At 70.5% G+C, this 57,050-nt stretch carries 48 protein-coding genes; 39 read left to right on the top strand and 9 right to left on the bottom strand.

The features are described 5' to 3' along the window. Positions 1-39 precede the first annotated feature (39 nt). The 12 genes from MLE27_RS07510 (at position 40) to MLE27_RS07455 (ending at position 9,807) form a co-directional block, all read left to right on the top strand. Positions 40-2,361 carry a mechanosensitive ion channel family protein gene (locus MLE27_RS07510; RefSeq protein WP_243311447.1) on the top strand — a complete coding sequence of 774 codons (2,322 nt, stop codon included), beginning with the start codon at positions 40-42 and terminating at the stop codon, positions 2,359-2,361. 45 nt (positions 2,362-2,406) lie between these two features. After that, the gene (locus MLE27_RS07505) at positions 2,407-3,021 is read left to right on the top strand and encodes an RNA polymerase sigma factor (RefSeq protein WP_279355731.1); all 615 of its coding nucleotides are present in this window, start codon (positions 2,407-2,409) and stop codon (positions 3,019-3,021) included. Continuing rightward, positions 3,018-3,302, top strand: coding sequence for a hypothetical protein (locus MLE27_RS07500; RefSeq protein WP_243311445.1), 285 nt, complete (start codon positions 3,018-3,020; stop codon positions 3,300-3,302). The genes MLE27_RS07505 and MLE27_RS07500 overlap by 4 nt, the downstream gene beginning before the upstream one ends. Then, the gene (locus MLE27_RS07495) at positions 3,303-3,698 is read left to right on the top strand and encodes a hypothetical protein (RefSeq protein WP_243311444.1); all 396 of its coding nucleotides are present in this window, start codon (positions 3,303-3,305) and stop codon (positions 3,696-3,698) included. It begins immediately after the preceding gene. Between the two features lie 162 nt (positions 3,699-3,860). Beyond that, positions 3,861-4,679, top strand: coding sequence for a hypothetical protein (locus MLE27_RS07490; protein ID WP_243311443.1), 819 nt, complete (start codon positions 3,861-3,863; stop codon positions 4,677-4,679). After that, a complete protein-coding gene (locus MLE27_RS07485; protein ID WP_243311442.1) occupies positions 4,676-5,527 on the top strand; it encodes a hypothetical protein in 852 nt (283 codons plus the stop codon). The genes MLE27_RS07490 and MLE27_RS07485 overlap by 4 nt, the downstream gene beginning before the upstream one ends. Continuing rightward, positions 5,524-6,285, top strand: coding sequence for a hypothetical protein (locus MLE27_RS07480; RefSeq protein ID WP_243311441.1), 762 nt, complete (start codon positions 5,524-5,526; stop codon positions 6,283-6,285). Before MLE27_RS07485 ends, MLE27_RS07480 begins: the two co-directional genes overlap by 4 nt. 101 nt (positions 6,286-6,386) lie before the next feature. Further along, positions 6,387-7,118, top strand: coding sequence for a phage tail protein (locus MLE27_RS07475; RefSeq protein ID WP_243311440.1), 732 nt, complete (start codon positions 6,387-6,389; stop codon positions 7,116-7,118). A 4-nt stretch (positions 7,119-7,122) separates the two neighbouring features. Beyond that, the gene (locus tag MLE27_RS07470) at positions 7,123-7,650 is read left to right on the top strand and encodes a tail fiber assembly protein (RefSeq protein WP_243311439.1); all 528 of its coding nucleotides are present in this window, start codon (positions 7,123-7,125) and stop codon (positions 7,648-7,650) included. Positions 7,651-7,652: 2 nt separating this feature from the next. Continuing rightward, the gene (locus tag MLE27_RS07465; protein ID WP_243311438.1) at positions 7,653-7,985 is read left to right on the top strand and encodes a hypothetical protein; all 333 of its coding nucleotides are present in this window, start codon (positions 7,653-7,655) and stop codon (positions 7,983-7,985) included. Continuing rightward, complete coding sequence (locus MLE27_RS07460; RefSeq protein WP_243311437.1) at positions 7,985-8,530, top strand: hypothetical protein; 546 nt, start codon at positions 7,985-7,987, stop codon at positions 8,528-8,530. Before MLE27_RS07465 ends, MLE27_RS07460 begins: the two co-directional genes overlap by 1 nt. Then, complete coding sequence (locus tag MLE27_RS07455) at positions 8,530-9,807, top strand: phage head spike fiber domain-containing protein (protein ID WP_243311436.1); 1,278 nt, start codon at positions 8,530-8,532, stop codon at positions 9,805-9,807. The genes MLE27_RS07460 and MLE27_RS07455 overlap by 1 nt, the downstream gene beginning before the upstream one ends. Positions 9,808-9,867: 60 nt before the next feature. Here the strand turns inward: MLE27_RS07455 and lhgO are convergent, their stop codons facing one another. Then, positions 9,868-11,070 (bottom strand): L-2-hydroxyglutarate oxidase, encoded by a 1,203-nt coding sequence (gene lhgO, locus MLE27_RS07450; RefSeq protein ID WP_243311435.1) that lies wholly within the window; start codon positions 11,068-11,070, stop codon positions 9,868-9,870. Positions 11,071-11,158: 88 nt separating this feature from the next. Between lhgO and MLE27_RS07445 the strand changes: the two genes are divergently transcribed. From MLE27_RS07445 to MLE27_RS07435, 3 genes are all read left to right on the top strand, one after another. Further along, a complete protein-coding gene (locus tag MLE27_RS07445) occupies positions 11,159-14,782 on the top strand; it encodes a DUF748 domain-containing protein (RefSeq protein ID WP_243311434.1) in 3,624 nt (1,207 codons plus the stop codon). Positions 14,783-14,986: 204 nt separating this feature from the next. Further along, on the top strand, positions 14,987-16,924 hold the full coding sequence (locus tag MLE27_RS07440) for a hypothetical protein (protein WP_243311433.1): 1,938 nt from the start codon (positions 14,987-14,989) through the stop codon (positions 16,922-16,924). Positions 16,925-17,113: 189 nt separating this feature from the next. Next, the gene (locus MLE27_RS07435; RefSeq protein WP_243311432.1) at positions 17,114-18,088 is read left to right on the top strand and encodes an NAD-dependent epimerase/dehydratase family protein; all 975 of its coding nucleotides are present in this window, start codon (positions 17,114-17,116) and stop codon (positions 18,086-18,088) included. Here the strand turns inward: MLE27_RS07435 and MLE27_RS07430 are convergent. Both MLE27_RS07430 and MLE27_RS07425 read right to left on the bottom strand, forming a co-directional pair. After that, on the bottom strand, positions 18,085-19,224 hold the full coding sequence (locus tag MLE27_RS07430; RefSeq protein ID WP_243311431.1) for a DegT/DnrJ/EryC1/StrS family aminotransferase: 1,140 nt from the start codon (positions 19,222-19,224) through the stop codon (positions 18,085-18,087). The two genes, MLE27_RS07435 and MLE27_RS07430, sit on opposite strands and share 4 nt — an antisense overlap. A 73-nt stretch (positions 19,225-19,297) precedes the next feature. After that, on the bottom strand, positions 19,298-20,329 hold the full coding sequence (locus tag MLE27_RS07425; RefSeq protein WP_243311430.1) for a Gfo/Idh/MocA family protein: 1,032 nt from the start codon (positions 20,327-20,329) through the stop codon (positions 19,298-19,300). A 76-nt stretch (positions 20,330-20,405) separates the two neighbouring features. On the opposite strand from MLE27_RS07425, the gene MLE27_RS07420 reads away from it, so the two are divergent. Together MLE27_RS07420 and MLE27_RS07415 are read left to right on the top strand one after the other, a co-directional pair. Then, entirely contained in the window at positions 20,406-21,203 is a 798-nt protein-coding gene (locus MLE27_RS07420) for a glycosyltransferase family 2 protein (RefSeq protein ID WP_243311429.1), read from the top strand. A 113-nt stretch (positions 21,204-21,316) separates the two neighbouring features. Further along, positions 21,317-22,528 (top strand): radical SAM protein, encoded by a 1,212-nt coding sequence (locus MLE27_RS07415; protein WP_243311428.1) that lies wholly within the window; start codon positions 21,317-21,319, stop codon positions 22,526-22,528. Here MLE27_RS07415 and MLE27_RS07410 read toward each other — a convergent pair. From MLE27_RS07410 to MLE27_RS07395, 4 genes are read right to left on the bottom strand one after another with little or no spacing between them, the layout of a single operon-like run. After that, positions 22,485-23,576 carry a glycosyltransferase gene (locus MLE27_RS07410; protein WP_243311427.1) on the bottom strand — a complete coding sequence of 364 codons (1,092 nt, stop codon included), beginning with the start codon at positions 23,574-23,576 and terminating at the stop codon, positions 22,485-22,487. The genes MLE27_RS07415 and MLE27_RS07410 overlap by 44 nt on opposite strands. After that, positions 23,573-24,373, bottom strand: a complete 801-nt coding sequence (locus tag MLE27_RS07405) for a class I SAM-dependent methyltransferase (RefSeq protein WP_243311426.1) — start codon at positions 24,371-24,373, stop codon at positions 23,573-23,575. Before MLE27_RS07405 ends, MLE27_RS07410 begins: the two co-directional genes overlap by 4 nt. Next, positions 24,361-25,557, bottom strand: coding sequence for a radical SAM protein (locus tag MLE27_RS07400; protein WP_243311425.1), 1,197 nt, complete (start codon positions 25,555-25,557; stop codon positions 24,361-24,363). The genes MLE27_RS07405 and MLE27_RS07400 overlap by 13 nt, the downstream gene beginning before the upstream one ends. Then, complete coding sequence (locus MLE27_RS07395) at positions 25,554-26,408, bottom strand: radical SAM protein (protein ID WP_243311424.1); 855 nt, start codon at positions 26,406-26,408, stop codon at positions 25,554-25,556. Before MLE27_RS07395 ends, MLE27_RS07400 begins: the two co-directional genes overlap by 4 nt. 146 nt (positions 26,409-26,554) lie before the next feature. Between MLE27_RS07395 and MLE27_RS07390 the strand changes: the two genes are divergently transcribed. The 21 genes from MLE27_RS07390 to MLE27_RS07290 all read left to right on the top strand — a co-directional run bounded on the left by MLE27_RS07390 (position 26,555) and on the right by MLE27_RS07290 (position 55,257). Beyond that, positions 26,555-28,297: a glycosyltransferase family protein gene (locus MLE27_RS07390; protein ID WP_243311423.1), complete on the top strand. Its 1,743-nt coding sequence runs from the start codon at positions 26,555-26,557 to the stop codon at positions 28,295-28,297. 63 nt (positions 28,298-28,360) lie between these two features. Then, a complete protein-coding gene (locus tag MLE27_RS07385) occupies positions 28,361-31,480 on the top strand; it encodes a glycosyltransferase (protein WP_243311422.1) in 3,120 nt (1,039 codons plus the stop codon). Further along, the gene (locus MLE27_RS07380) at positions 31,477-32,214 is read left to right on the top strand and encodes a TylF/MycF family methyltransferase (RefSeq protein WP_243311421.1); all 738 of its coding nucleotides are present in this window, start codon (positions 31,477-31,479) and stop codon (positions 32,212-32,214) included. Before MLE27_RS07385 ends, MLE27_RS07380 begins: the two co-directional genes overlap by 4 nt. Next, complete coding sequence (locus MLE27_RS07375; RefSeq protein WP_243311420.1) at positions 32,211-32,882, top strand: acylneuraminate cytidylyltransferase family protein; 672 nt, start codon at positions 32,211-32,213, stop codon at positions 32,880-32,882. The genes MLE27_RS07380 and MLE27_RS07375 overlap by 4 nt, the downstream gene beginning before the upstream one ends. Continuing rightward, entirely contained in the window at positions 32,870-34,018 is a 1,149-nt protein-coding gene (locus MLE27_RS07370) for a hypothetical protein (RefSeq protein WP_243311419.1), read from the top strand. The genes MLE27_RS07375 and MLE27_RS07370 overlap by 13 nt, the downstream gene beginning before the upstream one ends. Positions 34,019-34,308: 290 nt before the next feature. Next, positions 34,309-36,066 (top strand): hypothetical protein, encoded by a 1,758-nt coding sequence (locus tag MLE27_RS07365; RefSeq protein ID WP_243311418.1) that lies wholly within the window; start codon positions 34,309-34,311, stop codon positions 36,064-36,066. 2 nt (positions 36,067-36,068) lie between these two features. Further along, the gene (gene asnB / locus MLE27_RS07360) at positions 36,069-37,961 is read left to right on the top strand and encodes an asparagine synthase (glutamine-hydrolyzing) (protein ID WP_243311417.1); all 1,893 of its coding nucleotides are present in this window, start codon (positions 36,069-36,071) and stop codon (positions 37,959-37,961) included. Next, the gene (locus tag MLE27_RS07355; RefSeq protein ID WP_243311416.1) at positions 37,958-39,139 is read left to right on the top strand and encodes a radical SAM/SPASM domain-containing protein; all 1,182 of its coding nucleotides are present in this window, start codon (positions 37,958-37,960) and stop codon (positions 39,137-39,139) included. Before asnB (MLE27_RS07360) ends, MLE27_RS07355 begins: the two co-directional genes overlap by 4 nt. 2 nt (positions 39,140-39,141) lie before the next feature. Next, the gene (locus MLE27_RS07350) at positions 39,142-39,921 is read left to right on the top strand and encodes an amidohydrolase family protein (RefSeq protein WP_243311415.1); all 780 of its coding nucleotides are present in this window, start codon (positions 39,142-39,144) and stop codon (positions 39,919-39,921) included. 3 nt (positions 39,922-39,924) lie between these two features. Next, positions 39,925-42,015 carry a beta/alpha barrel domain-containing protein gene (locus MLE27_RS07345; protein WP_243311414.1) on the top strand — a complete coding sequence of 697 codons (2,091 nt, stop codon included), beginning with the start codon at positions 39,925-39,927 and terminating at the stop codon, positions 42,013-42,015. An 8-nt stretch (positions 42,016-42,023) separates the two neighbouring features. After that, entirely contained in the window at positions 42,024-43,247 is a 1,224-nt protein-coding gene (locus MLE27_RS07340) for an ATP-grasp domain-containing protein (RefSeq protein WP_243311413.1), read from the top strand. Then, a complete protein-coding gene (locus tag MLE27_RS07335; protein WP_243311412.1) occupies positions 43,244-44,443 on the top strand; it encodes a radical SAM/SPASM domain-containing protein in 1,200 nt (399 codons plus the stop codon). The genes MLE27_RS07340 and MLE27_RS07335 overlap by 4 nt, the downstream gene beginning before the upstream one ends. A gap of 122 nt (positions 44,444-44,565) precedes the next feature. Continuing rightward, entirely contained in the window at positions 44,566-45,267 is a 702-nt protein-coding gene (locus MLE27_RS07330) for a class I SAM-dependent methyltransferase (RefSeq protein WP_243311411.1), read from the top strand. After that, a complete protein-coding gene (locus tag MLE27_RS07325) occupies positions 45,264-45,953 on the top strand; it encodes a polysaccharide deacetylase family protein (protein WP_243311410.1) in 690 nt (229 codons plus the stop codon). Before MLE27_RS07330 ends, MLE27_RS07325 begins: the two co-directional genes overlap by 4 nt. A gap of 3 nt (positions 45,954-45,956) precedes the next feature. Then, positions 45,957-47,186 (top strand): glycosyltransferase family protein, encoded by a 1,230-nt coding sequence (locus tag MLE27_RS07320; protein WP_243311409.1) that lies wholly within the window; start codon positions 45,957-45,959, stop codon positions 47,184-47,186. Then, positions 47,168-48,283, top strand: coding sequence for a DegT/DnrJ/EryC1/StrS family aminotransferase (locus tag MLE27_RS07315; RefSeq protein ID WP_243311408.1), 1,116 nt, complete (start codon positions 47,168-47,170; stop codon positions 48,281-48,283). The genes MLE27_RS07320 and MLE27_RS07315 overlap by 19 nt, the downstream gene beginning before the upstream one ends. Positions 48,284-48,768: 485 nt before the next feature. Next, positions 48,769-49,752: an NAD-dependent epimerase/dehydratase family protein gene (locus MLE27_RS07310; protein WP_243311407.1), complete on the top strand. Its 984-nt coding sequence runs from the start codon at positions 48,769-48,771 to the stop codon at positions 49,750-49,752. Between the two features lie 7 nt (positions 49,753-49,759). Then, a complete protein-coding gene (gene asnB, locus MLE27_RS07305; protein ID WP_243311406.1) occupies positions 49,760-51,592 on the top strand; it encodes an asparagine synthase (glutamine-hydrolyzing) in 1,833 nt (610 codons plus the stop codon). Further along, entirely contained in the window at positions 51,589-52,503 is a 915-nt protein-coding gene (locus MLE27_RS07300; protein ID WP_243311405.1) for a glycosyltransferase family 4 protein, read from the top strand. Before asnB (MLE27_RS07305) ends, MLE27_RS07300 begins: the two co-directional genes overlap by 4 nt. Positions 52,504-52,605: 102 nt before the next feature. Then, positions 52,606-54,003, top strand: coding sequence for a B12-binding domain-containing radical SAM protein (locus tag MLE27_RS07295; RefSeq protein ID WP_243311404.1), 1,398 nt, complete (start codon positions 52,606-52,608; stop codon positions 54,001-54,003). A gap of 9 nt (positions 54,004-54,012) precedes the next feature. Continuing rightward, entirely contained in the window at positions 54,013-55,257 is a 1,245-nt protein-coding gene (locus tag MLE27_RS07290) for a glycosyltransferase (protein WP_243311403.1), read from the top strand. Positions 55,258-55,259: 2 nt separating this feature from the next. On the opposite strand, the gene MLE27_RS07285 is transcribed toward MLE27_RS07290, so the two are convergent. Together MLE27_RS07285 and MLE27_RS07280 are read right to left on the bottom strand one after the other, a co-directional pair. Next, entirely contained in the window at positions 55,260-55,451 is a 192-nt protein-coding gene (locus MLE27_RS07285) for a hypothetical protein (protein ID WP_243311402.1), read from the bottom strand. A gap of 230 nt (positions 55,452-55,681) precedes the next feature. Further along, a complete protein-coding gene (locus MLE27_RS07280; RefSeq protein ID WP_243311401.1) occupies positions 55,682-55,969 on the bottom strand; it encodes an RNA recognition motif domain-containing protein in 288 nt (95 codons plus the stop codon). Positions 55,970-56,380: 411 nt separating this feature from the next. On the opposite strand from MLE27_RS07280, the gene tssJ reads away from it, so the two are divergent. Beyond that, on the top strand, positions 56,381-56,962 hold the full coding sequence (gene tssJ, locus MLE27_RS07275) for a type VI secretion system lipoprotein TssJ (protein ID WP_243311400.1): 582 nt from the start codon (positions 56,381-56,383) through the stop codon (positions 56,960-56,962). Positions 56,963-57,050 lie beyond the last annotated feature (88 nt).

The raw sequence follows: 57,050 nt of genomic DNA, 5'->3' as shown, positions 1-57,050 counted from the left end.
GAGCGGGCGGCGAAGCGCCCGTATACCCCGGAGGTTCCGATGCGCGCATTGGCTGCGGTCATACTGGCCCTGTGGACGGTTGCCCCCCCCGCAATGGCGGGAAGCCTGGACGGCGAGGCCTGGAAGGAGATGCTCGCGGGCATCGACGCCGACCTGCAGCGCAGGGGCCAGGAAGTGGCGGCCATGAACGCCGCCCTGCCGGAGATTTCCGCCAGGGCCCAGGCGGCCCTGACCGACTGCGACAACATGCTCACGCAGACACTGCTGCTGCGCGGCCTGGCGGGCGACAACCCCTGGACCATGCGCACCCTCATGTTCCGCTTCAGCGGGTTGAGCAAGCGCCTGGAGGATGCCTCCCGCAGGATCAAGCTGCTCAAGGAGCATCTCGCCCGGGTCAAGGAGGAGAACGCCACCCTGCGCGAGATCAGGCGCAAGGGCATGGACGTGGCCTACGACGACGCCACCGTGAACGACCTGGCTGAGCACACCCGCAAGCTCGCGCCCATCAAGGCCCAGGTGGACGTGCTCCAGGCCAGGGTGAACGAGATACTGGGGCATTTCGAGGCGCTCTCCAGCCAGGTGGCGGACGCGAACAACGGGCTGGTCAAGGACTACCGCCACATCTTCAAGGGCCACTTCTTCGATCGCTCCCATCCCGTGACGGACACCTTCGGGGCCGTGCTGCTGGCCAGCGTCACCCGGGACTGGCTCGCCGACTTCCCGCGCTTCGCCGTGCCGATCCTGGCCGGAACCCGCTGGGGCCCGCTGCTGCTGTTCGGGGTGGTGGCCTGGGCCGCCCTGCTGCTGCTCGGGGCGGGCGTGGCCCGCAGGTTCTCGCTGCACGGCGACGCCGAACTGCGCCGGGGGTGGACCCTGTTCAGCCTTGGGCTGGCCTTCTTCATGGGCTCGCGGTACGTGCCAATCACCTCCAGCCACATCCTGAACCTCATGCTGGTCACCGCCGTCTTCGCCGGGGGCTGGCTCATGCTCCGCAGGCACTACCCCGAGGGGGGGCTGGGATTCTTCCTCGCGGTCTACTGCGCCGGCGTGGTCACGCAGATGCTGAACATGCCGCCCGAGCTCATCGCCGTGGTCTGGCCGCCGGTCATGGGCCTGGCCGGGTGGAACCGCTGGCTGGCCGGGGAGAAGTCCGTGGCCCTGAGGCTGTGGGTGGCCGGCGTGGCGGCCCTGCTGGGGTTCGCCCCGCTGGCCGTGGCCCTGGTGCAGGCCTGGTTCATCCTGCGGCTGATGGTGGCTGCGGCCAGGGGGCTCAAGAAGCTGCTGGCCGGGGCCGGGGGGATGTGGTTCCACTACGTCCACCCCCTGGCCGTCACGGTCCTCGTCGTGCTCTACCTGTGCTGGGTGCTGGTGTTCATGGGCGGCCCCGGCTTCGTGGACTACGTCTTCGAGCTGCAGTGGGAGCTGGGGCCGGTGAAGCTCTCCCTGGACGCCCTTTCCTCCATGGTGGTGCTGTTCTTCGCGGTGCGCCTGCTCCTGGCCTGGGTCGGGGCCTTCCTGGAGGAGGTCAGCTTCGGGGGCAAGCCTTTGGACCCGGCCCTCTCCCACACCCTGACCACCCTGTGCTCCTACACGCTGTGGCTGGCCTTCTTCCTGGTGGGCCTGCATCAGCTCGGGCTGCCGCTCTCCGGGCTGACCTGGATCGCCTCGGGCCTCTCCGTGGGCGTGGGCTTCGGGCTCAAGGACATCATCAACAATTTCGTCTCGGGGCTCATCATCCTCTTCGGCGGCTCCATCAAGAAGGGCGACGTGGTGCAGACGGGCAAGCTCCTGGGCGAGGTGACCAACGTCTCCGTGCGCAACACCACCGTGCGCACCATGGACAACTCCATGGTCATCATCCCCAACTCCAGCTTCCTGCGCGGCGAGATCATCAACTGGAGCTTCCAGGACAAGCGCATCCGCCTGACCGTCCCCGTGAGCGTGATCCCGGGCACGAAGGTGAAGAAGGTGCGCAAGATCCTGCTCGAGACGGCCGGGGAGAACGCGAAGGTGCTCAAGGACCCCGCGCCCTCGGTGGTGCTGCGGCAGCTCGGCAAGCTGGGCCTGGATTTCGAGCTGTACGTCTGGATAGAGGACTTCCGCGCCAAGTTCGACGTGGAGTCCGAGCTGGCGGCCAGCATCGACCAGGCCCTGCAGGACGCCAAGATCACCGTGGCCTTCCAGGGCGCCAAGGTGAAGTACAAGCCCAAAGGCTCGGAGGAGAGCCAGCGCGAGGCCGCGCGCGAGGCCCTGCGCGAGAAGCGCCACAAGGTCTTCAGCCTGGTGCGCCCGCTGCGGCGCGTGCACATGCGCGCCAAGTGGGGCGTGCCTGCCTCGGTGCCCGCCGAGGATGAATCCTGAGCCCGTTCGTCACCGCGGTGTAACCGGCGCCGGGCTGTGCGCGACATGAAAGGCGGAGGCCCGGTGGCAAGGACAGGACCAGACGATTCGCAGGTTGTCAGGCGTGTGCTCGATGGGGACACGGAGGCTTTCTCCGTGCTCGTGAAGGCGCACGAGCAGCACCTGTTCCGCCTGCTGTCGCGCCACCTGCCCGCCAGCGAGGTGGCCGAGGCCGCCCAGGAGGCCTTCCTGGACGCCTACCAGCACCTCTCCAAGCTGCGCGAGCCGGAGCGCTTCCGATCCTGGCTGTCGGCCATAGCTTTGCGCCGTTCCGCCGATTTCTGGCGCGAGAACGCCCGCAGGGCCGAACGGGGGGTGGACTTCTCGAGCCCCGTGGAGCTGGCCTGGCTGGAGTCCGTCATGCAGGAGGACTCCTCGCAGCGCTTCGATGAACAGATCGAACGCGACGAGGCGGCCCGGCTGGTGGAGACGCTGCTCAAGGAAATAAGCCCCGAGGACCGCATCGCCGTGGAGCTCTACTACGCCGAGGAGTATTCCGTGGCGGAGATCGGCGAGATGCTGGGGTGGGGGGAGTCGAAGGTGAAGGTGCGGCTGCACCGCGCCAGACAGAAGATGGCCCGCAAATGCGAGGGCCTGACCGGACGGGGGGGTAACTCATGATCGACAACGCGAAATTGGAGCGCATCTGCGCCAAGGTGGTGGCTGGACGCCCCACTGTGGATGTTCCGCCGGGCTTTGCCGGGCGGGTGATGGCCCACGTGCGCGAGCGGGCCGAGGCCGCGCTGGAGGGCTGGTTCGTGCGCCGGGTGGCCTTCCCGCTCATGGCGGGCGGCGGCGTGGCCTCGCTGGGCCTGGGCCTGGCCTGGATGTGGCTGTGGCAGGCCGGATACATGACCGAGCTGTCGATCATGCTCTCGGGCAACGTGGTGGGGGGCTTCTAGATGCCGCTGACGAGCAAGAGCAAAATGGCCCTCGCCGGGGCGGGCATCTTCCTGGCGGGCCTGCTGGCGGGCACGGTGGGCACGGCGCTGGTGGCCAAGTACCACATTCTCCCCCTGACCCGCATGGACAGGCCCGGCGCGGCCGGGTTCTTCATGGAGCGCCTGAGCGTGGCCCTCAAGCTCGACGACGAGCAGCGGCGCGGCATCCTGCCCATCGTGGAGGAGACCCTGCTCCGCATCGGGCAGGCCCGCAAACCGTGCCTCCAGGCCGAGGACGAGGCCGTGGCCGCCGGTGCCGAGCGCATCCGCGCCCAACTGCGCCCCGAGCAGCAGGGCCGCTTCGACGAATTCCTGGCCAAGGTCAAGGAACGCCGCCGCAAGATATTCGGGAGCTGAGCCCGGGGCTCCATCACCTCCGGGCCGTACGCTTCCGGGCCTGACTCCCACCGGGGGAGCGCTCCCGGAGCGGCCCGGGCCCGATCCGGCAAGACTCGTTTGACGCCGGAAGGCTTTTTGTTCACCATGAACAAAATGCCCTCTCAATAACCGGCGGTCACCATGGTCAAGCTCTCCTGCCTGTCGCTGTTCAAGTCATCGCTTGCCTTCACCGGCCTGCACTTCGGCTCGTTCTGCCGCTGGCTGATACCGCCCATGCTGCTGAGCGCCGCCGCCCTGCTGGCGGCCTTCGCCCTGCACTCCTGGAAAGGGGTCTGGGCGCTGTACATCCCCGCCGGAATATTCGCGGTGTTCTGCTGGATGCCCTACTGCCTGCGGGTGAACCAGATGGCCATTCTGGGCGGCGTGGAGCCGGGGGGCTACGCGGAGAAGATCTTCAGCCGCAGGAGCCTACGCTACGTGCTCTACGCTGTGCTGCTCACGTTCATCATTGCTGTGGGCATGGGGTTGTCCCTGGCGCCGGTCATGATCGCGGCCAAGGACGGGCTCGACAGCCTCGACGGCCGCATCGGGCTCATCCTGGCGGCCGTGCTCGCCACGCTGGTGCTGGTCACGGCGCTCCTGGTGCTCACGGCCCCGCTGCACCTGATCTATCCCGCCGTCGCCGTGGAGGAGGAGCCCTCCCTCTCGCAGGCCTACCACCTGGGCTCGGGGCACAAGTTCTCCCTGGTCATGGCCATGGGGATCCCCCCGCTGGTCTTCGGGCTGTTGAGCGCGCTGGTGGAGGGCCTGGCCTGGCTCTTCCTGCCGGAATCATCCGACGCGGCAAAGCTGATAACCATGCCCGTGACCTTGACGATCTCCTGGCTGAACTCCATCACCTCCATGGCCGTGATGGCCATCGCCTACCGCACCCTGCGCGGCCTGCCCGACCCGGACGCGCCCGCGCGATCAGCTGAACCCCAAGGAGCCCGGACGTGACCTCAGAAGACGGCGAAAGCTGGCGTTTCTCCCCCCTGGCCGTGGCCGGGGGGGCGCTTTCCTTCGTGATCTCCAACCGGAGCCTGCTCGCCAAATGGGCGCTGGCCCCGATGGCCTTCGGCGTGCTCTATCACCTGCTCATGCCCTCAAAACCGGTTTCGCCGGATGCCAGCGGGGCGACCGTCCTGGTGATGCTGGCGCTGGGCTTCCTGCTGCTCTGGGTGCGCGTGCCGCTCGATGTGCGCCTGTACCGCAAGGCCCTGCTCTCGGAGACGCCGTCTTCGTTCTACGGGATGCAATTGCTGGAAGGGTGCACCTGGCGCTACTTGGGGACCTACTTCAAGATCGGCGTCGCCTATCTGGGCGGCGCGTTCCTGCCCGGCATGCTGTTGGCCGCTGTGTACGTCGTCAGCGGCCCCGCCGCCGCAAAGGCCACGGAAGGCTGGCAGCAGGCCGTGGGCCCGGTGGTCTACGCGCTGGCGATCTGCGCCGTGGGCTACATCTGGCTCGCCCCTCGGGCCGTGATGCTCTTCGCGGACACGGCGGTGGGCGGCTCCATGCGCCTGTTCGGCAGGAACCCGTCCCTGCTGGCGGCCTGCGAGGCCCGCTGGCGCATCGTGGCGGTCATGTTCCTGATCTGGCTCCCGGAGTATGCGGGCGTCGGGCTGAACCTCCTGGGCGACTCCCTGGGCTGGTGGGAAAACCAGGCGCTGGCCCTGGGCTTTTCCGTGTGCAGTTATTTCCTGGGCTTCGCCACGGCCCTGGTCTCCATGGCCGCCGGGGCGGGAGTGTACGCCCGGCTGCAAGGCAGGCCCGAACCCGCCCCGGAAGAGTTGGAAGAGGCGTGAGCCACAGCCTCCTGAGCGTGCCGCGTGCCGTGGTGGGCGTTATCGCCCTCATGGCCGGCCACTCCAGGGCGCTGCTGCTTCTCTCCTGGCCGATGCCCGCCTGCGGGGCGCTCTTCCTGGCCGTGGCCGCCCTGGGGCTGATGCCCGAGTGGGCCGTGCTCCCCTCGCTCGGGGCCACGGTGTCCGCGCTGCTGTTGCTGGCGGCGGCCTTCAACGTGCACGCCCTGCGCCTGCTGCTGGCCTCCTGGGAGCCGCCCTCGGGCTTCCTGGCCCGGCTGTCCGGTTCAGCAACCTGGAAACAGCTGGGCGCACTGGCCCTGCTTTTGGGCCTGGCCGCGATTCCCGGCGCCCTGGGGAGCTGGCTGGCCTCGCTCCTGATGGACGCGGGCCTGCCTGAGCAGGCCGAAGCCGTCCTGGCCGTGGCCCTGCCCGTGCTGGCGGCCCAGGCCGCAACCCCCAGGCTCCAGTTGCTCTGGCTGCCGGGGTTGGCCCTGGGCGACCCCGCCCCATGGCGTTCGGCCCGGCATGCGGCCAGGGGCCATCTGCCTCGGCTGGCAGCCCTGAACGTGCTCCTTGGCGTGTTCTGGCTCGGCGTGAACCTTTTCGCGGGCTGGTTGGTGGGGGCTTTCGCCCTTGATGGCAGCCAGGCCCAGCTCGAACTGCTCACCGAATTCTGCTGCCTGCCCGTGCAGCTCGGCGCCTGGGTCTGCCTCCAGGCCATCTGCCACATCCGCCTGAACCGATCCCCCGAAATCTGAGTTTTTTTCATTCCGGCCAAGTTTTTCCCCACATAGCCCTATATGGGGTGCAATCCGCGCGCTCCTGCATATCATGCCTCTCCACCTGGCAAGGAGAACGCATGACATTCACGAGAACAACGCTCATCGACGCGAGCCCCACGGGGGACTCGGTCAAACAGGCCGTCCTGGACCTGGACGCCGACCTCACCGGGGCCTTCGCGGGCCTCAACCAGCTCCTGGCGTCGCTCGGCGGCAAGATCAGCCAGGGGGACTACAACCAGCCCCAGGGTGTGCCCCGCCTGGACGCCTCGGCCAAGATCCCCGCCGGGCTGCTGCCCAGCCTGCTGGCTGAAGGCCCCGTCGGCATGATCGCCGCCTTCGGCATGCAGTCGCTGCCCGCGGGGAGCAACTGGCTGCCGTGCAACGGCGCGGAGCTGCCCATGGCGGACTACCCCGCGCTCTACGCGGCCATAGGCACTTCTTTCGGCTTCGCCGCCGAACCGGCCAAGTTCAAGATTCCGGACTTGCGGGGCTTCTTCCTGCGCGGTTGGGACAACAACGCCCACGTGGACCCCGACGCCGCCGGCCGCACGCGCGGGGACACCGTGGGCTCCACGCAGGGCTTCGACTGCCAGAAGCACACGCACCTCGTGGGCATCAATGGGTATAGCCAATCCGGCGGGGGCTTCAACACGGTCAACGTGGGACTCCGCGACGGAAGCGGGGTGTTCCACACGCAGGATTTCACCCCTCAGTTCACCGACGCCGAGAAGCTGGACGACTACGGCGTGGCCGGGAAGGAGACTCGTCCCGTCAACATCGCAGTCCTGTACTGCATCAAGTGGAGGTAAGCACATGATCCTGTATTCCTACGACATGTCCGGCCTCTACGTGGGGCCTGTGGCCGCGGCCCTTTCGCCCGCCCGCCCCTTCATCGAAGGCGAGCCCAACTACCTGCGGCCCGCCCGTTCCACCGAGCAGGCCCCGCCGGATTGCGAGCAGGGCTTCGTCCCCGTGTTCGACGGAGAATGCTGGCAACCCGTTGAGGACCACCGGAGCCAGGCCATCCACAACACCGCGACCGGCGTCGCCCACGTAGTGACCGAAATCGGCCCCATCCCAGAAGGCTGGACCACCCAGCCCCGCCCGGACGCCCGCTTCCTCTGGGACGGACAAGCCTGGGCCCTGGACGAGGCCCTGGCACTGGACAGCGCCCGCCGCACCCGCAACGCGTTGCTGACGGGTTGCGACTGGACGCAGCTCCCCGATTCGCCCCTGAGCCCCGAAACTAAGGCGGCCTGGGCGGCATACCGCCAGGCCCTGCGCGACTTCCCGGCCGGCTGGACCCTGGACAAACCCTGGCCCGATGCCCCGCAGGAGTAATCATGGCCCACAGACACGACATCATCGTCGAGCAGGGCGCGACCCTGCTCCTGGAAGTGGACTGCCAGGACGAGAACGGCTCGCCCTGCGACCTCACCGGCTGCTCCGCGGCCGCCCAGGTCCGCGTGCGCTACGCCGACCCGGACCCGGCGGCTGTGTTCACAGCGGACGTGTCGCCCTTGTCCGGGCGCGTGACCCTGACCCTGAGCGCCGAACAGACCCGCGCCCTCACCAAACCATACGGCGTATGGGACCTGCGGCTCAATTGGCCCGACGCCATGGTGCAGCGGCTGGTGGAAGGAAAAGTGACCGTGAAACCGGAGGTGACGCGCTGATGGCCGCCGTTGTTCAAAGAATCGTGCTGCGCACCCCGGAGACCGTGGGCTCCATGGCCCAGTTCACAACCCTGGAGCAGTGCCGAATGGAGTCGGCGGAGGCCGCCGCACAGGCGCAGAACGCCCAGGGGTACATGGGGCAGGCGTCGGCCAGCGCCCAGGCATCCGCGATCTCGGCGGGGCAGGCCGCGGCAAGCGCGGCCGCGTTCCCCAAGGGCGTCGCGCCGGGCCAGTTGCCCCCGGCCTGGTGCCTGGGGTCGGCGGCGTTCCAGAACCTGCGATTCATAGACGCCGCGAAGTCCTACACTGAGGCTGAGATGTTCGATCCCATGCAGACATCCGCCATTTTGGTTGGTGTTTCCGCTCCGGGAGCAAGGCGTGGTGACTTTGCTGTTGTTTCAAGCTCCGCTGCGCATTACGGCTTCTTGTTCTGGTGTGAAGTCATGGACAATGCATTGAACGTGTATGCCATCAACATAAACCCAGTTGACGCGCTGCTCTCCGCTTCCGACTTCTACATCCGCGTCATGAAGAGGATCCCCTAATGGCCATCATCAGACCGGTCTTCAACTGGGTGGCCCAGCCGGGCATCACCCCCCCGGCGGTCAACTTCACGCGCGCCTCCACGGCCACTTACACGGACGCACTCGGCGTGATCCGCACGGCAACCTCCGGAGTCCTGCGCGACAGCTTCGATCCGCTGACCGGGGCCTACCTGGGCAAGCTCATCGAAGAGCAGCGCACCAACCTGCTGGCGTACTCCTCGGTGTTCGACAACGCGGCCTGGACCCAGCTCAACGGCCCGGTGATCGCCCCCGGAGCGGCGGTTTCGCCGGACGGAACCCAGACCGCATACTCCGTGGGGGACACCTCCACGGCCTATACGCAAACCATCAAACAGGATCTGACCGTCCCGGCGAACACCAGCACCTACTGCGCCTCGCTCTACGTGCAGAAAACGCCGGGGGGCGGCCCCATCACCAACTTCAACCTGTACTTCTTCAACGGCACCCAGGCCAACTACAGGCTGGAGGTCAACACGGCCACGGGCGAATGCCACACCAACACGGCCTACGCAGGGTCGGCAGCCCCGGCGGGGTTCGGCGTCATCGACTGCGGGCAGTACTGGCGGCTGTGGGTCGCGGGCGCGAACAAGGGCGACAGCACCTCGCTGCGCTTCGGCCTCACTCCATCCTATGGCCTCGGCTGGAACCAGCCGTTGTCCGACGTGCTGCAAACCAAGACGCTGGCGATCTGGGGGGCGCAACTGGAGGAGGGGGCGTTCCCAACCTCCTACATCCCCACCACGTCCGCACCGGTCACACGCAGCGCGGACCAATGCACGCTGCCTCTGGCCAGCCTGGCGGACAGCGGAGGGAATCCGGCGTTCGGCATGGCCTGCGGCACGATGTTCGCCAACTTCGCGTTCAACGGGTTGCGTACGGATGTGGTCGGTCAGGCCGTCATCGGCCTGGATGACGGCACCACGGCCAACAGGATCAACATCAGCAGGACACTGGCGTCCGGCCTGTTCACCTGGGACAAGGTCTTCGGGGTGCAAGTGGGGGCGGTACAGATCCTTCATCCGTCCCCTGCCGCCGGAACCCACTACCGGGCCGCCTATGGGTTTGACAGCGCCGGGCGTTCCTCCTGCCTCAATGGTGGGGGCGTGCTCACCGATGCCACCCCAATCGCTCCGGTTGCTACGACCCTCAACATAGGCTCTTTGGCCAACGGGTCGTTCCTCAACGGCGTGGTCAGGCATGCGGCGCTGTTTGCCCGCAGGTTCTCCGACGCGGACCTCCAGGCCTTGACCGCATGACGGCAACGGCGGCCCCTCGGGGGGCCGCCTTCACATAGAGGGCGTTCCGCCGGCGGAACGTCACACGGCGCGCGCCAGGCCCTGGACCTTCTCCGCCAGGAGGGGGGCCAGGGCCATCGAGCAGGTGAAGGCGGGCGAGATGGCCCCCAGCACGTGAAGCTGGCCCGGGGCCTCCTCGGTGACGAAGTCCATCACCAGGGAGTTGGTCCGGGTGTCCACCAATTGCGGGCGGATGCCCACCTTGGGGCTGGGGAGCACATCCTCCCTGCGCAGCTCGGGCACCAGCCGGGCCGCGTCGGCGAAGAAGTGGCGGAACAGGTACTTGCGCGGCTCGGAAAGGGCCACGCGGCGGAAGACCGGGCTCCTGGCGAGGAGCAGGGCGTCCTGCCAGAGGAACCTGGGCGCTTCGGCGTCCAGGCCGCCCAGCAGGCCGTAGTTTTCCCGCCCGAATGCCGGGATGGCCGTGGGCCCCAGGTGCACCCGGCCCGAGACCGCCCGGGTGAAATGCACGCCCAGGAAGGGGGTGTCCGGGTCGGGCACGGGGTAGATGCTGCCCCGGCACAGGCGCGAGGCCTCGGGGGCCAGGCTGCGGTAGAGCCCCTTGAAGGGCACCAGCATGTAGCGCAGGCCCAGCCCGTGGGCATGGGCCAGGGTGTCGGCGTGGGCTCCGGCGGCGTTGACCAGCACGCCGTACTCCACCCGCCCGGCGCTGGTCAGCAGGGCGCGGCCCGGCGCGGGGCCTTCCACGCGCACCCCGAAGCGCACGCGGGCGTCAGGGTGCGCGGCCAGGTCGGCCAGCAGGCTTTGCAGGATTGCCTTGGGCTCCACCACGGCCGTGAGCGGGGAGTGGATGGCCTGCTCCACGGTGCGGGCGTGGGGCTCGATGTCGCGCAGGGCGGCCTCGTCCACGAGGCTCACCTCGGCCCCGGCCTCCAGCGCGCGGCGGTGCAGGGCGCGCAGGATGCCGAGCTGGGCGTGATCCGAGGCCACGATCACCTTGCCGGATTCCAGCAGGGGCAGGCCGCGCTCCTTGCAGTAGGCGCGCATCAGCCGGTTGCCGGCCAGGCAGGTGGCGGCGCGGGCCGTGCCGGGCGCGTAGTAGATGCCCGCGTGCAGCACGCCGGAGTTGCGCCCGGAGGCGTGCATCCCGGCGGCCTCCTCCTTTTCGAGCACCAGCACGCTCGCTCCGCTTGCGAGCAGTTCCCTGGCCAGGGTCAGCCCGATGATGCCTGCCCCGACGATGACCACATCCGCGTGTTCCATGCGCAGGGTGTGCACGGGGGGGCGGAAAAATGCAAGAGCGCCGCCCGGAGCATTCCCGCCGCACGGGGAAGTGTGCTACGTGTGCGCCATGAACGACGAACCGAAGCCCTCCGACGCGCCCGAGTCCGACGTCCGGCCTTCGCCTGCGCCTTCATCCCCGGAGCCGCCGCTGCCGGGTCTAGGCCCCGAGGTCTACTCCATTGCCCGCGCCCTAGGCGTGGGCGCGCTGTGGTGCGCCTATGGCGTGGTGCTGGTGCTCTTCCTGGGCTCCGTGGCGCTGCCCTTGTTGTTCAAGGGGTATCTGGAGAAGGAGGCCTCAGCCGCCCTGGACCGCGAGATCAGGCTGGCCAGCATGTCCGTGAACCCGTTCACCGGCAGGGTCCGCCTGGGCGGTTTCAGCCTGGCCTCCAAAAAAGGCGGCGAGCCCCTGGCCTCCTTCGACCTGCTGGACCTGCAGGTCGGACCGCTGAGCCTGGCGCGCGGCAGGTTCCTGGTGCGCGGCCTGCACCTGGAGAACCCCCGAGTGCGCCTGGGCCGCGACGCCGAGGGGCGCCTGAACATCGCGGACCTGCTGCCCGAGGCCAGCGGGGAGGAAGCCTCCCGCGGCAACCCACTGGAGTTCACCATCCCGGAGATGTCCTTCTCCGTGAGCGACGTCTCCATCACCGGCGGAACCCTGGTCTTCGAGGACGAGCTCAAGGGCACGCGCCACCAGGTGGACGACCTGCGCTTCACCCTGGATTCCTACAGCAGCGGGCAGAGCGGCCTGCGCGAGGCCTTCAGCACCGAGGGGCTGGTCAACGGCTCCGACGTGCTGCTCAACGTGCGCGCCGACCTCTACTCCGACCCTCCCCAGGCCGAGGCCCGGCTCAGCGTCAAGAACCTCTCCATGAAACGCTACTCGCCCTACCTACCCCTCAAGCGCCCCATGGACCTCTCCGTGGCGGACGCGGGCCTGCGGGTCAGGGCGGTGTTCGGCGCGGCCGGACGCCTGGAGGGCGAGGCCAAACTCAGCGGGGTGGGCCTCACGGCGGACGAGGAGAACTTCCTGCGCCTGGACACCATCGAAGTGCAGGGCGTCAGCCTGGACCCGGCGGTGGGCAGCCTGGAAGCGGAGCGCCTGCTGCTCGGCGCGCCGGTGCTGGGCCTCTCGCGCGACGAGCAGGGCCGCGTGGGCCTGCTCGGGGCCCTGGAGCTGGCCCACCAGGAGGAAACACAGGCCGTGTCCGCCCGGGAGGCGGGAGGCGCACCCCCCGGCTTCAAGCTGGCCGGGGCGGAGCTGCGCGACGGCAGGGTGGAGATCCGCGACGCGGGCCTCGGGCTCACCGTCACCTTGCAGGATCTGCGCGCCGCGCTCGCCGGGCTCGACGCCCAGGCCGGAAAGGTGGAGTCGGTCCGGCTGGAGGCGGGCAGCAACCTGTTCGAGCGCGTGCAGGTCAAAGCCGGGGGGGCGTACCTGCCCCTGGACCTTAGCGGCGAACTCACCCTCGAGGGCCTGGATTTCGGCAAGCAGTTGCCCACGCTAAGGCGCCTCATGCCCAAGCTGACCCTGGCCGGTGTGGCCGGGAACAGGACGACCTTCACCCTCAAGGACGCGGGCGGGCAACTGGCGGGGACGCTCTCGGCCTCGCTGGACGTGTCCGGTCTGCGCGCCCAGGCCGAAGGGCAGGGCGCGCCCCTGCTGCAAGCCAAGACCCTGAAGATCGCCGGGCTGGATGTCGACCTGGCCGCCAGGCGCGTTGCCGTGGGCCAGGTGGCGCTGGGCGGGGGGACTGCCGCGCTGACCCGCGCGGCGGACGGGCGCTTCCCGGCGCTGGCCGCCCTGGCCGTGCAGGCCCCAGCCGCCCAGCAGGCCGCACCTCAGCAGGCCGCGCCGCCCGCTCCGCAGACGCCCGCACAGCCCTGGCGCGTTTCGGCGGGCCAACTGCACATAACGGACATGGCCGCCGCCTGGCAGGACGATCAGGCCAAGATGTCGCTGGCCGTGAACCTGGCCGACTTCTCCCTGAAGGATGTGGGTGCGGGCGTGGACAAGCCCGTGGGTTTCGCGGCCAAGGGCACCCTCGACACCAAGGCCGCTTTCGACGTCTCCGGCGAACTCACCGGCGTGGGCACTTCCGGCGTTTCGGACACGCTGGGGATCTCCGCCAAGCTGGGACTCTCCGGCGTGGACCTGGCCCAGGCCGCGCGGTTCGTCCCCGGCCTGCCCGTGGCCGTGCTGGCGGGGCAGGCCGGGGCCGAGGGCTCGCTCAAGGCCTCGCTGGGCAAGGGCGGAGTCACGGCGTCCTACGCGGGCGGGGCGTCCGTGGCCGGCTTGAGCCTGGCCCAGCCCGGGCAGACCGACCCCTGGCTGACCCTGGCCGGGCTGAACGCCTCCGGGATCGCCTTCCAGCTCTCCCCGCCTGATTTCAAGGCCGAGTCAATCACACTGGACTCCCCCGTGCTGCAACTGGCCCTGGACAAGGACGGCAAGCCCGTGCTGCCCTTCGCGGCCCAGACTCAGACCCAGGCGCAGGCCCAGCCCCAGGGCAAGGCTCCCGCGCCTGATAAGGGCGCGGCCCCCAAGGCCTCCGGCGCGCTGCCCGGCTACGACGTGGCCAGCTTCCTGATGCGCGGCGGCAGCGTCACCCTGAGCCCGCAGGGCTTCGACCCGCCGCTCAGCCTCACCGTGAAGGACATCCAGGTGGGGCTCAAGGGCCTCAAACCGGGCGAACGCGCCGCCGTGGACGCCAGCGCCCAGATCGGGCACTCGGGCAAGCTGCGCGCCCAGGGCAACGCGGGCTGGACCGGCTCCGGCCCGCCGGTTCTGGACATGAAGTCCACCCTGGACGGGCTGGACCTGGGCGAGCTTTCCCCGGTGAGCCGCAAGTACACGGGCTTCCCCATCACCCGTGGCAAGCTCGGCCTGAACCTGGACTACAAGATCGACGCCAAGGCCCTGGACCTCAAGAACAAGATCGTGGTCAGCGGGCTGCAACTGGGACGCAAGACCCCGGAGCCGGGCCAGAAGGACATCCCGCTTGATCTGGCGGTGAGCCTGCTCACCGACAGCAAGGGCGTGATCGACCTGGACATCCCGGTTAAGGGCGCGCCCGAGACCGCCAAGGCGGACCTGCGGGACGTGATCTCCACGGCCATGGCCGGGGCCTTCGCCAAGGTGCTGTTCTCGCCCCTGGCCTTCCTCAACGTGGCCGGGAGCAGCGGCTCCACGGCCTACGCGCCCTTCGCTCCCGGCACGGACCAGCTCACGCCCGAGGCCCGCAAGACGCTCCTGTCGCTGGGCGGGGCGCTGGCCGGGCGGCCCAGGCTCAACGTGGAGATCATGACCTACGTGGACCCGCCCACGGAGGCGGCGGCCTACGGCGAGTCCCTGGCTCAAGCCCAGGCCCAGGCCAAGGCCCAGACGGCCCAACCGGCCCAGCCCGCCGCGGAGAAGGGCGGCAAGCCCGCCAAAGGCGCGAAGGCGCAAGCTCCGGCCCAGGCCCCGCAACCCGCGTCGGAGTCGGGGCAGGCTGCCCAGCCCGCGCGCGCCCCCAGCGCCGAGGACTGGGCCAACCTGGCCCGCAAGCGCATGGAGGTGGTCTGGCTGCTGCTGACCAGCGAGGCCAAGCTGCCCGGCGAGCGGATCTACCCTGTAACCGGCGAGGCCACGAAACCGCCCAAGGTTCAGGGCCAGCCGGGGAGCAGGGCGGAAGTGCGGCTGCGCAACTGAGGAAACAACCGGTTTTATGGGCTTCGGCGGTGGCCAACAGTGCGAAGCCGCGTGGGAGTGCAGAGGGCGAAGCCCTTTGCCCGCCGGAGGCTTCCCCGAAGCGTAAATTTTCTTGACGATCTGAGTTGTTACGGGCGAGTGCGGCGGATCGCCGCGTCCCGGAGCGACCTCGTTTCATCACCAGCCACTCAGGGAGCCTCACGCTTGTCCGTCTATTCCTTCGCCATCTTCGACACCTGCCTGGCGCGCATCCACGCCCGGCCCACGGACCTGCTCTACGCCCTGGCCGCGCGGGTGCTGCCCGGCAGCCGCACCCGGGAGGACATGCACGAGTTCGTGCGGCTGCGCCTGGCCGCCGAGCAGGAGGCCCGCCAAGGCCCCGGCCTGGAGGCCGCAGGGCTGGGAATGGTCTACGAGCGCTTCCCCCAAGCCAACCCCTGGGAGTTGGACCCCGAGGCCCTCTACTCCTCCGAGCTGGAGCTGGCCCTGGCCTCGGTGCGGCCGGTGCCGCCCGTGCTGGAGCGGGTGCGGGCCCACGTCCGGCGGGGGGAGCGGGTGGTCTACGTCACGGACAGCCTGTTGCCCGGCGCCGCGCTGCGCCGCCTGCTGGAGTCCCACGGGTTCGCGGGGGAGGTCTACGCAGCGGGAGACCTGGGCAAGACCAAGGCCAAGGGAACGCTCTTCAGCCACGCCCTGGGCGCGCTGGGCATCGCCGCGCAGGATCTGCTGCACGTGGGCGCGGACAAGGCGGCCGACGCCAGCGTCCCCCGCTCCCTGGGCATCGCGGTGGAGCCGTTCGTTTCGGGGCGGCTCACCCCGCACGAGCAGCGCCTGCTGAGCCTGCAGCGCGACTGCGCGCCCGAGGCCTCCCGCGTGGTGGCGGCCTGCCGCCTGGCCCGCCTGCGCGACGAGCCCGCCAAGGGTTTGGCCTCGCTGCGCGCCTTCGCCTGCGGTGTCGTGGGCCCGGCGCTCACGGCCTTTGTGGCCTGGGCCATGGACGACGCGGCCCGGCGCGGCGCGGACCGGCTGTATTTCCTGGCCCGCGAGGGCGAGGCGCTTTGGCGCATCGCCAAGGCCCTGCATCCCGTCACCGGCGGGCCGGAGCCGCGCTACCTGATGGGCTCCCTTGCGGCCTGGACGGCCCCGCTGCTGGCGGCCATCGGCCGGTCGGACCTGGGCTGGCTGGCCGCCGAGGGGCAGTCCCGGCGTCCGGCGGACCTGCTGGCCAGGCTCTCGCTCACGCCCGAGGAGCTGCTGCAGGCTTCGGGCCTGAGCATGCCGGGCCTGCTCTCCGACGCGCCCCTGGACGACGAGGGCATCGACGCGCTCTGGCGGCTGCTGGACACGCCCGGCGCGCGGGAGCTGCTGCGGCGCAAGGCCGAGGCGGCCCACGCCGTGCTGCTGGCCTACCTCGAGGGGCAGGGCGCGCTGGAGGGGGCCACCCTGGCCGTGGCGGACATGGGGTGGACGCTCTACACCCAGCGCGCGCTCAAGGCGGTGCTGGCCGAACGCGGCGTGGACGTGGCGGGCTGGTATTTCGGCCTGGCCGGGCGCAGGCTGGGGCGCGTGGAGGCCGGGGCGCACCGGGCGCTGTTCATCGAGCACGCGGGGCAGGCCGCGCCCGGGGGGCTTGAGTCCATGCTCTTCCGCAACCAGGCGCTCATGGAGCGGGCCTTCACCCCGGCCAGCCACGGCAGGGTGCTCGGGTACAGCCTCACCGGGGGCAAGGCCGCGCCCCTGCTGGCGGAGCCGCCCCAGGGGCAGGAGGTCATCAGCGAGATTCAGGAGGGCGCGCTGGCCTTCGCCCGGGCCTTCGCGGACGGCGGCTGGAGCGAGGCCGGGTTCCAGGCCCTGATGGAGACGGCGCGCCAGAGCCTGGCCGCATTTCTCTCAGAGCCTGACACCCCGACGGCCCGGGCCGTGGCCGCGCTGCCCGGCCTGCGGGAGGGCAAGTCCGGCCCCATGCGGCGCATTACGGGGCGCGACGCCCTGCGCGCCTGGATGCACGGCCACGGGCTCGGCCGCAAGAGCCGCAAAGGCCCGCAATGGATCGAGGGCTCCGTGGCCATCAGCGCCGCCTGGCTCAGGCCCTACCTGCGCAGGCCCAGGTTCATGGCCCTGCTGCGGGCCTATTTCTCCTAGCGGCCAGTTGAAAAATTCCCGCTGGCCGCGTTGCCTCGAAGAAGCCGAACCCTCACGTATGCCGAATACGCATCGGCCTTGCCAGCGGGCTTTTTGAACAGGCTGCAAGAATCGGCTTTTGCGACAGGCAGCTAGGGACAGCCCGAGCGGGGCTAGGCAATCCCGGCGGCTTGGGCTATTCGACCGGCCATGAACCGCCAGCCCGGCTCAGGCCGCAGCGTCCTCGTCACCGGAGCGGCCGGGAGCATCGGCTCCAGGCTGTGCCGGGCCATGCTGGAATCCGGGTGCCGCGTGGCCGGGGTGGACGACTTCTTCTCCGGCCTGCGCGAGAACATCGAGCCCCTCGCGGGCGACCCCAACTTCACCTTCCTTGAGCGCGACGTGTGCGAGCCCGGCCTGCTGGCCGCGCTCAACGGCATGATCGGCCCCTTCGGCGCGGTGCTGCACATGGCCGCCGTGGTCAGCGCGCCGTGGTCCCTGGAGAACCCGGAGCGCACCGACGCCGTGAACCGCGCGGCCGCGCTGGCCTTGCACGGCGAGGCGCGGCGGCTGGGCGTCGGCGCGTTCGTGTTCGCGGGCTCGGCGGCGGAATACGGCCTGCCCCTGGCCGGCCCCGCCCGCGAGGGCATGGCCGGGGAACCGCAGACGCCCTACGGGCGTTCCAAGTTTCTGGCCACGCGGGCCATCGAGGCCTCGGGCTACGGCTGCGCGCTGCGGCTGTTCAACGTCTACGGCCCGATGGAAGGGAACCCCGGCCCGTATGACGGCGTGGTGCGCCGCTTCCTGGATGCGGCCCTGCGCGGGGAGCCGTTCGCCGTGCACGGCGACGGCGGCCAGACCCGCGACTTCGTGCACGTGGACGACGTGGTGCGCGCCCTGCTGCACGCCTCGGGCGTATGGGGGAATGAACCCCTGCGCGGGGTGTTCAATTACGGCACGGGCAGGGCCACGTCCGTGGCGGAGTTGGCCGGGATGGTTGCGGCTGTTGCCGGGCGGGAACTCGTAATCAGGCACTTGCCCGAACGTCCTGGGGACCTGCATGATTCGCAGGCGGACATGGGCCGCGCCAGGGCCGCCGGGCTGCCCATGCCGGAAACCAGGCTGGAGGACGGCCTGCGCGCGACGTGGAAGCGGCTCAAGGAGTTGGGCGGCCGCTCCGGCTAGGCCTCCAGGGCCTCTCGAAGAACTTCGCTGACGAAATCCACCTCGTCATCCCGCAAATACGGGTGCATGGGCAGACTGAGCACCCGCTCGCACAATCCTTCCGCCACGGGGAAGTCCCCCGGCTTGTATCCCAGGTTTGCGAACGCGGGCTGCAGGTGCAGGGGGCGCGGGTAGTAGACCGCCGTGGGCACGCCCCTGGCCTGGAGGGTCTGGGCCACACTGTCCCGGTCGTGCGTCTGCGGCAACTCCACGGTGTACTGCGCCCAGGCGCTGCGCGCACCGGGGACCTCTGGCGGCAGCCCGAGCCCGGCCACGTCCCCCAGGTTGCGGGCGTAGCGCGCGGCCACGGCCTCGCGCAGGGCCAGCTCCTCCTCGAAGATGTCCAGCTTCACCAGCAGTATGGCGGCCTGGAGCGTGTCCAGCCGGGCGTTGAGCCCTATGCGGGCGTTGTCGTACTTGTGGCCGCCCTTGCCGTGCACGCGAAGCGACTCCACCGATTCGGCCAGGGCCGGGTCGGCGGTGAACACGGCCCCGCCGTCGCCGAAGCAGCCCAGGGGCTTGGCCGGGAAGAAGCTGGTGGCCGCGACATGCCCGAAGGCCCCGGCGCGCACGCCGCCGAGGCTCGCCCCGAAGCTCTGGGCCGCGTCCTCGATCAGGTGCACGCCGCTTCCCTCCAGAACTGCCGACAGCGCAGGGTAGTCGCAGGGCAGGCCGAAGAGGTCCACGGCGATGGCGGCCCTGGGCCTGAGTCCGCGCGGATCGCGCCCCAGTCCGTCCAGGGCCTCGCGCAGGCGGGCCGGGTCCAGGTTGCGGGTGGCTGGGTCCACGTCGGCGAACACCGGGGTGGCCCCCGCCAGGGCGATGGCCTCCGCGCTGGCCACGAAGGTGAAGGGCGTGGTGATGACCGCGTCGCCAGGGCCGACGCCAAGGGCCATCAGGGCCAGGAGCAGGGCGTCCGTGCCCGAGGAGCAGCCCAGGCAGTGCTTCACGCCAGCGAACGCGGCCAGGCGCTCCTCCAGTTCGCGCACCTCGGGGCCCATGATGAACTTCCCGTGGTCGAGCACGGCGCTGATGGCGGCCTCCAGCCGGGGGCGGATACGCTCCCGCTGGGCCTTGAGTCCGCTGAACTCGATCATCGCTTCTCCTTGGCGGCCCCGTGGAGGTGATGCCCCTGCGCCCTTGGCCTGCGCCGCAGTACGGCGGGTTCCATCACAACGCCTCTGCCACGACTTCTCGCACTCCGGCGGCGTTGAGCGAGCGCTGGCACGCGCCCAGCACCGTGAGCACGCGCAGGCCCTCCTCGCCGTCGGTGCGCGGCCTCGCGCCGGTGGCCACGCACTCCAGAAAGTGTTCGCACTCGCGCTGCAGGGGCTCTCCCGGGGCAACATCCACTCGGATGGCCTCGGCCTTCACCGGTACGGGCGCGCCGCCGTCCCAGCGGATCTCGTGGGGGTAGAGCAGGAGCTTGTCCTCCCAGGGCTGGCCGTCGTCGAACACGGCCATGCCGCCCTGGCCCACGGCCACGAGGCGCTGCTCCTTGTAGGGGTGCAGCCAGGAGACGAAGATGTGCCCCTTGAGCCCGGAGGCGAAGTCCATCTGCGTCACGGTGACGTCGGCGATGGCGGACTGCAGCCAGCTGCCGCCCGTGGCCAGCAGGGACTGCGGCATGGCCCCGGCCAAGGCCAGGATCATGGAGATGTCGTGCGGCGCGAAGGACCAGAGGATGTTCTCCTCCCGCCGGATGCGGCCCAGGTTCAGGCGGTGGGAGTAGATGTAGTCGATGCGCCCCAGCTCCCCGGCGGCGCAGAGGGCCTTCAGGCGCTCGAAGGCCGGGTGGTAGTGCAGCAGGTGCCCCACCATGAGGGTCAGGCCGCGCTCGCGGGCCAGGGCCACAAGCTCGCGGGCCTCGTCCTCGCGCAGGGTCAGGGGCTTCTCCACCAGGGCGTGCTTGCCCGCCAGCAGGGCCTGCCGGGCCAGGGCGTAGTGCGTCTCGGAGGGGGTGGCCACGGCCACGGCCTCAACGTCCGGGCGGGCCAGCAACTCGTCCAACGTGGCGCAGAGAAAAACGCCGGGGCAGGCCTCCCGCGCGCGCTCCAGGTGCGCCGCCTCCCTGGAGCAGACCGCCCGCAGCGCGCCCAGCCCGTGGAACACGCGCACCAGGTTGCGGCCCCACTGGCCCGCGCCCACGACGCCCACTCCGGGCCGCGATTGAGGTCGCGATTGGGGCCACGTTCCGCTCATCCCTGAAACTCCTTGCCGCCACGGCGGGCCTTGCTTAACACTGCGGCGCATGAAGCCCGCAGAACCAGGCGCCGCCTTGAGGATATCCGTGGTCGTCCCCGCCTACAACCAGGGGCGCTACCTTGCCGCCTGCCTGGACTCCCTCTGGTTCCAGGACCACCCGGACCTTGAAATCATCGTGGTGGAGGACGGCTCCACCGACGACACCCCCCAAGTGCTCGCGGACTACCACCGCGCCCTGGAACAGGACGCGGCCTCCTACGCCAGCCGTTACACCACCGAAACCGATACCCTGGAGCGCGCGCATCACCCGCGCTACCCCGCTGCCGGGCGCAGCCTGCGGGTGATCGAACACGGGGGAAACCGGGGCCTGGCCGCCGCCCTGAACACCGGCATGGCAGCCGCCACGGGCCAGGCCGTGAGCTACGTCCCGGCGGACGACTGGTGCATGCCCAGCATGTTCGCCGAACTGGCCCGCGCTCTGGAAACAACACCTGCTGACTTCGCCTACGCCGACATGCTCATCGTGGACGACGCCTTCCGGGTCACGCGCCGCTTCGACCTGCCGGACTACAGCTTCCAGCGCAGCTTCGCGGACTGGTACCTCTGCGGCAACTGCAAGCTCTACCGCCGGGAGCTGCACGAGCGCTTCGGCTTCTACGACGAGGCCCTGCTGGCCCACGACCACGACCTCTTCCAGCGTTTCGCCCTGGGCGGAGCCACATTCGTCCACGTGCCCAAGGCGCTCATGGCCGTGCGCGACCATGCCGCCCGCCAGGTGGATATCCACGCGCCCTCCAACTGGAGCCGCCTGATCGGCGAATCCAAACGGCTGGTGCTTGAGGCCCGCGAGCACATGGCGGGCGCGAAGTGAGCCCCTCGCAGCGGCATTCCCCGGCTACGCCAGGGCAGCCCGCCCAAAGCGAGGCGCCGGAGGATGTCCATCGTACCCAAGTTCAGCCCGCCCGAAGCGCCGCGCCGCAGCACATGCTCCACACTCCGGGCCAGCCCGCGCTTTCCGGCGTGCTCGATCTGGGGCTGCGCTGCGTGCACTCCTGCCGCTTCTGCTACTACAGCTTCCACGGGGGCGCTGTGGAGCAGTTCGCTCCTTTGCGCGGCGCGCCGCTACGCTCGGGCGAGGACTGCCGCGAAATCCTCACGCTCTTCAAGGAGCAGGGCTTCCTGCGTTTCGACGTTACCGGCGGCGAACCCACCCTGCACTCCGATCTGACCGCCATCATCCGCCACGGGTGCGCCGAACTGGGGCTGGCCGGGCGGGTCATTACCCTGGGCCAGTTGCTGGCGCGACCCGGCGCGGCCTGCGGCAAGTACCTGCTGGACGACCTGCTGGCGGCCGAACTCACGGACTTCCTGTTCTCGCTCCACGCCGCCGAGGAGGACACCTTCAAGGATTTCACCGGCGGCAGCCTCAAGCGCCAGCTCCGGGCCATGCGCGAGCTGGACCGCAGGGGCGTGCAGTACGGGGCCAACACCGTGGTCTTCAGCGGCAGCGCGCCGCTGCTGCCCGACATCGCCCGGCTGGCGGCCTCGCGCGGGGTCTGGGCGCACAATTTCATCCTGTTCAACGCCTACCACGAGTGGTCCGCGTCCGGCCAAGCCGTCGGGGTGCAGGCCCCCTACCATGACATCGCCCCGAAGCTGGCCGAAGCCGTGGAGATCCTCACGGAGGCGGGCGTTGCGGTGAACATCCGCTTCGCCCCGCTCTGCGCCTTCCCCGGGCTTGAGCGCCACGTGGTGGGCGTGCTGGGCCTGCCCTTCGACCCCAGCGAGTGGCGCAACCGGGCCTGCAACATCGAGCGCGAGCCCGCCTACTGCGCCCGGGCCATCGAACTTCCGCCGGACGGCGTGCGCCCGGAGCACGCCTACTCCCCGCTGGACGAGGCCCTGCCGAACGGCGTGCGCCTCACGGGGCAGCGCGGCAAGCGCTTCAAGCTCTTCGCCGGGCCGTGCGCCGAATGCGCGGCACGCCCGGGCTGCGACGGGCTGGACCCGGGCTACCTGGAGCGCTACGGCGACGCCGAGCTGCGGCCCTTCGCCGAGGCGGCGCTCTCCGGGCCGCTTCTGCGCGCCCGCCTGGACTACGCCCCGGCCTTCGCCGTGAAGCTGGCCCAGCGGGCGGACATGCGCGCCTTCGTCAGGGGGCTGGCCGCCCAGGCTCCGCCTCTTCCGGCGCGATGACCTCCAGCTTGTCGGGCCAGGGCGTCCTGTCGCGCCGCCAGCGCGAAATTCTGAAACGCAGGTAGCCCGCCCAGGCCCTCCAGGCCGGGCCGGGGAACAGGTCCGGCCGCTTGCGCAGCACCTCGCCGAACTCCCTCACCGTCGCCACCTTCCAGATGAGCACCCGAAGCCCCGGCCCGCCCAGGATGGGCAGGAAGCGCGCGCCGTTGGCCAGCGCGTGCTCGACGATGGCCCTGCGGAACTCCGGGTGGGGCGGGTGCTTGCTCATGCAGCCCACGGAGTTGAGCGCGCCCAGCACCGGGTTGGAGCCGAAGTTGTTCTCCCCGTGGCGGCGGTAGCAGCCGTGGATGGCCGGGATGAGCAGCGAGCAGCCGATCAGGTTGGCGAAGTGGGCCACGTAGTAGTCCGCGCAGATGCGGAAGGTACGGGGCTGGCGCTCCAGGATCAGGCGCAGCACGTCGGCCCGGTACATCATGGAGCTGGCCGTGGCCCAGACCCAGAAACCCCGCTGGAACGTGGTGCGCGCCACCAGCCGGTAGTGGCCTTTGGACTGGTGGTCCAGGTGCTCGGCGCTGAGCACGCGCCCGGCCGCGTCGATCTGGTACTGGTTGGAGCTGGTGAAGGCCACGGGCCTGCGCCCCAGGTGGGCGCGCACGTGGGCCTTCAGAAAATCCTCCAGGAGCACGTCGTCCGCGTCCAGCAGCACCACGAAGGCGCCTGTGGCCAGAGCCAGGCCGTCCTTGAAGGCCTCCATCTGCCCGCCGTTCACGGCTCGGCGCACCAGCCGGAACCTGCTGCGCGCCTCATCCGAGGCCGCGAATGCCTCGATGATCGCCGCCGAGCCGTCCGTGGAGCAATCGTCCACCACCAGGCACTCCCACTCGGGGTAGGTCTGCCGGGCCACGGAGCGCAGGCACTCCAGCACGTAGGGTGCGTAGTTGTAGCTCGTCACCAGCACGGTGACCTTGGGCGGCGCGATCCCGGCGCTCACGAGGCGGGAGTCCTCCAGAGCGGGGATCTGGGCGAAGGGCGACGGGCAGGCGGTCATGGCGCATCCTTGAAGGCCAGCGCCAGCGCGGACCCGATGGCACGGCCCGAGGCGTCGGCGAAGACGTTGGCTTCGGTCTCGAAGCGCGGGAAAAGCCTGCGCAGGGCCTGCTCCAGGGATGCCTCGCTGAAGAAGTGCAGGTGGTCGCGGTTGTCGTGGTCGGCCTCGTTCAGCGGCACCTCCAGGAAGACCGCGCCGCCGGGGTGCACAAGCTCCCGCTGGGCCTCAAGCGCCGCGAAGGGGTCGCGCAGGTGCTCCAGGGTATGGAAGGAGATCACCGCGTCGAAGCTCGCGGGCTCGAACCCGCACTCCTCGGGGGAGCCCGGCCGTATGTCCAACCCGAAGAGGCGCGCGCCCAGGGCGGCCACCTCGGCGTTGACGTCGCAGCCGGAAACGCTGTGCCCCATCCGGGCCAGGCCCCTCAGCACGCGGCCCTCCAGGCAGCCAACCTCCAGGATGCGCAGCGGCCCCGGCCCCAGGCGGGGCAGCAGCAGACGCTCAATCTGGCCCAGGCGGTGGGCGGTCCAGCCCTGCCAAGCCGCGTCGTCTTCGATGGAGGCGATGCCCTGGTGGGCGCAGTTTTTGCGGAAATATTCCATACCCTGGTAGAAGGAACGGATTTCCGCCTCGCTCCAGGGATTGGCCACGAAATGGTGCCCGCAGGCCGCGCATCCGGCGACCACGCGGCCGTGCCGGTTGGCCGGGGCGGGGCGGGCAGGGCCACCGCAGACGGGGCAGGCGCAGGCCGGGCAGGCCTGAGCCGGAGAGGCGGGGGCGGCTGCCGCTAGAGCGCCCATGACGCGTCCTCGTCCTCGACGATTTTCACTTGCTCCCGGATCAAATGGCGCGGGTCGCCCACCGGACAGGAAATACCCGGCAGGTCCTGGGCGCTGGCCTCGTCCGCCCCGTACAGGCTGGAGTAGTCCCCGTGGAAGCCGTCGCAGATGTCCTTCAAGGCGCAGGCCGCGCAGGCCGGGGCGAACCTGTAACCGCAGTGCTCCCTGGCGCGGATGAGCGCGCTGTGGCGGTATTCGTCCTCCACGCTTACGGAGGCGTCCTCCAGGTAGCCGTCATGCCCGAACATTTTAGAACGGCGGTTGGCCTCCCGCAGGGTGATGGGCGGCTCCAGCTCCCCGTCCCGGCGGCGCTGCGGGTTGCGCCCCGACCAGGACCAGGAGGCGTAGTCCCACTCGTGCAGGTCGTAGGGCAGCTGCTGGAAATTGTAGAAGTTTTTGCGATGGCGGGGCTGGGCGACGCACAAGGGCAGGTAGCGCACGTTGGCCTCCAGCCCGTTTGCCTCCAGGTGGTCCAGGGCGTCGGCCAGCGGCCCGGCCACCTCGGAGTAGCGGTGCACGTCCTGCCCGGAGCGGGCGCCTTGCTGATCCTCGAAGGGGTTGAAGGCGATGAAGTTCATCACCCTCGCTCCCCGCTCCACGGCCAAGCGGGCGATTGCCGCCAGGTCCGGCAGCACCGAGGACGCCAGCACGCAGTTGAGCCGGAAGGGGATGGCCTCGGCGGCCAGGTTGTCCAGGGCCTTCATCTGCCGGGCGTGCGCCCCGGGCAGGCCCACGGCCTCGTCGTAGGCCGCGCCCAGCCCATGCACGGAGACCAGCAGGTCGCGCAGGCCCGCCTGCTTGAGGCGGCGGCAGCGCTGCGGGTCGTCCAGGGCCACGGCGTTGGTGATGAGCGTGGGCAGTAGGCCGATTTCCCGGCAGTGGGCCACCAGGGCCTCGATCTGCGGGTAGATGGTGGGCTCACCGCCCTGGATGTCCACGGCGGTGTTGCCGTAGCGGCCGCGCAGGGTGGAGCAGACCGCGCGGGCCTTGTCCAGGCTCATGAAGGGGTGGTCGGGGTGCTCCCGCGTGGCCACGCGCGTCTGGAAATAGCAGAAGCGGCAGCGCAGGTTGCAGGTCTGGCCCAGCCAGACGACGCCCCTGCGGGTGCGCACGCGCCGCGTGGTTTTGGAAAATCCGGCGCTCATTCGGCGGCGTCCAGGCGCTTGGCGATGCGGCTGCGGTACTGGGCCTCGCCCTCCACCTCGGACATGTACCAGTTGTGGTGCGGGTTCCAATCCGCCGCCTGTTCGCCCCGGTACAGGGCCACGCGCCCTTTGCGCACCTTGGGGGAGGCCATGCGCTCGAGCTCGGCCAGGTTGGCCGGGCTCACGTCGTCCACCTGTTCGGTGCTGGCCCGGCGGGGCAGGGGCACGGCGCATCCGCAGCGCGGGCACCAGCGCTCCTTCTGCTCGCCGAACTGGTGGGGTTCGCGCTGCCACCAGCCGGGCTCCACGGGCCAGCCGCCCGGGCCGTCGAAGAGCATGTCGAAGGCCGCGGCCACCTCGCAGAAAAAGGCCCCCTTGGGCGTGATGGAGGCCGACCAGCATTTCTGCACCCAGCACTCGTCGATGAGGCTCCACATGCGCGCCGGGTCGGGCACGGCCTCGCTGGCGGCCACCAGCACGGGCTGGTGCATGATTTTGTCCACGGTGTGGTCGTTGAGGTACAGATTGCCGAAGACTTCCTTGATGAGCGCGCCGTGCTTGGTGCCCTCCGGCACGGTGGACCACAGGCCGCGCCGCCTGGGGTCCTCGATGCGCTCCTGGAGGTAACGGGCCATGCGCGGGAACTCGGGGTGCAGCAGGGGTTCGCCGCCGATCATGCCCACCATGCCCGGGAAGTCGGCCAGGGAGTCCACGGCGCGCGTGAACATCTCGAAATTCATGAAGAAAGGCTTGCGATGGTGGCCGATGAGCCGCGTGCAGTTGGAGCAACTGTTCATGCAGGCGTTGGTGATGTCGATCTGGATGATCATCATGTCGCGGATGGCAATCATGCGAAAGGCTCTCTGGTGGCGGTGTGCGCGGCCTGCCGGGGCGGCAGAATAGTCCCTGCACGGGGGCAAGCATCATGCATGCCACGGGCGGCCCCCGTCGCGCGGCCCCGTTGCGCGGTCAAGATGGCTAGGGTACTCCTTCCTCAATGATATCGCAATCGGACACCCGCCGCGAGGGCGATAAGCCCGCCACGCTGCTGCTGGTCAACCCCATGGGGCGCGGCCACGGCGCGGCCTACGCCAGCAGCTTCACGCGCTGGGGACTTTCGCGCGGCTTCCGGGTGGTCCACGCCGGGGCGGACTTCTCCGCCACCGCGTTCGGGCGCGCCTGCGCGGCGGACGGGCGCGTGGAATTCGTCGTGGATGAGGGCGTCGATTGCTCCATGGACGGCGTGCGCGCCCTGCAAGAGCGCACCGGCGCGGCGCTCACCGTGCACCTGGGCGCTGACCAGTGGCTCTTCACCAAGGGCGACATGTTCGCCCCGGGCGCGGCCCAGCTTGCGAACACCTACGCCGTGGCCACCTTCGCCGGGCGCGAGGCCCATACCGGGCAGCGCGAGCCCTACGGCCTGCGCCTGGACGCCGTGCTGGAGGGGGGCCTCGTATCCGGGGTGTTCACCCTGGACGAGTATCAAGCGCATGCTCATTCGGAACGCGGCGTGCGCTTCCTGCCCGATCCGTGCCGCGAACTGATGGGATCGGGGGAGCCTTCCGGCCACGAAGCGGCGCGCCTGCGCGCCTTCCTGGACGCCGCGCCCGGGCCGGTGTTGCCCGTGCTCGGCAAGCGCGACGCCCGCAAGAACAGCCTCTGGATCTTCAAGGCCGTGGCCGACTCCCTGGACATGCGCTGCGTGGTGCTTGGCGAGGCCGTGCGCTCCGAGACCGCCGGCGAAGAGGACGAACTGCTGGCCTGGCTTGTTGCCAGGGGCCGGGCCTTCGTCCACGAGGGCTACCTCCCGGGGGACAGGCTCTTCCTCGGCGTGCTGGCGCACAGGGCCGTGCCCTGCGCGGCGCTGCCCTACCGGCGGCATTACGGCTCCTCGGGCATCCAGCTGCTGGCCCACCGCTGCGGCAAGCCCGTCCTGGCGGCGGGGCAGGGCCTCATGGCCCGCCGCATCGAGGACAACGCCCTGGGGCTGGCGCACCATCCCGGCGACGAGGCCCACTTCCGGGAGCAGCTTACGCGCATGTTCCGGCGCGATCTGGCGGCGGACAGGAATGCGGCACGGGCTTTCTCGCAATATTTCCGCACCCGCGCGGTGTTCACGGCCATGGACTCCATGCTGTCCGGCCGCCAGCTCCCTGAGTTGCCGCCCTGGGCCTCGGAGCCGCTTCAGCCCGGTCCGCCACTGGAGGAGTTGGGCCGCAATCCCCGCACGGCTGCGGAGTTCAGCTTCCTGTGCGGGCTGCGCTTCGATCTGGCCTGGGTGCTGCACCGCCTGGGCCGCGAGGGCGAGGCCCGCGCCGAACTGGAGGCCGTGCTCGCATCGGCCCCGAGCGGGGAAGGCGGCATACCTGAATATTTGGACGCCCTGGCCCTGGAGACCCTGGGCTCCTCCCTGGCCGCCATGGCCCGCCCGGACGAGGCCGCGCGGGCCTTTGCCCGGGCCGTGGCCCTGGCCCCGCGCAATATGGATTTGCGCCTGTTCCTGAGCGACGCCCTGCGCTATGCGGGCCGAAACGAGGAGGCCCTGGCCGCCCTGGCCGGGCTGGAGGCCCTGGCCCCGGCCCACCCCGGGCTGCGCCACAAGCAGGGCCAGGCCCTGGCCTGCCTGGGCCGCGTGGACGAGGCCCTGGCCCGCTTCGCCCGGGAGCCCGAAGGGTCGCCCTGGAAGCGGCCCGCGCGGGAGTGGGCGGCGAAGCTGCAAAACGGGGATCAGGCCCGGTAATTGCTGCGGCCTCCATCCGGGGCCAGGCGGCAAAAAATGCCGCGCCCGAGCGCGAGGAACCCCTTGAAGACAGCCCTGTTCACCATCTGCTGCGCCAACTACCTGCCCCGGGCCGCCGTGCTGCTGGAGTCCCTGGCGGCCAACGGGGCGGTCAACGGGGCGGCCAACGGTGTTGCGGAGGGGCTGCACCTCGTGCTGGCGGAGGATCCGGCCTCCATCCCCGCCCTGGGGCCTGATTTCGCGCCGCCGGCCGGGGCCGGGCTGATGACCATCGACGAGCTGGGCCTTCCCGACGCGCGCGGCATGGCCTTCCAGTACAACGTCACGGAGTTCAACACCGCGCTCAAACCCTGGGCCATGCTGCGCCTGCTGGACATGGGCTACGACGCGGCCGTCTACCTGGACCCGGACATCCGCTTCTATTCCGGCTTGGAGCCGCTGCTTTCCCCGCTGGAGCGCGCCGATTTGCTGCTCACCCCGCACATCGCCAAACCCTGCGACTGCGACGGCGTGTTCCCCACCGTGCGCGACTGCCTGCACGCGGGCCAGTTCAACCTGGGCTTCATGGCCCTGCGCCGTTCGCAGCAGACGCTGGATTTCCTGCGCTGGTGGAGCGGGCGGCTGCGCGAGCACTGCCTGCAGGAGCCGGGCTACGCCTACTTCGTGGACCAGCTCTGGGCCAGCCAGGCCCCGTCCTTCGTGGACAAGGTGGAGGTGCTGCGCGGGCCGGGCCTGAACGCGGCCTACTGGAACCTGTTCCAGCGGGAGCTGGCCCGCACGGGTGACGGTTGGACGGCGGACGGAGAGTCCCTGACCTTCTTCCACTTTAGCGGCTACGACCCGGCCCGGCCGGAGCGTCTCTCGCGCTACAGCGCCAAGGGCAGCCCTGTGCAGCCGGGCACCCCGCTGGCGGAGCTGCTGGAGGGCTACCGTGAAGCCTTGGCCGAAGCCGGGGAGCGCTATCGCTTCGCGGCCCGCCCCTACAGCTTCGGCGCCTACACGGACGGCGAGCCCGTCACCCAGGAGGACCGGCGGCGTTACCTGGCCCTGCCGAAACCAGCACGGGAGAGGGCGGGCGACCCCTTCGAGGGCCGCTGGCGCAGGCCCGAGGCCCCTTTGGCCACGGGCCGCCCATCACCCGGCCTTACGCCCGGCCCCGGCCCCGCTCCTGGGCCTGGCCTCTGCCCGGAAACGAGCGCGGCCCCCGCGCGGCTGGCCTTCCTGCTCATGGGCGGGGAGGGATGGTTCGCGGGGCTTGTGCACATCCGAAACCTCGTCCGGGCCCTGAAGCTGGCCGACCCGAAAGCCCAGGCCCACATCTTGGCCCTGCCCGGGTCCGGCCCCCTGGAGCGGGCTCGGCTGGAGGCCTTCCTGGACGCCCCGCTGCTCCCCTGCGCCACGCCCGGAGAGGTGCGCGCGGCCCTGGCGCGGGGCGGGTACGACGCCCTTTTCGCGGCGGAGCGGCCCTTCCTGCACGGTGAGCTGCCCGTGCCCTGGCTGGCCTTCCTGCACGACTTCCAGCACTTCCGCCTGCCGGAGCACTTTCCCCCACAGGAGGCCGCCGCCAGGCGGGCCTCCTTCCAGCGCGCGGCCATGTTGGCAGACGGCCTGGCCGTGAGCGGCCGCGACGCCCTGGCCGACTGCGCGGCCTTCCTGCCCGGGGAGGTCCGCAAGGCTCACGTGCTGCCCCCCGCGCCCTGGCCCGGCCCGGAGGTGCAGGCCCTGTGCGAGGCCCCCTGGCGCGCGGCCCTGCGCCTGGGCCTTCCCCGGCGCTACCTCCTGCTGCCCGCCCAGATGTGGAGCCACAAGAACCACCTCACCGCCCTGGAGGCCCTGGCCCGCCGCCCCGAGCCGGACATGGCCCTGGTGCTGACCGGGGCGCCGCTGGACGGCCGCGCACCGGCCCACGCCCGGCTCCTGCGGGAGCGCATGGCCCCCCTGGAGCGTGAAGGGCGGGTCTTCGTCACGGGGCTTCTGCCCCCGGACGACGCCCTCCAGCTCATGCGTGGGGCCGAAGCGGTGGTCCTGCCTTCGCTGTTCGAGGGCTACGGCCTGGCCGTGGCCGAGGCCCAGGCCCTGGGCAAGCCCCTGCTGCTCTCGGACATCGCGGCCCACCGCGAGCACGGCGCGACCACGGCCCGCTTTTTCGAGCCCACCGACGCCCAGGCCCTCTCCGAACTCATGCGCGAGGCCTGGGCAACGCCGGGGGCTGACCACGACCCGGCCCGTGAGCGCGAGGCCCTGGCCCTGGCTCGGGAGCGCGCCAGGGAAGCGGGCGAGGCCCTGCTGCGGGCGGTAACGGCCTGCAAGGCGGCCTCTGCCAGCCGCGTCAGGCCCTCGGGCGATGATTTCGCCGCCAGGGGCCTGCTCGCCGACGCCGCCGTGGCCCTGACAGGCGACCAATCCAAGAACCGGAGCCAACTCCTGGCCGGGTCAGCTCCGGAAGCCGGAGCCATGGACGGCCGGGCCTTGGCCCAGGCCCTCAGGGCCGGGCTTGCCGCGAGCGTCCGCCACGCCTTCCTCATGGGTGAGGCCGAGGCAGGCCGCATCCTGGCCCGCGCCCTTCTGCAGCGGGGGCCGGGCGGGGATGCCGAGGGCTTCTATTGGGCCGGGCTTGAGGCCCTGCGCCAGGGCGCTCCCATCGGGCTTGAGATTCTGGAGCGCGTGCGCGCCGGCGGGAATGGCGTGACCCCCGGCCTGCGGGCCTGGGCCTGCTTCAAGTTGGGCGAGGCCCTCCAGTCCAGCGACGGGTCAGCCGCCCGGTCACTCTTCGAAGAGGCCCTGGCCCATGACCCCGGTCTGGCCAAGGCCCGGCTGGCCCTGCTGCCTCCGGACCGTTTGCCGCTGCTGGCCGTGAACCTGCCCGCGCCCGGCCCGGAGTGGGTCCGCGCCGATTTCGACCCCATGGACGAGTCCCTCTGGGCCTATTACCTGGGCACAGGCGAGGCCGGGGGGCTGCTGCTGGCCCTGCAGGATGGCCTGCCCCCGCACAAGGGCCGCGAACTGGCCGCTCTGCTGGCCGCCAATCTGGCCCCCGGAGCATCGGCCCGGCTGCGCCCGGGCCGCGAGGGCCTGCCCCCCGGGCTGGCCCAGGCCCTGCTCGAACAGGGGGCCTCGCTCTCCCTGGCCGGCCACGAGCTGACCGTAACGTTCCCCCACACTGGAGACGTCCGACATCCATGAACGACTACGAACGCCAGAAATACCTCGACGCCATCACCGAGCTCTACGCGCTGTACCGGCGCGCGGTCTTCCCGTCCCTGCCTGCGATCGGCAACCGTGCCCCCCTGATGGCCGAGCTGCTGGGCACCAGCCTGGGCGAGGCCGTCTACCTGCTGGACACCCTGCGCCGCTGCCTGCCGCTGCCGGGCGACGTCTGCGAGTTCGGCATCTGCCAGGGGGCCACCTCCGCCTTCATGGCCAACGAAATAATGGACACCGCCAAATCCCTCTGGCTCTACGATTCCTTCCAGGGCCTGCCCAAGCCCGGCGGCAAGGACGAGCTGCTCGACGACATCTTCGGCCTGGGCGAGATCGGGAAATACCACGGCACCATGGTCTGCGGGCGGGAGGTGGTCGAAGGCAGGCTCGAGCGCCTGGGCTTCCCGGCGCAGCGCACGCGCATCGTGCCCGGCTTCCTGGAGGAGACGCTCACCCCCGAGGCCTTGCCCGAACGGGTCTGCTTCGCCTACCTGGACATGGACTTCCACGAGCCCACGCTGCTCGTGCTGCGGGCCCTGCACGGGCGCGTTCCCGAGGGCGGCGTGCTCATGGTGGACGACTACGGGTTCTTCTCCTCCGGGGTGAAGACGGCGGTCCACGAATTCCTGGAGGAGCACCCCGGCGAGTACGAACTGACCCTGCCCCTGGCCCTCTCCGGCAAGTTCTGCTTCCTCTGGAAGGGGAGCCTGGCGTGAGGTCCGGCCTGCTGGCCATCGTCCCAGCGCGCGGCGGCTCCAAGGGCCTGCCCCGCAAGAACCTGCTGGACCTGGGCGGCAAGCCGCTGCTGGCGCATTCCATCGCGGCCGCCCTGGCCACGCCCGGCATCGAGCGGGTGGTGGTCTCCACCGAGGACGAGGATATCGCCCGCGCCGCCAGACAGTGGGGGGCAGAGGTGCCCTTCATGCGACCGGCCGAACTGGCGCGCGACGAATCGCTGCTCGGCGAAGCCGTGGAGCACGCCCTGGAGGCCCTGGCCGGGCAGGGCTACCGGCCCCGGGCCTACTGCCTGCTGCCGCCTTCGCATCCCTTCCGGCACCTGGAGATGATGGAGGAGCTGGCAGCCAGCGCCCTGGAGGGTTTCGCCACGGTGGGCACGGTGCGGCGCATGGCCCCGCGAACCTATTTCGAGCCGGACGGCGCGCGCTACGCCCCGCCGGAACTGGAGCAGGGGCCGTACTTCCGGCCCTACGGGCTGTTCGCGGCGGCCAGCCTCGTCCCGGCCAGCCGCCACTTCACCCGCGAGATTTCCGACCCCGCCGGGCTGGTGGACATCGACCACGCGGAAGACCTGCTGCGCGCCCGGCGCATCCTGGCCGCCAACCTGTTCGACGCGCGCACGGGGTACCTGGGATGTTGCTGGTAGCGCCGGTCGTCTTCAGCTGCGCGGCAGAGGCCGAATCCTGGCGCGGCGAGGCAGGGATGCAGGCCCTTGGCCGCTGGTTCTCCGGGCTTGGCGCGGGCGTTGTGGCTTGCGCGGATTCCTGGGTGGGCGATCTGGCCCGGGATCACGGCCTCGAAGTGCTTGAAATCGCTGGAGCGGACACGGATGCCGGTAGGGGCTCCGACGGCGACGCCCCCCCCGGTTGGGGCGCGGCCCTGGCCGCCCTGCGCGCCGGGGGAGAACGCTTCGAGGACGGCGCGGCGGTGGCGGATTTCCGCTACCCGCATGTGCCGCACGGGCTGTACGAGGCGGCGCGAAAGCTCCTGGAGGCCGGGAGGCAGGACGTTCTGGCCACGGTTCGCCCCTGCCGGGACCACCCCTGCCAGTTCCAGAGCCACGAAAACGTGCTGGACGCGGGTATCCTGGCCCTGTTCGACTCCTCCGCCACGCGCCTGGACGGCCCTGCGCCGTCCTACACATGCCTGCCTGTCCCCGCTCCGGGCGGTGCTTTCATCGCCTCCGGCGAACTGGCCCCCTCCTGGTTGGCCGAGGCCGCTCCGCCCGCACCCGGGGCGGCACTGGCCGGCGTATCCTCCACGGGGCAGGAGGGGCGTCCGCGCCTTTCTCTCTGGCGAGTGGTGAACGGCGGCCTGCTGGTGGTTGCCCACGGCTTCGTTTGCGGGGCTGAGGCGCGCGCATCATTTCTCCCGGTGGGGGAGGGCGGGCCAATCGGCGAAGCTTTGGAGCCCCATCGCGAAGCGGATGGCTGGCGGTTGCCCGCCGTCGGCATGCCTCAGGGCCTTCGGGGTTTCGCCTACGCCGTGACCGAGCATTCCCCCGGCCCCGCGCACGACATGCTCAGCTGGCTTGAGCCCTCGGACGGGCGCTGGCACTTCGACCGCCTGCGGCAAGTGATGGTGGACGGCCGCACCGGGGCGGCCATCACCGGCAGGCAGACGTTCCCGGCGCTTTACGAGCTGTGCCGGGCGTTGCGCATGGCCCGGCCCGGCGCGGTGGACCGGCTGGCCCGGATCGGGTCGCTCCCTCGTTGCGAACTTCTGGTGCTTGAGTGGCGGGAGGCGCGGCGGGTGCGCTGCGCCCTGGATCTGGAAGGCTAGCGCCAGGCAGGCCCAGGATGGCTCGGGGGTGGGTGCGTCAGCTTGAAATTGTTCACTAGATAAACGATTGTCGCGCTGTACGACAAGTAATGTGCCAGAAAGGCGCGCTTCAGGCAGATTCGTTTTGACCTTTGCGCTCAAATACTGTTCGGTGAGTTATCGGTTGCCGCGCAACGCGGCATGTTCCTTGCTCGCCGATTCTGTCGCCCGGAAATTTCAGCCGGTGGTCCGTACCCCGGTGGGTCCGCACTATGGAAACCATGCACGCCAGCACAAAATCCAGCCCAGCTATGGCACGCGCATCGAGCCGCGAGGCCAGGGGCCTGGATTGCGCCCTGGCCCTGGCAACCCACGCCGTGCTGGCTGGCCGGGCCGGTGGGGAAGCGCACCTGCGCAGGCTGCACGGCGCGCTGGCGCAGCGGGCCGAACAGGCTGACCACGCCCGGCTGCTTGCTGGGCTGCGCCTGCTCGACGCCGGGTTGACGGCCCAGGCCGGGGAAGTGTTCGACGAACTGCTGCGAACCCCACGCGCCCAGGCTGCCGTCATCAGCCAGCTGAGGTCCCGGCTGGTAGCCTTGTTGCGCGTCCCCTGCGCGGACATCTCCCCAACCCTGCGCGCCCTGCTGGCCCAACTCTGCTTCCAGGCGGGGCGAGCCGACGCGGCCATAACCTGCCTGGAGGGCATGGCCCCTGCCCACTGGAGGCGGGCGGGCCTGGGCGCGCCCCTGGCGGAACTCTGCCAGAACCTCATGGCCCATGGGCTCATGGCCGAGGGCTCGGCCCTGCTGGAGGGGCTCTCGGTCCGCGACCTCTCCGCGGCCACGCCCCAACTACGCCTGCTGCTCGGCGAGATGGCCTGGGAGCTGGGGGACAGGGCCGGGGCGCGGCGCCATTTCTGGGCCGCTGCCGGGCCTGGCGTGGAATTCGACCCCTTCGCCCTCTCGCGGGTGGCCTGCGGCCTCATGGCCTGCTCCCTCCCCGGCAGGGCCAAGGTCATGCTCGATCGCGCCCGGACCGCGTTGCGGGAAACATCCCCCAAAACTCTGCCCCTGGCCCTCTCACTGGCCGAGACCCTGGCCTTCGCCGGGCGCACCGGGGAGGCCCGGGCCGTGCTGGCCGGGCTGGACGTGGCCTGGCTGGCCGGGAGCGGCACCCGTGGCGGCGGCCTGACGCACTGGGCCGCCACCGTCTGCCTGCGCGCCCAGGATTGGGCCATGGCCGGGGCCATCTGCCGGGCCTTCGTGCTCCCCAGGGCCGCACTGGGCCACGCGGACCTGAACCTGCTCTGGAACGTGGCGGCCCTGGAGGGCCAACGCGAGGGATTTCTGGATGTGGTCCGGGACAGGGCCGACAGGCAGGCACTGGGGCCGGGCCTCGCGGATTTCTGGGAGGCCGAAGCCCTGGCCCTGGTGGGCCGCTTTGAGGATGCCCTGGACCCTCTGCGCCGGGCGGAGCGGAGCGGGCTCACCCTGCTTGGGCGGGTGCCCCTGCTTCTGGGCACGGCCCTGGCCTGTTCGGGTCAGGCCGAGCTTGGGGCCGATGCCCTGCTTGCGGCCCTGGCCGCCCACTTCACCGACAACCTGCGCGTGGCCTGGGGCTGGGCCGCCGGGTTGGAGGCGGCCCTGGCGCTCCTGCACCTGGGCCGGGCCGACAACGCCCGCCAGGCCCTGGCCGCCGCCGTGCGGGCCTACCCGGGGCCGGGCAACCCCTGCCGCGCCCTGCTGCGCTACCTGTCGTCCGGGCCGCTGCCCGCCGGGTTCTCCCGTCGCTGCCTGGCCGGGGCCGAGGCCTGCCCCAGCGTCATGAACGCGGGCCACCTGGGCCGGGCCTGGCACCTGCTGCTGGCTGCCCTGGCGCATCGCGGTTCTAATCCGTCCAGAGCCGTGGGCCTGTTGCGGGCCTGTCCGGGCCTGAGCTTCACCGAAAGTGGCAAGGCCGCGCAGCTTCCCGCGCCCGAGGCAGTCGCCCGGGCCTTCTACCCCTACGATTCCGCCGGTTCGCCCCGCCTGGCCGTACTGGATTCCCTCGCCGCCGGGGAGCGGTTCTAGCCATGTGCGGCGTCTGCGGCATCCTCTGCGACAATGGCTCGCGGCCCGACCTCGCGGCCCTGGAGTCCATGACCCTGGCCCTGGCCCATCGCGGCCCGGACGGCCAGGGCCTGCACGCGGACGGCCCCTGCGGCCTGGGCCACCGCCGCCTGGCCATCCTGGACGTGAGCGAGGCCGGGGCCCAGCCCATGCTCCTGGACTGGGGCCGCTTCGCCCTGGCCTACAACGGGGAGGTCTACAACTTTCGGGAGCTCAGGCGCGAGCTCGAGGCCAAGGGCCGTGTGTTCCGCAGCAACACGGACACAGAAGTGGTTCTGGCGGCCTACGCCCAGTGGGGACCAGCCTGCGTGGAACGCTTCAACGGCATGTTCGCCCTGGCCCTGTGGGATTCGCGCGAGCGCACGCTCTTCCTGGCCCGCGACCGCTACGGCATCAAGCCGCTGTACTGGTGCAGGGCGGGCGGGGCGCTCATCTTCGCCTCCGAGGTCAAGGGCCTGCTGGCCCACCCGGACGCGCCCCGAGGCATGGATCCGGAGGGCCTGCGCGAGTATATGACCTTCCAGAACTTCTTCACCGCCCGCACCCTCTTCGCCGGGGTCTCCATGATGCCCGCCGGAACCTGGTGCCTGCTGCGCCCGGGCGGGCCGGACCCCGAGTTCCGGCGCTACTGGGACTTCACTTTCGCCCCGAAAGTGAACGACACCCGCACCCCGCAGGAACTGGAGGAGGAACTGGCCCACCTGTTCGAGCAGGCCGTTCGCCGCCATCTGGTCAGCGACGTGGAGGTGGGGGCCTACCTCTCCGGCGGGGTGGACTCCGGCTCCATCTGCGCCGTGGCCTCGCGCCTGGTCCCGGGCATCAAGAGCTTCACCTGCGGCTTCGACCTGAGCTCCGCCTCCGGCCTGGAGCTCAACTTCGACGAGCGGGCCAAGGCCGAGCGCCTCTCCTACCTGTTCGGCACCGAGCACTACGAGGCCGTGCTCAAGGCCGGGGACATGGAGCGCTGCCTGCCCGCCGTGGTGCGCCACCTGGAGGAGCCCCGCGTGGGCCAGAGCTACCCCAACCACTACGCGGCCGGGCTGGTCAGCCGCTTCTGCCGGGTGGTGCTCTCGGGCTCCGGGGGCGACGAGCTCTTCGGCGGCTACCCCTGGCGCTACTACCGCGCCGCCGCCAGCAGCAGCTTCGACGGCTTCGTCGGGGAGTACTACGCCTACTGGCAGCGCCTCATCCCCGACGGGCGAGAGGCCGAGGTGCTGGCCCCGGTGTGGGGGCAGGTGCGCCACATGGACATGCGCGAGATATTCAGGGGGGTGTTCGGGCAGCGCCCCGAGCGCCTGCGCACGCCCGAGGAGTACGTGAACCTCTGCCTCGGTTTCGAGGCCAAGACCTTCCTGCACGGCCTGCTCATGGTGGAGGACAAGCTGGCCATGGCCCGTGGCCTGGAGAACCGCGTGCCCTTCCTGGACAACGAGCTGGTGGACTTCGCCACGGCCCTGCCCGTGGGCGTGAAGATCGGCAACCTGCACGAAACCCTGCGCCTGGACGAGAACGAGTTCGCCAAGCCGCGCCAGTATTACCAGCGCACCCGCGACGGCAAGATCATCCTGCGCGGGATGCTCTCCCGCTTCGTGCCCGAGGACGTCTGCGTCTGCGAGAAGCAGGGCTTCTCCGGCCCGGACCGCTCCTGGTTCAGGGGCGACAGCATCGAATTCGTGCGGCGCAACCTCTGCGACCCGGCCGCCCCGGTGTGGTCCCTGCTGGACCGCAAGGCCTGCACCGCCCTGGTGGACCGCCACCTGGAAGGGCGGGACAATTTCCGCCTGCTGATCTGGTCGCTTCTGTACCTCAACCGCTGGCTGCCCGAGTTCGGCATGGTCACGGGAGGCCGGGCGTGAAGTCTCGCCAGGAATACGCGGCCATCCGGGCCAGGGAGGCCGCCAACAAGGCCTACTACGCTCGCGAGGACGGCGTGGCCGCCGCCCCGCACACGGTCTGCCTCTCGGTGAACACCAACTGCTTCATGCGCTGCCGCATGTGCGACATCGGCGTGGCCAACGCGGCCAAAAGCCCCCCCGGCGAAGCTCGCCTGTTCTCGGGCCGCTACTCCCGGCCGGGCCGCCAGCGTGAGTTCCCCCTGGAGCGGGCGCTTGCGCTGGTGGACGAACTGGCCCCCCACGGCCCCACCATCAAGACCAATTTCGTGGAGCCCCTGCTCTGGAGCGGCCTGGAGCGCCTGGCCCGCTACGCGAAATCCAAGGGCCTGCCATTCTACACCATCACCAACGGCTGGACCCTGGCCCGCCATGCGGGCTGGATCGCGGACGCCGGGGTGGATCTGGTGCGCGTCTCCATCGACGGCCCGCCCCAGGTGCACGACCGCCTGCGCGGCGTGCCCGGCAGCCACGCCCGGGCCGTGGCCGGGCTCAAGGCCCTGGTGGCCGCCAAGAAGAACCTCGGGGCGGAGCGGCCCATCCTGGGCGTGTGCTGCACCGTGAGCGACCACAACTGCCGACACCTGCTGCCCATGCTGCGCGGCCTGCGCGAAGAGGGCCTGCTGGAACACTGCTACGTGAACATCAACCACCTGCAGTACACCACGCAGTGGGAGGCGCAGTTGAGCCGGGAGCAGTCCCCGCTCTTGGCCCAGGCCTCCCCGTGCAGCCTGGACGGGGTGGACCTGGCTGCCATCGACCTCCCGGCGCTGGCGGAGCAGGCGGCGCTGATCGCCACGGAGTTCCCCGCCGGGGAGTACAACGTCTACTTCTCACCGCGCCTCGAAGCCGAAGACCTGGCCGCATATTACGACCCCAAGGCCTGGATGTTTCCCGGCACACCCTGTTATCTCCCCTGGTACGCCGCCCAGCTGGACATGGACGGCAACGTGGGCGTCTACGGGCACTGCGTGCTCCCCGGGTTCGGCAGCGTTCTGGAGCAGGGCGGGCACAGGGGCTTCATGGACGTCTGGAATTCGGAGCGAGCCCGGGAGGTACGCCTGGCGCTCAAGCGGGCGGGCTCCTTCGCGGCCTGCAACCGCTGCATAGGGACACTTTATCCCCTGAGGGGGAGGGACTGAGCATGATCGTAGACGCGCTGGCCCACGCCACCGAAGACGGCAAATGGTTCGAGACGGGACGGGACGCCTCCGTGGCGGCCCTGCTGGCCTCCATGGACGAACACGGCGTGGAGCGCGCCGTGCTGGCGGGCATGCACGGCCACGCCGAGCTGGACTTTCTGGCCCGCACGGCGGCCAAACATCCGGGCCGCTTCATCCCCGTGGCCGGGCTGGACCTCTCCATGGGTCTGAACACCGCCGCCCGGACCATCGCCCAGGCCGAGGAGATGGGCTTCGCCGGGGTGAAGATCTACCCCCGCATGTCCGGCGTGCCCCTCACCGACCCCCTGATCGAGGAGGTGGTGGACCTGGCGGGCGAGGCCGACCTGGCCGCCTTCGTCTGCACCATCCACCGCCCGCCGCTGCCGCCCCTGGGCCGCCCGGTGAGCGACGCCATCCACCAGCTCTGCGCCGTGTGCGACAGCACGCGCATCGTGCTGGTGCACGGCGGCTACGACGACCTGCTGGCCACCTCGGAGCGCATCAGGCCCATGGAGCACGTGCTGCTGGATCTCTCGCTGACCCTCACCCGCTTCGCCAAGGCCTCCGTGGGCCTGGACATCGCCTTCCTGCTGGAGAGCTTCGACCGGCGCATCTGCGTGGGCACCGACTTCCCCGAGACCTCCTGGGGAGATGTTTTGCGCGCCTTCGAGAAGATCGGCGTCTCCAAGGGCGAGCTGGCTGGCGCGGGCGTGCTGGGCGAAAACCTGCTGCGCTTCCTGGCCCCGGCCGAGGAGGACTAGGGCGTGAGCGCCGCCGCCCGCCGCGCTCCAGCCCTGCTAGAGTGCACCCTGCGCGACGGCAGCTACGCCGTGGACTTCCAGTTCTCCCCGCAGGACACGGCCCTGGTGGCCCGCGTGCTGGAGGAGGCCGGGGTGGGCATGGTGGAGATCGGCCACGGCCTGGGCCTGGGGGCCTCCCTGGCGGGCAAGGGCCGGGCCGCCGCCTCGGACGCGGCCTACATGGAGGCCGCCGCAGGGGCGCTGGAGCGGGCGCGCTGGGGCATGTTCTGCATCCCGGGCGTCGCGCGGCTCACGGACCTGGAGCTGGCCGCCTCGCTCGGCATGGGCTTCGTGCGCGTGGGCGTGAACCCATCCAAATCGGCCGGGGCCGCGCCGTTTCTGGCCCGTGCGGCGGAGCTTAAGCTCACGGCCTTCGCCAACGTGATGAAATCCTACGTGCTCGCGCCCGAAGAGCTGGCGGCCAAGGCCCGCGAGCTGGCCGGGTACGGCGCGTCGGCCATCTACGTGGTGGATTCCGCCGGGTGCATGCTGCCGGAAGTCGTGACTGAGGCTGTTCGCGCCGTGGCCGGTGAGACCGGCCTGCCTGTCGGCTTTCACGGCCACGACAACCTGCGCCTGGCCGTGGCCAACAGCCTGGCCGCCTGGCGGGCCGGGGCCGTCTGGCTGGACGCCACCCTGCACGGTGTGGGTCGGGGCGGGGGCAACGCCGCCACCGAGGTGCTTGCCGCCGTGCTGGAGAGCGCCGGAGCGCCCACCGGGCTCGACCGCGACGCTCTGCTGGATGCCGGGCGCGCCCTGTTCGGCCCCCTGGCCGAGGGTGCGCCGGGGTTGCGCGGCCTCACCCTGGAGGCCGGGCGTTGCGGGCTGCATTCGTCCTTCCTGCCGCTGGCGGAACAGGCCGCGCGCGAGTGCGGGGTGGACGTCCGCGAGGTGGTCCGCCGCGCCAGCCGGGAGGAGCGCGAGGAGCCCGGGCCGGAGCTTTTCCGACGCCACGCCAGGGAGCTGGCGGACGCGGGGGGCAACGGCCCAAACGGCGGCCCGCGCCTGCCAGAAACGCTGTTCGGGCTCCCCGAGGATGCCTCGGAAACCCTGGAAACCCTGGGCGCGCGGGTGCGCTCCCGGGCGCGGCTCACCGGGCGCAAGGCCGTGATGAACGTCTACCGCCTGCCCGAGGGCGCATCGGGCGTGGCCCCTTCCCCCTTCGTGCAGGAGGGCTCGGGCTACGTCATCGGCAGCCTGCGCTGCGGCGAGGAGGCTTTGCCGGAGGTCGCCGCCGCGCTGGACGGCGTGGTGGACGTGTTCTTCGTGGACGCCGGGCGCGGGGCCGGGCAGGCCCGCTCCCTGCACGAGGTCCTGTCACGGCTGGTGCGTTATACGCCCGTATCGGCCTACTGCGACGCGGACGTCTGGGCCAGGGCCGTGGCCGCCCAGGTGGCCTGGCATCGCGGCGGCGCAAGCAGTGCGCGGATCGCCCTGCTGGACGCCTCGCCCCTGGCCCTCGGCACCGCCCTGGCCCTGGCCGCCCAGGGGGCTCAGGTCGTCGCGGATGGCGAGGCGGCCCGCGAGGCCTCGGCCGCGCTCACCCGTTTGTGCCCCGCCGCGCCGGAGGTGCTGTCCGTGGCGGACCGCCTCGAAGCCGCCGCGCGGGCGGACGTGCTGCTGGCCTTCGAGCCGGGGCGCATCGACGCCGCAGTGGTGATGGCGGTCCCGGAGGGCGCGCTGGTCATGGACGGCGGCATCGGCGCGGCCACCCCCGAGGCCTTGGATGCAGCCGGAAAACGCGGCCTGACCGTGCTGCGCCCCGACATGCGGGCCATGCTCGCGGCGGAACTGCGCGCCGCCCTGGACGCCGGGCGCTGGCTGGCGGGCTGCGGGCGCGGCGAGCTGGCCGGGCAGCCAGTGGCCGCAGGGGGCATGGTGGGCGATCGCGGCGACATCATTCTGGACAGCCTCACGCATCCCACCCAGGTCGTCGGCGTGGCCGACGGGCAGGGCAAGATTCTGGATGCGCACGGTGAGTTCGCCGCGCGGCTGGCCCTGGTCCGGGCCGAGGTGCTGCGCCGCCGACTGCGCGGGGGAGGCGCAAATCAGTGAGTGGAGCAATGAACGGGCGCAGGCGCGTGCTCATCCTGGGCGGGGGGCGCTACTACCTGGGGGCCATCGAGACGGCCCGCCGCCTGGGCTATTTCACCGCCGTGGCCGACCGCGACCCCAAGGCCCCGGGCCTGGCCGCCGCCCACGCGGGCCGCGCCGTGGACATCGTGGACGTGCCCGGCCTGATAGCGCTGGCCCGGGAGCTGCGCATCGACGCCGTGGTGCCCCTGAACGATTTCGGGGTGCGTCCGGCCGCCGCGGTGAGCGCCGCCATGGGCCTGCCCGGCGTGGGCGAGGGCGTTGCCGCCCTGGGCACGGACAAGGCCGCCATGCGCCAGCGCTGGCGGGAGCGCGGCCTGCCCCAGCCGCGTTTCGCCGTGGTCGAGAGCGCGGAGCAGGCCCTGGCCGCCGCGCGGGAGCTGGCCGCGTGGCCCCTGGTCTGCAAGCCCGCCGACAGCCGGGGCGGGGGCAGCCGGGGCGTGAGCATGGTCCGCACTGTCGAGGATCTGCCCGCAGCCGTGGCCTTCGCCCAGTCCTTCTATGCGGACCGCCGCGTCATGCTGGAGGAGTGCGTCCAGGGGCTGGAGCATTCGCTGGAGACGTTCACCTGGGGCGGGCGCACCACGGTGCTGGCCGTGTCGGACAAGCGCAAGACCCCGCCGCCCTACCGGGTGGACACGGACGTGATCTACCCGAGCGTGCTGGGAGGCGACGCCCTGCGCGCCGTGGAGGGCGCGGCCTGCGACGCGGTGCGCGCCCTGGGCCTGCCCTTCGGCCCGGCGCACGTGGAGCTGTGCTCGCTCCCGGGCGGCGGGACGGCCCTGTTCGAAGTGGGTCTCCGTCCCGGCGGGGGCCACACTCCCGACCCCATCGTGCCCTGGGTCGCGGGGGTGGACGTGGTGGCCGCCACCCTGCGGGCCTACCTGGGGGAGGAACCTGGGCCGCCTGAGCCAACGGCGCGCCGGGGCTGCGTCTATCATTTCCTGACCCCGAAGCCGGGGCAGGTGGCGCGCGTGGAAGGGCTGGAGGATGTTCGCTCCTGGCCCGGAATCCTGGACGCGGGCCTGCTGGTGTCGCCGGGGGACGAAATCCGGCCCGTGCGCACCGGGGCGGACCGGGCCGGGTTCGTGGTGGCCGCCGCAGAGAGCCGGGAGCAGGCGCTCGCGCTGGCGCAGCGGGCGGACGCCGCCATCCGGGTCATTGCGGAAGAAATTCGAGGAGATCAGGCGTGAAGAAGGACGATTTCGTCTACAAGGAGCTGAAAACACAGCTCAACCGGCTCAAGTTCATCGAGGCCGCCGTCAGCGGAACCGCGCCCGAAGGGTTCCTCCCGCGCCGGGTGTTCATCGAGCCCACCAACTCCTGCAACTGCCGCTGCGTGCACTGCCCCACCCACACCCAGATGGAGCGCCCTCGGGGCCAGATGGACTTCGGGCTCTACACCCGCATCATCGACGAGCTGGCCCCGCTCTGGGCCGAGATCACGGTGAACCTCTACAAGCACGGCGAGCCCACCCTGCACCCGCGCATCTTCGACATGGTGGACTACGCCCGCGAGCGCAACCTCTTCGTGCAAATGAACACCAACCTGGCGGCCATCCGCCCGGAGCACATCCCGGCGCTGAAGCGCGTGGACTACCTTGGCGTCTCCATCGACGCGGCCAGCCCGGAGACCTACCGCGCGGTCAAGGGGCGCGGCCACTTCGAGCAGGTGCTCACGAACTTCCTGGATTTCCTGGAGGCCTGGGGCGAGGAGGCCACCTCCGCCTCCTACGCCTGCGACGCCGTGTTCCTGCGCCAGCAGGCCAACGACCACGAGGCCGCCCTGTTCGAGGAGATGTTCTCCCGCCTGCCCATCGGCCACGTGAGCGTCTTCGCCCTGCACAACTTCACCGGCCCCATCGGGGAGGGCGCGTCCGGCCTGGAGGGCAAGGCCGCGCTGCCCCGCGAACAGTGGCCCGTGTGCAACATCCCCTGGGACATCATGGGCATCGACTGGGACGGCACGGCCATGCCCTGCACCATCGACTGCAACACAGGCTACGCCCTGGGCAACGTGGCCGACGAGGGCGTGCTGGCGCTGTGGGAAGGCCCGCGCATGGCCGCCTTCCGCGACGCCCTGCGCAGGCGGGACTACGAGTCGCTTGAGGGCGGGCGCGCCCTGTGCGCGGGGTGCTCCATCCTCTGGGAGCCCGCCTACGCCCTGCCCACGGACTTCCACGCCGAGGTGGGCCGCATGGAGAAATACCTCACCGCCGCAGTGCGCCGAGTGGCCGAACAGAAGGAGCGCCACGAGGAGCTGATGGCCAAGTGGGAGTACCTCAAGGCCAACCGCGCGGCCTGGGCCCGCGAGCTGCGGGAGCGCGCCGAGGCGCTTCGTCCAGGAGGTTTGGGCCCCGGGGTATCGGGCGGGGAGGCCGGGGCGTGAGCGCGGGGCGGGGCCGAAGCGGAGAGCAAAACGGCGGAGCGGATCATAAGCTCCCTGATTCCCGGGCCGACGGAAGGCCGCACGCGGGGGAGCAAACCCTGGCCGACAAGCTGGCCGACAACTTGGCCCGGCACGAGGCCTATTACCAGGGGGTGCGCTCGCGGGAGGACGCCGGGCGCATCAACGCCCCGGGCAACCAATACCTGGTGCACCTGCTTCGCGGCGGGCACCTGGGGGCCGATTTCGCCGAGGGCCGTGGCCGGGCCGCGCTGGACGTGGGCTGCGGCTCCGGGTGGGACCTGGCGGGCCTGGGCATGATGGGCTGGCGGCCCCACGGGGTGGAGCTCACCGAGGCCATCGCCCGCCGCGCCGAGGCCAACGCCCGCGCCTACGGGCAGGAGGCCCTTGTGCGCGTGGGCACGGCGCAGCGGATTCCCTACCCGGACGGCATGTTTGCGCTGGCGCTCGCGGGCGGCGTGCTGCACTATGCCGCCCACATGGACCAGGCGCGCCTTGCGCTCGCCGAGATGGCCCGCGTGCTCGCTCCCGGGGGGAGGGTGGTGCTCACCACCAACCACCCGGAGAACTGGATCATGCGGGGGTGCGAGCGCCTGGGCGACGGGGTGGTGCGGGTGAACCGCCCCGGGGACCATCGCCACGGCCAGCTCCACGTGCTCTTCGAGCGCGCGGAGGACTTGGCCCGTGCGCTCTCGGAACATTTCACGGGGGTGCAGGTGGGGGAGAACCGTCTGGAATTTTTCGATAAAACGGTTCGGAACTGGGTGGCCACGGGCGTGGTGGCCGAAGGGGAGGGGGAATCGTGATCGTCTGCCTGTGCTACGAAGCGGACTGGGTGCTGCCCGAAATCGCGGATCATTGCCTGCACATCCTGGAAGAGGCCGGGGTGCCGCACACCTACTTCTCCACCGAGGACCAGCGCGTGCGCTGCTCCGCCATCCGGGACGTGGCCCTGCTGCCGGACATGAGCGTTGCCGATCCCACGGCGCACGTCATCTCCATGGCCCGGCTCTACCACTGCGCCCGGGGCATGCGCCCCTACAGGCTGGACTGGGGCCCGGGCCTGCCCGAGGGCCTGCTGGCCAGCCTGGAGATCAACTGGACAAGCGCCCGCCACGGGGAGGACTGCATGCCGGCCCCCCTGGTGCAGGGCCGCCCGGACGCCTCCATCACCTGGGACGACGCGCAGTGGCTCGAAGGCCGGTCGCTACCCAACCTGGAGCGCATGGCCAGCCGCGAGCCGGGCATCTTCATGCTCAACTTCCGGCCCATCCACATCTACCTGAACACTGCCTCGCAGGAGCACTTCGAGCGCGCCAAACCCCACCTGCGCAACCTCGAAGCCCTGAGCGCCCTGCGCAACACCAGAGAGATGGGCGTGCACGACATCCTCGATTCCGTCCTGGCCCGCGTGGGCCAGCCCGGCGTGCGCTTCCTGACCGTGGGCCGCGCCCTGGAGCGTTTCAGGCCCGAGCCGGACGAGGACGACTAGGCCATGCGCGGCGGTGCGGGAGCCGGGGCCGGTTCCGTTGCTGAGGCGCGGGTGGCCTGCATCGGCAACATGAACAACAACTACTTCTGCCTGGTGCGCTACCTGCGGGACATGAACATCCGGGCGGACCTGCTGCGCCTCAATTGCGAGCAGGAGCATTTCCACCCCAGCTTCGACAGCTATTCGGACGGCTACACGGCCTGCACCGTGGACCTCCCCTGGGGCGACCCGGCCAGCTTCGCCGCGCTGGCCCCCGAGGCCATCGCCCGCGACCTGGCACCATACACCCACATCGTGGCCTGCAACTACGCCCCGGCCTTCGTGCACAAGGCGGGCCGCAGGCTGGACGCCTTCTGCCCCCACGGCTCCGATTACACCGAGGTTCCCTACTACAAGGACGAATCAGGCCAGGGCTTGCATCCGCTCTCCCTGGCCCAGCGCGCCGCCATCCGCGATGCCGCGCACGTCTTCGCCCCGGCCCACAACCCCGGGCGCGAGCGCTACTGGGCGGAGCTGGCCCCGCAGGGCGTGCGCCACCAGCACTCCGTGCCCATTCTCTACATGCCGGAGTACGACCCGGAGACGCTCCCCGCCCGCGCCGGGCTGGCCCCGTTTTACGGGCGCGTGCTGGAACTGCGCCAAAGCTGCGGCCTGCTCGTCTATCATCACTCCCGCCACGTATGGGCCAGCGCCCAGTACCCCGACGACCTCAAGGGCAACGACGTGCTGCTGAGGGGCCTGGCCCTGTTCGCCAAGGCCCGGCCCGAAGTGCGCGTGGGCCTGGTCTGCCACGAGTACGGCGTGGACGTGGAGGCCAGCAAGCGGCTGATCGCGGAGCTGGGCATCGCCGACCTGGTGCACTGGATGCCCCTGGCCGGGCGCAAGCAGGTGATGCCCTGCGCGGCCCTGGCCGACGTGGTGGCCTCGGGTTTCGCCTACAGTTGGAAGGGCGGGGGCGTGGTCAGCGAGGCCCTCTGCCTGGGCAAGCCCCTGCTGGGCCGCCGCGACGACCACCTGGACCCCGAGGGCGCTGCCGCGCTCTATCCCATGCTCAACGCCGCCACGCCTGAGCAAGTAGCCGCCCGTCTGGCCCAGGCCGCCGACGACCCCGCCGGTGTGGCCGGAATCGGCAGGCGGGGCAGGCAGTGGATGAGCCAGAGCCTCATCGCCCCGGCCCTGGAGCGTTTCCGGGCCATCTTCACCGGAGTGCCCGCATGTACCGCATCCCGCTGACGCGCCCCTGGCTGCCCGCCGAAACCCTGGACGAGGTGGGCCGGGTGCTTGCAAGCGGCTTCCTCACCGAAGGGGCCGCCACCGCCGAACTGGAAGCCATAGCCCGCGGGGTCACTGGTGCGGCGCACGTTCTGGCCGTGACCTCCTGCACCACCGGGCTGGAGCTGGCCCTGCGCGCCCTGGGCGTCGGCACCGGGCACGAGGTGGTGGTCCCGGCCTATACCTATCCGGCCACGGCCACGGCCGTCTCCATGGTCGGCGCGCTGCCCGTGGTCGTGGATGTGGACCCCTGGAGCATGAACGTCGATTTCGAGCGCCTGGAGCGGGCCGTCACCCCGGCCACGCGCGCGCTCATGCCCGTCTCGCTCTTCGGCAACCCCCTGGACTGGGACCGGCTCGCCCCCCTGCGGGCGCGGCTGGGCATCCCCATAATCGAGGACGCCGCCTGCTCCCTGGGAGCGAGCTGGCGCGGCCAACCCGTGGGCTCCCAAGCGGACGTCACGGTGTTCAGCCTGCACCCGCGCAAGGTGGCCACCACCGGCGAGGGCGGGCTGGTCACCACGAACGACGAGGCCCTGGCCGAGCGCATGTGGTCGCTCAAGCACTTCGGGCTGGAGCGCCAGGGTCCGGACGGCGGCCGCCCGCGCTTCGTGCGCATGGGCACCAACCTGAAGCTCTCCAACATCCAGGCCGCCGTGGGCCTGCCCCAACTGCGCAGCCTGGAGGAGATCGTGGCCCGGCGGCGGGAGCTGGCCGCGCGTTATCTTGAACTGCTGGAGGGCCTGGAGGGCGTGGACGCGCACGCCGTCACACCGGGCGGGAAGAGCTGCCGCCAGACCTTCTGCGTGTTCGTGCCCCGGCGCGACGAGGTCATGGCCAGGATGCGCGCACGCGGCGTCGAGGCCCAGATCGGCACCTATCTGTTGCCCGCCGAGCCCGCCTTCCAGGATCCGGCCCTGTGCAGGTTGGAAGGCCCGTTCCCCGGCGCGCAACGGGCCTGGGACGAGTGCCTGGCCCTGCCGCTGTACCACGAAATGACTGACGGGGAGCAGGTGGAGGTGGTGGCGGCGCTGCGCGAGGCGCTTGGGGAGATTTGAAGAGGGGGGATGCCTCCGGCGGCCAAAGGGAGTTCCTCCCTTTGGAATCCCGTTTTGCTTCGCGTTGTTGGCGATCACCCTCACGGGTCAGGGGGAATCACCCATTCGGCCCAGATGCCAGGCAAGATTGCATTTCGGCTCGCAGCAGGCAACGTGGTGGCTCCATCCGCAAAGGCTTTGTTGATTGGCCGCAATGAGTTGGGATCGTTCCCGCCAAACCAGGGACTTTCCCACTCGGTTGCGATGAGAGGATTGGCTCCCCGCACAAGAGGACTGTATTGCCTTGCCGCGATGAACCGTGTTGGCTCCCGCTGTGGCCTCGCCGTCCGGGAGCCTAGGATATTCTTCAAATATATCCGACGGCTCACGGCCGGGGAGGCCACAGCGGGAGCCGGAATAGGACAAAGCCACCGTCTCCTCCTACCGGGAGTCGGTACAAGATACGCTGATTACGCCGCGCCCCGCGCGGCGACGGAGTGAATACAATGGACATCAAAGGCAAGCGCCTCCTGGTCATCGGCGGGGCTGGCTTCATCGGCTCCCACCTGGTGGACCAGCTCACCGCCGAGGACGTGGCCGAAATCCGCGTCTTCGACAACTTCACGCGCGGCACCCGCGCCAACCTGGAGAACGCCCTCCGCGACCCCCGGGTGAAAATCTTCGAACTCGGCGGCGAGCTCATGCACCGCGACATCCTGGACGCGGCCATGAAAGGCGTGGACGGCGTGTTCCACCTGGCCGCGCTCTGGCTGCTCCACTGCCAGGACTACCCCCGCTCCGCCTTCGAGGTGAACGTGGCGGGAACCTTCAACGTGCTGGAGGCCATGCTGGCCAACGGCGTGCGCAGACTGGTCTACTCCTCGTCCGCTTCGGTCTACGGCGACGCCGTCAGCGAACCCATGGCCGAGGACCACCCCTACGCAAACAAGACCTTCTACGGGGCCACCAAGATCGCGGGCGAGCACTTCTGCCGCGCCCTGCACCACCGCTACAAGGGCACGCCCCAGCACTTCGACTACGTGGGCCTGCGCTACATGAACGTCTACGGCCCCCGGCAGGACTACAAAGGGGCCTACATCGCGGTCATCATGCGCATGCTCGACCGCATCGACCAGGGCCTGCCCCCGGTGCTCTTCGGCGACGGCAGCCAGTCCTACGATTTCGTCTCCGTGGCGGACTGCGCCCGCGCCAACCTGCTGGCCATGAAGGCCGACGCCAGCGACGCCTTCTACAACGTGGGCACGGGCAGGAAGACTTCGCTTAGGGAACTGGCCGAGATCGTGCTGGAGATCACCGGGGCCAAGACCGGCATCGAATATCAGGAGGGCGGCCAGACTTTCGTGAAGAACCGCGTGGGCTGCCCCGAGAAGGCCCGGCGCGATCTGGGATTCACGGCCACGGACGACCTGCGCCAGGGCCTGGCCCGGCTCATCGCATGGCGCGAGGCCGCCAAGGCGGGAAGGGCCTAGCCGGGCCATGTGCGGCGTCGCCGGAGTGCTGCGTTCCACGGGAACGCCCCCCACGCGCGGGGAAATCGCCGCCATGACCGGCGCGCTGGCCCATCGCGGCCCCGACGGCGAGGGGCTGCGCCTGTTCGGCTCCCCCGCATGGCTGGCACTTGGCCAGAGAAGGCTGGCCGTGATCGACCGCGAGGGCGGAGCCCAGCCCATGCCCAGCGCGGATCGCTCGGCCTGGGTGGTCTGCAACGGGGAAATCTACAATCATCGGGAGCTGTTCGCGGAGCTTGCGGGTATGGGCCTTGAGGCCCGCACCCGCAGCGACACCGAGGCCGTGCTCCTGGCCTGGCAGGCCTGGGGCCGTGGCTGCCTGCCCAGGTTGCGCGGCATGTTCGCCTTCGCCCTGGTGGACTTCCGGCGCGGCGAGCTGCTGCTGGCCCGCGACGGCCTGGGGATCAAGCCGCTGTATTACAGGCCGTTGGCGGGCGGCGTCGCCTTCGCCTCCGAACTGGACGCCCTGGGCACTCTGCAAGAACCCGCGCCGCGCGCCAGCCTGCGTGCCGTGGAGCATTATCTGCGCTACCAGTACATCCCCGCGCCCATGACCATCTTCGAGGGCGTCCACAGCCTGGAGCCGGGCTGCTCCCTCTCGGCCACGTTCGCGGGCTGCGGCCCGGACGGGGCAGGGGGGATACGCGATTTCCGGCTGGAGGAGCCCCACCGCTGGCACGACCCCGGTTTCGAGCCCGACCCGGCCCTGGAGGATGACGCCGCCGCGCTCAAGGCCGTGTCCGAGGCGGTGTGCGGGGCCGTGTCCGCGCAGATGGTCTCCGACGTGCCGCTGGGGCTGCTGCTCTCCGGCGGGGTGGACTCCACCCTGGTGGCCTGGGCCGCCCGCCGGAGCGTCGAAGGGCCGCTCCCGGCCTTCGCCGTGGGCTTCGAGCAGGCCAGCGCCAGCGAGCTGGAGTACGCCCGCCAGGCCGCGAAAATCCTCGGGCCGGAGCTGCACGAGACCATCGTTGCCGAGGACATGCTGGCCCTGCTGCCGGGGCTGGCCGCCTCGCAGGGCCAACCCTTCGGGGACAGCTCCATCCTGCCGACGTGGCTGCTCTGCCGGTCCGCGCGGCAGGGCGTCACCGTGGCGCTCTCGGGCGACGGCGGGGACGAGGCCTTCGGCGGCTACCACACCTACGCCAACTGGCTGGCCTCGGGTGAGCGGCCCGGCTGCGGCCCCACGCCGTGGGAGAAGCACGTCCTGACCACGCCGCGCCCCTTCCGCGAGCCCCTCTGGCGGCCCGAGTTCCGGGGCTTCCTGGACGAGCCTTGTCATGCCTACGCCGAGGCCGCCCGGCGCAGCTGCGGCTTTGACGCCCTGGCCCACGCCCAATGCATGGACATGCGCACCTACCTGCCCGGCGACATCCTGACCAAGGTGGACATGGCCTCCATGGCCCACGCCCTGGAGGTGCGCCCGCCACTTCTGGACCCCCAGGTATTGGACGTGGCCCGCCGCCTGCCGCTGGCGCAACGGTTCCGCGAGGGCCTGGGCGGCAAGGCCGTGCTCAAGCGGCTGCTTCTGGCCGAGGGTTTTTCGCCGGAGTTCGTGCTGCGGCCCAAGCAGGGCTTCGCCATCCCGCGCGAACACTGGTTCCTGCCCGGGCGCGAGGCCTCCGCCATGTTGCGCGGCCTGCTGGGCGAGCCGTCCTCCCGGCTGGAGGAACTCTTCTCCCGCCGGTGCATCGAGGACTACCTGGCGCGCCACACTCCGGAATACGACCTTTCCGGCATCCTCTGGCTGCTCACGGTTTTCGGCCTTTGGAACGTGGTCCACCCGGGCCTGGAGTACGCATGAGCGACCCGAACTCGCGACCGCGCATACTGTGTATCGCGGACCAGCGCGGCTGGATCTTCGATCGCCACGTTTCCGCCCTGCGCCGTTTTCTGGGCGAACGCTTCGAGTTCGTGCCCCATTACTACTGGGACCAGCAGCCCTACGACGAGGCCGAATACGACCTCGTCTACGCCCTGGAGTGGAACCTGGCCCGCCCGGAGCTGGTGCGCAGGCGGGAGCGCAACGTCGCGGGCATTCGCTCCCACGTGGCCTGGGAGGCCATGGGCGCGGCCGGGCTCGCGCCGATCCTGGAGGAGCGCTTCGGGGCGGTGCACGCCGTGTCGCGCAGGCTGGCGGATATTTTCGCCCTGCACCTGCCGGGCGTGGCCTACGTGACCCACGGGGTTGACCTGGAGCTGTTCGCGCCCGCTAGCGCCCCGGGGGCGCACGGCGGACCGCTGCGCCTTGGCTGGGCGGGCAACCGCCAGAGCCCCGGCGACAAGGGCTGCGGGATCTTGGACGGGCTGGGGGGGCTCGCGGGCGTGGCCCTGGCCACCTGCGGCCTGGGGGAGCGGATGCTGTCGCTTGAGGAGATGCCCGGCTTCTACGCGGGGATCGACGTGTACTGCTGCGCCTCGCTCACGGAGGGCAGCAACAACTCCCTGCTGGAGGCGGCGGCCTCGGGCCGGGGCATCGTCACCACGGACAACGGCACCGTGCCGGAGTACCTGCGCCACGGGGAGAGCGCCTTCATCGTGGAGCGCCGGGCGGACGCCTTCGAGGAGGTCGTGCGGGAGCTGGCGCGGGACCGCGCCCGGCTGGCGGCCATGGGCGCGGCAGCGCGGGAGGCTGTGCGGGCCTTCGACTGGCGCGTGAAGGCGCTTGATTATGCCGAGTTTTTCAGGCGGGCGCTTGAGGGCATGAGCGGTTAAAATTTGTTGGTGGCCGGACAAACGCGAAGCTAAATGGGCGTCCAGAGGGCCGAAGGCTCTCTGGCCGCCGGAGGCTCCTCTCCTCCTCATTATGGATGTTACATGATGGAAAAACGCCTGCTGCTCGTTGAGCCGCCGTTCTACCGCCTCTACGAGGCGGGGATGGTGCTGTGCAACATGCCCCTGGGGCTGGGTTACCTGGCGGGCGTCGTCGCCTCGCGCGGTCAGTGGACGGTGCGCGTGCTCAACGCGGACTTCGACCCCACGGTGACCCCCGGCCCCACCAGCCACGCCGTGCTGGCGGGCGAGGGCTACCGGCGCTACCGGGCCAACCTGGCCGACCCCGAGGCCCCCATCTGGCGCGAGACCCTGGCGGCCATCGCCCGCGAGAATCCCGCGGTGCTTGGCATCTCGGTCAAGTCGCAGAACTGCGCCTCGGCCCGGCTGCTGGCGCGCCTTGCCAAGCACCAGAACCCTGAGCTGTTCATCGTCGTGGGCGGGCCGCACCCCTCCATGACCGGGGCGGACATCCTCTCCGAACCCGCCATCGACGCGGCAGTGATCGGGGAGGGCGAAGAAACGCTCACCGGCCTGCTGGAGGCCCTGGCCGAGGGCCGCCCGCTCTCGCGGGTGCCGGGCCTTATCTTCCGCCAGGGCGGCACCATCGCTTCATCGGGCCGCCGCGCCCCCATCGCGGATCTGGACGCGCTGCCCTTCCCGCACGCGGCCGCGCCGCAGGTGCTGGTGGACCACGCCCGCTACCCGCGCGAGGCCTTCGGCTTCGTGTTCGCCACGCGCGGCTGCCCCTTCGATTGCCAGTACTGCGGCTCGCGCTACATCTGGAGCCGCAGGCCGCGCCTGCGCTCCCCGGGCAACGTGGCCGCAGAGCTTGCGGCCCTGGCCGCGCTGGGCCTCAAGCACGTGCACTTCGAGGACGACACCTTCGGGGTGGGCAAGCCCCACCTGCTGGCCCTGTGCAAAGCCATCGCGGGCTCGGGCCTCACCTGGAGCTGCGAGCTGTCGGTCCGCCTGGTGGACGACGAGGTCATGGCGGCCATGCGCGCCGCCGGATGCGCGGCGGTGCTGCTGGGCATCGAATCCGGCAACGACGGCATCCTGCGCCACATCCGCAAGGGCATCACCGTGGAGCAGTCCCGCCGCGCGGCGGCCACGGTGAAGCGCCACGGGGTCCGCCTGCTGACCTTCTTCATGGCCGGTTTCGCCCTGGAGACGGAAGAGACTCTGCGCGACACGTTCGAGCTGATGCAGAGCATCGGCAGCGACCAGATCATCTACTCGGTGTTCACGCCCTATCCCGGCACCGAGGCCTTCGAGGAGTGCAGGCGGCTCGGGCTGGTGGACGAAGGGTTCGACGTGTCGCTCTACAACCACCAGAGCCCGAGCAACTGCTTCTGCAAGAACATCCCCCGGGAGCGCTTCCGGGAGCTTGCCGGGGAGATGGAGGCCTTCGTGGACGCCTACAACCGGGAACACGCATAGGGGCAGGGCATGAAGATACTCATGGTGGCCCACGGCATGCCCCCGCATGAGATCGGCGGCACCCAGCTGCACACCCTGGACGTGGCCCTGGAGCTCACGCGGCGCGGGCACGAGGTGCTGGCCCTGTGCCCCCGGCGCTCGAGGGGCGGCGGCCTCGTGTTCGAGGAGGCGCAGGGGCTCAGGGTGGCGCGCCTGGAGCTGGACCCGCCCCCGCCGGACCGGGACGCGGCGGCCTTCGCCCTGGCCCACGACAACCCCGAGTCCGGGCGGCGCTTCGCCGAGTTCCTGCGCGCCGAGCGGCCGGATATCGTGCATTTCCACCACTTCTTCGACCTTTCGGCCTCCCTGGCGGACGCGGCGCGGCGGGAGGGAATCCCCGCGCTGCTGACCCTGCACGACCTCTGGCTGGTCTGCGAGCAGCCGCACTTCCTGCACGCGGACATGACGCCCTGCGCCCACCAGGCCCCGCAGCCGCGCGACTGCGCCCGCTGCTTCGCCGAGCGCAGGCCGGGCGGCGCGCTCTCCCGCGATATGGAAGCCTTGGAATCATGCTTCGCGGCCCGCCGCGAACACCTTCGGCGGGTCGTGGCGGGCCTTGATTGCGTGGTGAGCCTGGCCGGCTTCCAGGAGGAGCGTTTGCGCCGCCAGGGGCTCGCGCCGCGCATGTTCCGGCGCATACCGCTAGGGCAACGCCCGCTGGGACCGGTCGCGCGGCCAAGGCGCGCGGGCGGCCCGCTCCGGCTGGCCTACATGGGCATCGTGGCCCCGGCCAAAGGGCTGGACGTGGTCTTCGAGGCCCTGGACATCCTGGGCTGGGAGGGCGTGACCCTGGACGTTCACGGCATCCCCTGCGTGCCGGACTACGTGGAGCGCCTGCAGCGGGCGCATCCGCCGGGCGGGGCGGCCTGGCACGGGGGCTACGGCCCGGCGGACCTGGAACGCATCCTCTCGGCGGCGGACGCGGTGGTCATGCCCTCGCGCAGCGAGAACACGCCCCTGGTGGTGTCGGAGTGCCTGGCCGCGCGGGTGCCCGTGGCGGCCTCGGACGTGGGCGGCGTGCCAGAGATGCTCGGTTTCGGGAGGTGGGGCCTGCTCTTCGCAAATGGCGACGCGCAAGGATTGGCGCGGGCCATCCGCAGGATGCGCGGCGAGCCGGGATTGCTGGAGTCCCTCGCGGCTTCAATCCCACGGGGCAAGAATGTTGCCGAAGAGGCGGCGGAGCTGGAGGCCCTCTACCGGGAATTGGCCGGCTAGGCTTAGTCGCCCAGCAGCTCCGCCAGCTCCTGGCCGCTGAGCAGGCAGCGCTTGGGGCTTGCCGGGGAGGCCAGCCTGGCGGGGTCGGGGGCGCGCTCCTCCACCGCGTAGGGCGCGATGGCCTTGCGCGCGGCCTCCTCAAGGTGCGGCGGCACGAGAAAACGCAGTTCCAGCGCCTTGGGCGGCGTGTGCATGGTGAAAACCTCCTCAGGGGCGGGACGGCCCCCTGCCAAGGAGGACGCGACCCGCCGGGCGCGGGTTACATGTGCGCCGCTTTGTGCCGTTCCCTTATCCCTCCGCAATGTAAGCATTTGTCGTGCCGAAGCTCTGCTGGCGGGGGCTCCCCGCCGGCGGAAACAAAAAAGGCCAGGAACACGTCCTGGCCTTTTCGAATCATTGCCGACAGGCGGCAAGGGCGCCGGTGCTACCAGCGGCCGCCGTAGCCGCCGCGTCCGCCGGTGGAGCGGGGCTTGTCCTGGGCCTCGTTGACCTTCAGGTTGCGGCCGCCGAAGTCCTTGCCGTCCATGCCCTGGATGGCGGCGCGGGCGCCTTCGTCGTCCATCTCGACGAAGCCGAAGCCGCGCAGGCGGCCGGTTTCGCGGTCGGTGATCAGGCTCACGCTGATGACTTCGCCGAAGGTGGCGAACTGGTTGCGGATTTCGTCTTCGGTGGTATTGAAGGAAAGATTGCCGACATAGAGTTTCTTGGACATGGGCTGTTGCTCCTGTTTGTAGCACGTCATTTCAAATCGCTTGGAGCTGTAACAAGAAAGCCCAAGAATCAAGAAAATGTATGCTGGTTGAGTTGCTGAGGCCTGGAATATAGCCAGTAAAAAATGAAAGGCAAGACCTAATTGTCTTTATGCTATTATTTTCATCTTGAGGAGCAGTGGCCGCTGCGTCCACACTCTGGCTGGTTATGAGGCGTAACATTGATGAATCATAGAGAAGTTTGCTCAAGCAGGCCTGTTTGCGGCCCCCCGTGCCTCCGGTCCGGCGTCCGGCGCGGCGGGGGGCAGGGCGAGCATCACCCGTCGATCCCACGGCCCGGCGCCCGGCGGGGCCGGGCCTTGACATTGTGCCGCCTGGCGATGTTGAGTCCCGCTGATCCAAGGGAGGAATGAATGCGCAAGCTGTTGACACTCATGGCGATGCTGGCCCTGGTGGCGTTCTCCGCTTTCAGCGCCGGATGCGGAACTGGGGGGCCAACCGCCGCCCCGCAGAAGGCCGAGCCCTCCTACAGCCCCGAAGCCGGCAACTGGAGCTACGCGCCCAAAGCCCTGGAGCTGACCCTCACGGCGGACCCTTTCCTCAATGAATACGGCGGAGCGGCCCACCCCCTGGACGTGTGCGTGTACCAGCTCGCCAGCCCGGCCGCCTTCAAGGATCTGGCCGCCAGCCCCACGGGGGTCTCCAGCCTGGTGGAATGCCGCGAGTTCGACTCCAGCGTGGTGGGCGCGCAGCGCGTGAAGGTGCAGCCGGGCTCCAGCGAGACGCTGCGCCTGGACCGCGCTGAGAATGCCCGCTTCGTGGCCGTGGCCTGCGCCTACTATGACCAGAACCAGGGCAGGACCACCCGGATCTATGAAATTCCGCTCAACGCCAACACCTCGGGCTGGTTCTGGTGGAAGGAGACCAATTACGAGGCGGGCAAGCTGACCAGGAAGATCCTGCTGGGCAAGACCGGCATCCTCGACGCGGACTGATCCCCCTTGAGCTTATAAAGCTTGGAGCGGGGGGGCCCGTGGCGTGGATGTCTGCTCACACGGCCACTGTTTAGGTTGCGCGCCTGGT

Source organism: Fundidesulfovibrio agrisoli (assembly GCF_022808715.1).
Classification (GTDB): Bacteria; Desulfobacterota; Desulfovibrionia; order Desulfovibrionales; family Desulfovibrionaceae; genus Fundidesulfovibrio; species Fundidesulfovibrio agrisoli.
The sequence above is the reverse complement of the archived record's forward strand: the minus strand, read 5'-3'. Positions and strand labels throughout refer to the sequence as shown.

Excerpts from the sequence above, each read along its gene's own strand:
- MLE27_RS07510 (WP_243311447.1), top strand. The coding sequence starts at position 40 with ATGCGCGCATTGGCTGCGGTCATACTGGCCCTGTGGACGGTTGCCCCC.
- MLE27_RS07505 (WP_279355731.1), top strand. The coding sequence starts at position 2,407 with ATGAAAGGCGGAGGCCCGGTGGCAAGGACAGGACCAGACGATTCGCAG.
- MLE27_RS07500 (WP_243311445.1), top strand. The coding sequence starts at position 3,018 with ATGATCGACAACGCGAAATTGGAGCGCATCTGCGCCAAGGTGGTGGCT.
- MLE27_RS07495 (WP_243311444.1), top strand. The coding sequence starts at position 3,303 with ATGCCGCTGACGAGCAAGAGCAAAATGGCCCTCGCCGGGGCGGGCATC.
- MLE27_RS07490 (WP_243311443.1), top strand. The coding sequence starts at position 3,861 with ATGGTCAAGCTCTCCTGCCTGTCGCTGTTCAAGTCATCGCTTGCCTTC.
- MLE27_RS07475 (WP_243311440.1), top strand. The coding sequence starts at position 6,387 with ATGACATTCACGAGAACAACGCTCATCGACGCGAGCCCCACGGGGGAC.
- MLE27_RS07470 (WP_243311439.1), top strand. The coding sequence starts at position 7,123 with ATGATCCTGTATTCCTACGACATGTCCGGCCTCTACGTGGGGCCTGTG.
- MLE27_RS07465 (WP_243311438.1), top strand. The coding sequence starts at position 7,653 with ATGGCCCACAGACACGACATCATCGTCGAGCAGGGCGCGACCCTGCTC.
- MLE27_RS07460 (WP_243311437.1), top strand. The coding sequence starts at position 7,985 with ATGGCCGCCGTTGTTCAAAGAATCGTGCTGCGCACCCCGGAGACCGTG.
- MLE27_RS07455 (WP_243311436.1), top strand. The coding sequence starts at position 8,530 with ATGGCCATCATCAGACCGGTCTTCAACTGGGTGGCCCAGCCGGGCATC.
- lhgO (WP_243311435.1), bottom strand. The coding sequence starts at position 11,070 with ATGGAACACGCGGATGTGGTCATCGTCGGGGCAGGCATCATCGGGCTG.
- MLE27_RS07445 (WP_243311434.1), top strand. The coding sequence starts at position 11,159 with ATGAACGACGAACCGAAGCCCTCCGACGCGCCCGAGTCCGACGTCCGG.
- MLE27_RS07435 (WP_243311432.1), top strand. The coding sequence starts at position 17,114 with ATGAACCGCCAGCCCGGCTCAGGCCGCAGCGTCCTCGTCACCGGAGCG.
- MLE27_RS07430 (WP_243311431.1), bottom strand. The coding sequence starts at position 19,224 with ATGATCGAGTTCAGCGGACTCAAGGCCCAGCGGGAGCGTATCCGCCCC.
- MLE27_RS07425 (WP_243311430.1), bottom strand. The coding sequence starts at position 20,329 with ATGAGCGGAACGTGGCCCCAATCGCGACCTCAATCGCGGCCCGGAGTG.
- MLE27_RS07415 (WP_243311428.1), top strand. The coding sequence starts at position 21,317 with ATGCTCCACACTCCGGGCCAGCCCGCGCTTTCCGGCGTGCTCGATCTG.
- MLE27_RS07410 (WP_243311427.1), bottom strand. The coding sequence starts at position 23,576 with ATGACCGCCTGCCCGTCGCCCTTCGCCCAGATCCCCGCTCTGGAGGAC.
- MLE27_RS07405 (WP_243311426.1), bottom strand. The coding sequence starts at position 24,373 with ATGGGCGCTCTAGCGGCAGCCGCCCCCGCCTCTCCGGCTCAGGCCTGC.
- MLE27_RS07400 (WP_243311425.1), bottom strand. The coding sequence starts at position 25,557 with ATGAGCGCCGGATTTTCCAAAACCACGCGGCGCGTGCGCACCCGCAGG.
- MLE27_RS07395 (WP_243311424.1), bottom strand. The coding sequence starts at position 26,408 with ATGATTGCCATCCGCGACATGATGATCATCCAGATCGACATCACCAAC.
- MLE27_RS07390 (WP_243311423.1), top strand. The coding sequence starts at position 26,555 with ATGATATCGCAATCGGACACCCGCCGCGAGGGCGATAAGCCCGCCACG.
- MLE27_RS07380 (WP_243311421.1), top strand. The coding sequence starts at position 31,477 with ATGAACGACTACGAACGCCAGAAATACCTCGACGCCATCACCGAGCTC.
- MLE27_RS07370 (WP_243311419.1), top strand. The coding sequence starts at position 32,870 with ATGTTGCTGGTAGCGCCGGTCGTCTTCAGCTGCGCGGCAGAGGCCGAA.
- MLE27_RS07365 (WP_243311418.1), top strand. The coding sequence starts at position 34,309 with ATGGCACGCGCATCGAGCCGCGAGGCCAGGGGCCTGGATTGCGCCCTG.
- asnB (WP_243311417.1), top strand. The coding sequence starts at position 36,069 with ATGTGCGGCGTCTGCGGCATCCTCTGCGACAATGGCTCGCGGCCCGAC.
- MLE27_RS07350 (WP_243311415.1), top strand. The coding sequence starts at position 39,142 with ATGATCGTAGACGCGCTGGCCCACGCCACCGAAGACGGCAAATGGTTC.
- MLE27_RS07340 (WP_243311413.1), top strand. The coding sequence starts at position 42,024 with ATGAACGGGCGCAGGCGCGTGCTCATCCTGGGCGGGGGGCGCTACTAC.
- MLE27_RS07320 (WP_243311409.1), top strand. The coding sequence starts at position 45,957 with ATGCGCGGCGGTGCGGGAGCCGGGGCCGGTTCCGTTGCTGAGGCGCGG.
- MLE27_RS07315 (WP_243311408.1), top strand. The coding sequence starts at position 47,168 with ATGTACCGCATCCCGCTGACGCGCCCCTGGCTGCCCGCCGAAACCCTG.
- MLE27_RS07310 (WP_243311407.1), top strand. The coding sequence starts at position 48,769 with ATGGACATCAAAGGCAAGCGCCTCCTGGTCATCGGCGGGGCTGGCTTC.
- asnB (WP_243311406.1), top strand. The coding sequence starts at position 49,760 with ATGTGCGGCGTCGCCGGAGTGCTGCGTTCCACGGGAACGCCCCCCACG.
- MLE27_RS07300 (WP_243311405.1), top strand. The coding sequence starts at position 51,589 with ATGAGCGACCCGAACTCGCGACCGCGCATACTGTGTATCGCGGACCAG.
- MLE27_RS07295 (WP_243311404.1), top strand. The coding sequence starts at position 52,606 with ATGATGGAAAAACGCCTGCTGCTCGTTGAGCCGCCGTTCTACCGCCTC.
- MLE27_RS07290 (WP_243311403.1), top strand. The coding sequence starts at position 54,013 with ATGAAGATACTCATGGTGGCCCACGGCATGCCCCCGCATGAGATCGGC.
- MLE27_RS07285 (WP_243311402.1), bottom strand. The coding sequence starts at position 55,451 with ATGCACACGCCGCCCAAGGCGCTGGAACTGCGTTTTCTCGTGCCGCCG.
- MLE27_RS07280 (WP_243311401.1), bottom strand. The coding sequence starts at position 55,969 with ATGTCCAAGAAACTCTATGTCGGCAATCTTTCCTTCAATACCACCGAA.
- tssJ (WP_243311400.1), top strand. The coding sequence starts at position 56,381 with ATGCGCAAGCTGTTGACACTCATGGCGATGCTGGCCCTGGTGGCGTTC.